This is a genomic window from Bacillus cereus group sp. BfR-BA-01492 (assembly GCF_022662815.1).
Classification (GTDB): Bacteria; Bacillota; Bacilli; order Bacillales; family Bacillaceae_G; genus Bacillus_A; species Bacillus_A cereus_BD.
In genome coordinates this window covers 1-50,761 of sequence record NZ_JAKUEH010000023.1, presented here as the reverse complement: position 1 = coordinate 50,761, position 50,761 = coordinate 1, and the positions used below count along the sequence as shown (strand labels likewise).

The following is a 50,761-nucleotide window of genomic DNA, read 5'->3' as shown; positions in this document are numbered from 1 at the left end:
TTCGAAGTTTTTACTAGAAGTAGAGACATATGTGTGTGATGGGATAACTGTTGTATTTGGTTTAGAAGATGTTGGTGGTTATGGAAGAGCATTAGCGAAATATTTAGTAGACCATGAACGAGTTGTGAAAGAAGTAAATCCAGCTTTATCATTTTTAGAACGAAAAAGCCAAGTGATGATACAAAAAAATGATAGTTGAGATGCAGAATGTGTAGCACGCATATTGGTAAACAAATTTAATCAATTGCCAGATGTAAAGCCAAACGATTTATTTTGGTCGATACAACAACTAGTATCAAGAAGGAATGCATTAGTAAAAGCACAAAGTGCGTTAAAGAATCAACTACATATTCAATTAAACCATCATTATCCAAGCTATAAAAAGTTTTTCTCAGAGTTAGATGGGAAAACAGCATTAGCGTTTTGGCAGCAATATCCGTCACCCTCTTGTTTAGAGGGGGCGAATATAAAGCAATTAACAGCTTTTTTATTAGATGTTAGCAACAATACATGTTCAGTAAAGAAAGCAAGCGACATATTAAAACTTGTAAAAGAAGATGGACATACAATGAAGGAATATCAAGAAACACGAAACTTTTTAGTAAGAAGTATTGTACGGGAGATTGAGTTTAAAAAGACAGAAATGAAATACATCGAGAGAGAATTAAAACAGCTAGTAAAACTACTAGATTATCAATTAGAAACGATGCCGGGAATAGAACTTGTGACGGCATCAGCATTAATTGCAGAAATTGGAGATGTAAGAAGATTTTTAAATGCGAACAAATTAGCAAGATTTGCGGGGATTGCGCCTGTTTACTTTGGTTCTGGTGGGAAAGGTAAGACACATAAAAGCAAACAAGGAAACAGGGCGCTACACGCTTTATTTTATAATTTAGCAGTACAGCAAGTGCAAGTAGCAAAAGGCAGTAAGATGCCAAGAAATCCAGTGTTTCATGCGTACTATCAAAAGAAGCTTAAAGAAGGAAAAACAAAAGGACAAGCATTGGTATGTATTATGAGAAGGCTTGTAAACATTGTATATGGCATGATGAAATATAAAACGGCATATGAATTGCCGATAGTAGAAGAAAAAGAAGTAGTTTAATAAGGTTTACATGGTTTGCTTTTTTATTGTGAGGGTTTAAGATTACAACATAGGGTACGGGTAATTCCAGTAAGATAGTCAATGAGGCTAATTTAAATAATATAGATGAATTTATAAATGGGACTAAGAAATTTGATGATGTTATTAATGATTATGTAAAGTTGTACAGTGAAAAAATTATATCAAATAAAACGTGGTCATGGAATAAGTCACTTCACGGTGGAGCTAATTTAACGGCTCGTCAAAAAAGAATGATTAAGGAAAAAGCAGTTGCAGATGGTTTGGTTCCTGATGTGAAGGTTATTAAAGCTGATGGAATGAGATACGGATTTGCCGATTTTAAGAGTGCTGGGCTTGTTGTAGAGACAAAGCAACTTCCAGAAAGGCTATGGTTAATGTCAGACGAAGAGCAATTTAAATGGCTCGATAATGCAATAGGTGGACGACCGGAAGGTATGACATGGCATCATACTGAAGTACCGGGTAAAATGGAGTTGGTTCCTTTTGGAATACACAATATTACGATTCACAATGGTGGAAGGTCGGCCGGAATGTGGGCCGATGCTCCTAGATAGTAAACTAAAGAAAGAGGTAAAAACATGAAAATAAAACAGGATACTATTGTAAAACCATTACCTTCAGAAGAGTTAATAAAAAAACATGAAAATTTTTGGAGATTAAAACTACCAGGTTCATTTTTAGATTTTATTAAAGTGTATAATGGTGCAGAAGTTGAAGAAGCTACATTTGTATGTGATAATCGTAGTTATGCGATAGAAAGGTTTTTATGTATGCTGGATGACATTGAAAATAACCCTAAAGGGATCTATGATATTGATGTTGTATTTTCACAGATAGAGGAAAGATTAACTGATAATGAAGATTTATTAGGTGCAGAGGTATTACCAATAGCTAGTATATTTGCAGGGGATTTTGTATGCTTGGATTTTAGAGAAAATAAAGAGAATCCATCGGTGTGTGTATGGTCTCATGAAGAGTCAGGAGAGTTTGAACCAGTGTTTTATAAAATAGTAGATAACTTTACTGAGTTTTTAGAGGTACTACAATAAAACTTGGTACAATGACTTTGTAAGTAATATAACAAGACTTAATATTTGGTATTAAAGTTAAAGACATATAAGAAAAAGAATGAATAAGCTGTTAAAAAGTAAGTACTCCATGATGGTTGTACCATCATGGAGTACTGTGTGCAATGATAGAATAGAAAATAAAGTACGAGCTTAGGCGAGATGACATTTTAATGGGTGATGAATATAAACACATGGAATGTATATTAAACTAACGAACTCGTACAAACTCGTAAGTTTTAATATAGTATTTGTCATGATGTACAAAAGGTGTCATACTGTTACTACAAAACTTACAAATTTACTGCTACTTAAAAACATATGAACTTAAAGCACTTGATTGTCTCCGAAAGGCAACGAGTGCTTTTTATGTTTTAGGATCAAAACATAAAAAAGTATGATTATTTTCAAAGTGCACGAAACGAGTTTTCATCCAAATATATAATCATTCTAAGATAGAAAAAATTTCATACTCGACCGTATGTATTTCTCTACTATCCAAAAAACAAGCAGGAAACAATATACAGTTTAGATATGGAAGATATGGAAGGGATTGACGAAGACGAGACTGATCGTCAATGAAATGGTGTCGGATACATCGGTCGTTATGAAGGATAGCTAGGATAAGCTATTTATAAATGGAAGAAGAGCGTTTTGCTTGTCTTTCTTCCTAAAAGAAAAGACACCCGCAGGTGCCTTTTCTTTTAGTAGAATGATCGCTTATTTTTTAGCTTCAAAAAAATAAACAAAAGGTTTTTCTTTATTTTTTTCTTTCACTATAACAGCTTCATCTTGTTGTTCGGATTTTATTGTAACTTGAATTTTAGCATCTTTAGGTAACTTTTCTAACATACTTTCAGAGACGACTTGTGTATAAGCGAGTAATTCTGATTTACCATTAAATTTGATTACAGTATCTAAAGTGAGTGTATCTAATTTCTCATTATTATAAGTTACAACAGCTTTAACAGGATAATAATCTTTTTTATAGAATTCACTTATGGCATCGTTAAATTCATCTAATTTTTTCTTATCGGTATCATGTGCTTTTTGAAACTCATCAGAAGGATAAATAAACTTTTGTTCGTGCATACTAGTCCATTGTGATATATTTTTTTCATTTTGTTGTACGGTTGTACTAGAAATAAACACACCTGGTTTTATAGATGTGATTGGTTCTTGTTTGAATACAGCAAATGTGATAGGAACATTTTTGAAATTTTTATTGCTATGAATAAGCTGTAAAACATGATTTGACATTTCGGTTGCTTTTGTCATAGCCTCTTCATTTGAATGATCAGCAGTCATAGCTAAACCTATTATGATGCCTGCTAAACTTAATTCTCCTGCATCTTTTCTTGTAAAATAATCATGCTCTATAATGTTAGATACGTATGGAACTTCTTGCTTTTTAAGTAATTCATGTATCTTTTTTTGAGAAATAAATTCCCCTCTTTGTAGATAATGCGTTTCTCTATCGAATTGTTTCGATGCAATATGAAATAAGCCTTCTTCAAAGGCAGTTACATCTAATTTGGAATTCGTAGCTTGATTGATTTCTCCGCCTAAAATCTGTTCATTCAAAGGAATGACAGTTTTGAAGTAATTGTCAGAAACATTATACTTTGGAATGATCTTTTTTTCTTGGTGCTTTTCAGTTACTACCTCTTCTTTTTTTGTACTTATACTACAACCGCCTATTGATAAGCTCAAAGAGACTAATAGTATTGGTAAAAATTTTTTCTGCATATTTTATAACCACCTTCAAAATGTAACGCTTTCTATATTATAAACTAAAATCTTAATGAAAGGATTAGAAAAAACAAATATTATTTCGTAAAGCTGATGCGAATATTTGGGCTTGTGAAAGTTGTATGAATGAAGTAGTAAGAATCATGTCACCATTTTAAAATGACATAGAGAAGGGAGGGGATACACGAAGTATATAAAAGCATCGTAACAAAATCGTTAGAGTTAAATGTATAGCAACTTGGAATGACGAAAACGATCTGCATAAGTAAGGAGAAAGAAAAAACCCTGTAAAGGGAACAGGGTTTTTACAAAGATTTTTCAGTTAAGGGAACATATGACCTTGCAACGATACTATATCATGTGTCAGTATTATAGACTTGTAGATGTTTTGACAATTTTGAGAACAAAAAGAATCGTTGCGGGGTTTATTTGTTTTTATAGTTCTAGAAAGTTGGAATTAAGACCAAATCCAGCGGTCACTCTGTACATTTGATGTTTTCGTTTCAGTTATTTTTTCCATATTTACTTCGTCCGTTTCAAACTGATCACTTCTGAACCATTGCATGATGTTTTTTACTTTTACTGTATCGCCAATGTTAAATTTATTATTCGATGTTAAGGCAACATGTACTGTCAGAGGGTTTCCTTCCTTATTTGGGTATGTAACTACTACAAAATCTTGTGATTCATTTGTATCATAAGGGAGGTTATATTGTTTTGTAATTGTACCAATTACATATGTTGGTGTGCCTTGTTGATTGTAATGAATTCCCGGCGTGAATGAATCATCTTCGTTCACTTTTTCTACTACATTTGCTCTCATATATGTAGCCATATTTCTCCATAGTGTACCAGTTGCTTTTACTGTATCACCTACTTTAAATGTATGAGTCGGGTTGTCCAGTATAATTTGCATCATATGGTCCATATGGTCATTATATTCTTTAGATTGAATATAAATTGCACCATCTACCACTTCGACAATACGCCCTTGAATTGTATCTAATTCAACAGAAGCTGCACTAGCTTTTGGAATTTCTAAACTTGATACATTTACACCTGCAAGTGTTGTAAGTCCTAACGCACTAGCTAAAATCACTTTTTTAATATTCATTTTATAACCTCTCTATTCGTGTTGTATTTGAAGGTTGTTATGTATTTTCATCAACCTGTAATCATTATAGTTACAACTAAGAAAAATATCAACTATATTTTTCATGTATTTTTACATATCACTAAATTCTAAAATTGAAATAAACTGTTGCAAAAGAGAGGATGCAGTTCCTTTTCATGATTCATTGTACTTTGTTTAAATTTGAAAGATGTAAAGAGGACTATTTTTTAGGATAACAGCGTGTCTATAAGGTCTTTTTAGTACGATTTTGAGTAAATATCCTATATGTTTTTACTCAAAATAATTTTAATAAAAAATAAGCAAGTTTTGTAATTTGTTACATATATTTTAGTGAAAGGCCTTTCACCATTTTATCACCTAGGGGGCAATCATAATGAAATTTTTGTCTTACCTTACAGCGGTTTTGGTGATTTTAGGCGGTTTGAATTGGTTAGGTGTGGCATTGGATTATAATGTAATTGAGAATTGGTTTGGGTCTATGCCAGCCCTTGTTGATACGATTTATTGGTTATTTGGTCTTTCCGCTCTTTATCAAATTTATGATCGGTTCTTTACGAATAGTTAGCAATTTTTATATAACTAGAGTGTTAGGTAGAAGGAATGGCCTAACACTCTTTTTTGTATGTTTATGAAATCGTCCGCATCTGCAAACGATTCCAATGCGTCTTAAGTTGTAATGAAGCGAAATGAATTGACTGAATATTCTATATAGGTTATAATTCAGGAAATTTTAATAATATAGAATGTAAGAAAGTAGGAGGTCATCTAGGTGATGAAGCGGGGGTATAATTTTTCAGCAGGGCCATCAGTGCTCCCTTTGCCAGTGTTAGAAAAAGTGCAAGCGGAGCTTTTAAATTATAATGGGACAGGTATGTCTATAATGGAAATAAGTCACCGATCTTCATATTTTCAAGAGATTCTCGAAGAAACAAGTAGTCTGCTTCGAGAATTAATGCATATTCCAGATTCATATGATGTTTTATTTTTACAAGGGGGAGCATCTTTGCAATTTTCAATGGTTCCACTGAATGTAATGAATGAACATAAAAAAGCCGGATATGTACTAACAGGAACATGGGCTAAAAAAGCATTGCAAGAGGCGAAAAAAGTCGGAGAAGCTGTTGTTGTCGCTTCTTCTGAGGAAGATAAATTTACGACAATTCCTTATATCAGTGCTGCCATGATTCCTTCAAACTTAGACTACATACATATTACAACGAATAATACAATCGAAGGAACAAAGTATGTAGAAATACCACAAGTTGCAACCATTCCGCTTGTTGCTGATATGTCTTCTAATATTTTATCGGAAGAATATGATGTGAATCAGTTCGGGGTAATTTACGCAGGAGCGCAAAAAAATCTAGGCCCTGCCGGATTAACAATTGCAATTGTGAAAAAGGAGCTAGTGGGGAAAGCAAAGGCTTCTTGTCCAGTTATGTTAAACTACGAAACTTATAGTAAAAATAATTCTTTATATAATACACCTCCGTCTTTTAGTATTTATGTGACAAAGCTCGTATTAGAATGGTTAAAAGAACAGGGCGGGGTATCGGCAATGGAACAACAAAATAGAAAGAAAGCAGCACTTCTGTATCAATTTTTGGATGAATCACAATTATTTACTTCACCAGTTGATCCAAAATATCGTTCCCTTATGAATATTCCTTTTACAACACCATCGAAAAAATTGAATGAACAATTTTTACAAAAAGCAAAAGAAATGGGACTTGTAACATTAAAGGGGCATCGTTCTGTCGGCGGTATGCGAGCAAGTATTTACAATGCAATGCCGATGGAAGGAGTGCAAAAATTAGTAGCGTATATGAAGGCTTTTGAGTTAGAGAATAGATAGGGGGATGGGGATATGTTTCATATTCAAACATTGAATCAAATTGCTGAAAAAGGTTTACAAGTTTTTGAAGCAGAACGATATAACATCGGACAAAGAATAGAGGACCCTGATGGAATTTTACTTCGCAGTAATTCTTTACATCAAGAAGAGTTTTCAAAGAACTTAAAGGCAATTGCAAGAGCGGGAGCGGGTGTAAATAATATTCCTATAGATCGATGCACAGAAAAAGGTATCGTTGTATTTAATACACCAGGTGCAAATGCGAATGCAGTGAAAGAATTGATACTGGCAAGTTTCATTCTGTCTTCTCGAAATATTATAAATGGAGTTAGCTGGACAAAGGGGTTAGAGGGAAAAGAGATTCCTCAGCTTGTTGAAGCAGGAAAAAAACAGTTTGTTGGATCGGAAATCGCCGGAAAACGATTAGGAGTTATTGGTCTTGGGGCAATCGGTGCACTTGTTGCGAATGATGCGCTATCTTTAGGAATGGATGTTGTTGGATATGATCCTTATATTTCAGTGGAAACGGCATGGCGTTTATCTACACATGTGCAAAGAGCGTTTAGCTTAGATGAAATTTTTACAACGTGTGATTATATTACATTACATATTCCTCTTACAGAGCAAACGCGAGGAATCATTGGAGAGCATGCGGTTCGTATGATGAAAAAAGGTGTGCGTTTATTCAATTTTTCAAGAGGAGAGCTTGTTGAGGAGATGGCCTTAGAAAAGGCTTTAGAAGAAGGAACGATCAATCATTATATGACAGACTTTCCAAATGAGAATGTCATAAAGATGAAAAATGTAGTCGCAACACCACACCTTGGCGCTTCAACATATGAATCAGAAGAAAATTGCGCGGTTATGGCTGCGCGCCAATTACGAGATTATTTGGAAACAGGAAATATCCGAAATTCGGTTAACTATCCGAATGTAGAACTTCCGTATGTTGGTAAAAAACGGATTACGATTATGCATCAAAATGTCCCGAACATGGTTGGACAAATTACGGGTTGCTTAGCGAAGCATCATATTAACATTGCGGATATGATTAACCGCAGTAAAAACTCTTGGGCATATACAATGATTGATATTGATAATGGAATGGATGATAGAATGAAGGAACATATTGTTGAGAATATAAGAGAAATTACAGGTATTGTAGCCGTTCGAATGATTGTATAAAGGGGAGAGGAAAATGGCGACAATTCGACCATTTCGGGCTATTCGTCCGGTGCAAAATAAGGCAGCGCAAGTTGCAACTTTACCATACGATGTATTAAATAGTGCAGAAGCAAGAGAAGTGGTAAAGGGAAATCCATATTCGTTTTTACATATTGATAAGGCAGAGATTGACTTATCAATATCGATTTCCCCATACGATGACAGCGTATATGAAAAGGCAAATGAAAATTTACAGCGCTTAATCAGAGAAGAGATACTGACGCAAGATGAAGAGCCGTGCTTTTATATTTATCAGTTGACGATGCAAGGAAGAAGACAATCTGGACTTGTCGTTTGTACATCCATTGATGAGTATATGGATAATACAATAAAAAAACATGAACGAACTCGTCATGATAAAGAACAAGATCGCATTCGTCATGTAGATGCATGTAATGCAAATACGGGACCGATTTTTTTAACATATCGTGCAAAGGAATCGGTCACAACATTACTGGTAAATTGGCAAGAAAATCACATACCAATGTACCAATTTACTGCAGATGATGGGGTCGAGCATGTAGTATGGAAAATCGCAGAAGTCGATGTTATTGCTGCGTTGATACAATCTTTTGAAGAAATTCCTGCTTTATATATTGCGGATGGGCATCACCGCTCGGCATCCGCTGTTCAAGTAGGACTCATGCGTAGAGAGGAACATCCCAATTATACAGGAGATGAAGAATTTAATTTCTTTTTATCAGTTTTATTCCCTCATGATGAATTATCAATCTGGGATTATAACCGCGTTGTAAAAGATTTAAATGGCTTAACCGAAGAGCAATTTTTACAACAAATTTCCCAATCTTTTCATGTGGAAATAGCACATACATCGCCACTGAAACCAAATAAGCGACATACATTTGGCATGTATATGAATCGAGTATGGTATGAGTTAACTGCGAAAGAAGAAATAGTTGCCGCTCAAGATGTTGTGAAACGTCTTGATGTCGCGATTTTACAGGATTATGTATTAAGTAAAGTATTGCAAATTCATGATCCGCGCACAGATGCACGCATTGACTTTGTTGGTGGTATTCGTGGACTAAAAGAACTCGAGCATCTTGTAGATAGTGGCCCGTATCAAGTTGCCTTTTCATTATATCCAACATCAATGGAAGAGTTATTAGCAATCGCAGATGCAGGAGAAGTAATGCCACCAAAATCAACATGGTTTGAACCGAAACTTCGCAGTGGGATTTTTATACATTCATTAGAATAGAGTAGAGAAGACGCGCTCATCATATGGAACTGTACTCTGAATTATAGTTTTTTCATGTCTATGATTCGAGGTACGGTTTCATTTTGTTAAGAGGTATCTTCGCTGCTCTATTTTTATTGCGGTTATTTCTATTTGTGTTGAAAGGCGGCTAATTATACTACTGTTAAATTTCTATTCATACCATTTCATTTAAAGGGGATTATTTCTTGAAAATTAAAAGTCTTTTAATAATATATTTAAAGCTTTTGATTTGATCCGTTCGTACTCCATGGCTCCAGCTAGTTCTTCAGCAAGTAATGGTGTTTTTCGAACGTATTTTTCACGAATCACATCATATAATTCATATGGAAATAGCATATCTATAAACATGATTCTTTTTTGCTCGGCTGTTAACGGAGAGACAGATTCATATGCGTTAATCATAATATTAAATTGGTCTTCGTTCCAAACACCAGTTGTATCTAATAATGGAATAATCATTTTCCGCAAATCGCGAATCGGAAGATCATAAGAAACTGTATCTAAATCGATTACCCAAATTTGATTGTTCGGGTCTAGTAAAGAGTTTCCAGTTCCGTAATCTTGATGACATAAGTTTGGGGCTGATTGTAATTGTTCGGTCCATTGTCCATATTCAGATTCTAATAACCGTTGATACGTATGTTTCGCTTCTGTAATAAAAGGAGTAATTTCTGCCAAGTACAATTGTGAAAAAGGGTCATCAATTAATGTTGCAGATAGATTTTTCCAAATTTCCATCTGTTGAAATCTCTTAATATAATGATTTGGCCAACGTCCTAGTTTTGTAAAGATAGGTACCCCTGGTGGTGGTTTGTAGCCGATAGATGCTAAATGAAAATCTGCTAATCCCTTCATAATCATTTCAAGGTCTTCTTTCATTGTCAATTCAAATGGTCTTCCTTCAATCCAATCGTAAACAACAAATAGAAATGGACCGTGTTTTGTATAAAGCTGATTCTTTTTACTTGGAATTATACTTGGAACATGCATGCCCTTTTTGGCAAGGTAATCTTGAGCATGAATCGAAAATAAAGCTTTTTTTTCAGGGCGGTGAATTCTTTTTAAGCAAAATGCTCCATTTGAAGTATGAATTTTCCATACTAGTGCAAGTTGTCCGCCTTGTATTAACTCAATTGTAGTTGGATCAATATCCCAATGTTTAATCATAGTTTCAGCTAATGCTACTAACTTTTGTTCTTCCTCAGGTGATAATGTATACCCTTCTTCCTGATTGTAATTCTCCAAATATATCACCATCCTTTTTATACTCTCTTACTAATTTATGGTGCATGACCACTTTTGTGCTAGCCGTTTGCCTTTAAGTAGAAAAAAGTAATGCTTTTCCTAATTTTAGTTATAAAAATCGAAATTTATCTAAATAATTCACATTCGTAAGGCGAAGTTCGTAACATATATTGAAGGGGATTGGATTTTTATAAAAAAGGAGGGGTTTGGATGAAAATTGCGATAATATCTACTGAAAAGTTACCGGTGCCAGCTGTACGAGGTGGAGCCATTCAAATTTATATAGATTCTGTCGCAAGCATTATTGCCTCAAAGGGGAAAAATATAACAGTTATTTCAATAGCAGATCCAGATTTGCAAACTGAGGAAACAAAGCAAAATGTACGATATATACGTTTCCTAGAAAATGAATACCTTCCGAATATAATTGAGCATTTGAAAAAAGAAAAATATGATGTGATTCACCTGTGTAATCGTCCTAGTTGGGTTTCATTATTATATGGAGTGACACCACAGACAAAGTTTATATTAAGTGTGCACAATGAAATGTTTGCGCATGAAAAAATAAGTGATAAAGAAGGAGAAGTATGCATTTCAACTGTTTCAAAGATTGTTACAGTCAGCGATTATATAGGAGAAACGATTATTTCTCGCTTTCCAACAGCAAAATCTAAGACGCAAACAGTATATTCAGGTGTAGATGTGAATCAATATGATCCATCCTGGACAATGAATGGAAAAGAACTTAAACATTATGTACAAAAAGAGTTACAGTTGCAAAATAAAAAAATTGTTCTGTTTGTTGGACGTTTGAGTAAAGTGAAAGGTCCTCATATTTTGTTGCAAGCTCTTCCGAAAATCATTGAGCAGTATCCAGAGATTGTAATGGTTTTTATCGGTTCAAAATGGTTTGGAGATAACAATGTAAATAATTACGTGAAGCATTTATATACATTAGGAGCGATGTTTAAAAAAAATGTAGTATTTATTAAATTTGTAAAGCCAAAAGATATTCCAACTCTCTATGCTATGTCGGATATTTTTGTATGTTCTTCCCAGTGGCAAGAGCCACTTGCTAGAGTACATTATGAGGCAATGGCTGCTGGTTTACCAATTATCACAAGTAATAGAGGTGGAAACCCTGAAGTAATTGAAGAGGGAAAGAATGGCTATATTGTTGATGATTTTGAGAATCCTGATGCGTATGCAGAAAAAATTATTCATCTATTGAGTAATGAAAACAAAAGAGAATATATGGGGAAATATGGACGTTTAAAAGTTGAAAAAGAATTTAGTTGGAATCGAGTTGCTATGAATTTATTAGAAGTCTATGAGGGAGTTTTATAGTTTTTAAGAGGAGATGAAGAATGTTGGAAGAAACAGCTGCATTAGAGCGAGAGCATTTAAGTAAGGTACTAGGTTTTTATCCATTTGAAATTAATAATATTACCCTACAATCAAGTAGAAGTGGGAGAACAATTTGGGAAGTAGAGACAGAGGAAGGGGTGAAAATATTAAAACAAGCACAGATGAAACCCGAACGGATGTTATTTATTGCTGGAGCACATTTACACCTTCTTCAAAATGGACTACCGATTACGAAAATTCATAAAACAAAAAGGGGCGGATTTTGTATTGGATCCGGGGAGTATGCGTATGTATTATATGATAAATATCAAGGGAAAGAAGTTATTTACTATAATAAAGAGCAATTAGAGAAGGTGCTTATATACGCTGGGAAATTCCATAAAGCATCGGAAGGGTATATTCCACAAATGGAAAGTAAAACACGGAGTCGGTTAGGAAAATGGCATAAATTATATAGATGGAAATTACAAGAGCTAGAAGGTAACAAAAGAATTGCACAATCTTTTCCTAATGATATGTTTTCAACTATGTTTTTAGAGTACGTTGATAAAATGTTAGCACGTGGTAAACGAGCTTTACAAGAAATAGATGAGCCATTTTATAGTCAATGGACAAAAGAAATCATTACAACTAAGGGTTTTTGCCAACAAGATTTCACTTTAGCGAGATTCACAGAAATAGATGATGCGATTTTTATGAAAGAATTACATTCTATTACACATGATTTACCAGTGAGAGATCTACGAATTATTTTAAATAAAGTAATGAAAAAAATGGCAACTTGGGATATAGATTTAGCGATTCATATGCTGAGTGCATATGATTCAGAAAATAGTTTATCAGAAAAGCAATTTCGTATATTATGGACTGATTTATCTTTTCCTCATTTATTTTGTTCGATTGCACATAAATATTATTTAAAACAAAAACGCTCTTGGTCTGATGAAAAATATATTTGGGCGTTACAAAATATTATTGCGCTTGAAGACTCGAAGGAGGAATTTCTACAACAGTTTTCTGATATTTATCATGAAATCAAGAGTAGAAATGGAGGAAAAATAAAATGAAGCCAAAGCAGGAAGAAATAGTAATACCTATTTTAAATTTAGATAAGTTTGCTTTTTCTCCACCAGGACCAATGGGTTGGGCGCTTTCAGAGTATGAAAAGGCGTTAGAGGAACAAGATAATATTGTATTAGATGAAGCATCTGTAATAGAAAATATAATGTCTATAAAAGAGATAGAGTTAGTAGAATTTCCAACAGTTGGCTTGTTAGATTTAGAAGAACAGAATATGAAAACAACTCAAATTACTAGTGAAGTAATTGAAGAAATAAATAATCCGAAATCTTCCTCAATAACTGAGGAAATCGTTAATACAATAAACGAAGAAGATATTCAAAATACTATAAAGCTAGAAGAAAAACAAAATTCTGTGGTAACTGAATTAAAAAAGCAAAAAGAAGAAATTGAAATTATTGTACCAAAGCAACCATTAAATGGTCCGTGGATAGCGAAGATAGTAAAAAATAAATCAGAAAAAGAATAGTAAAAAGTCCGCATATAAATCAATCTTTTTATGTATTTTTAACATATTATATATAAATCTATAAAAAGGAGTAAATGAAATGGAAGATGTAAAAAAAGCAAAAATAAAAATAGATTTTGAGAATGAATTTACTGTTAATTCAGAAGAAGAGATACAGAACGTATTAAAAACTTTAGCTGAAGTAATTCAATCTGGAGCACATAATGGTATAGAAGTTGAAATTGAATATATCGATGGAACAGAAGTAAGTTTTACTGAAGAAGACGAAGAAGACGAAGAAGACGAAGAAGACGAAGAAGACGAAGAAGATGATGCTTAAAATAAATCCCCCTTCTCAAAGGGGGATTTATTTTATACTACGATGTGAAAGGAAAATGATATTTTAGATAATTTGAATTTTAAAAGAGTATTTGAATTTAGTGGTAGATAAATTAATAGAAGTTGCTGCTTGTTTATATACTTGTTCTAGTCTTTGAGCTGTATGCATAAATGTGAATTTTTTTTCAACAACGCATCGGCCATTTTTAGCAATCCAGTTCGCGAATTCTTGTTGAGATAATAGAGCATGAGTAAGCCTAGTAAATTCTGCTGGATTATTATACTGTTGTACTAATAATCCATTATATTCATCTGTTATAACTTCTGCATTTCCGCCACGATTTGTTGTAATGATGGGAATGCCAGCTGCCATCGCCTCGTAATGAACACGTGCTAACGGTTCATTCCATTGTGAACTACAAATAAATATATCTCCCATTAAAAAAATGTTATGAATTTGATCTGCAGGAATAAATTTGGTGAAAATCACATGTTCTTTAATGGGGTAGGCAAGTTTGTATAAATCTCTAATATATTTATTCACACCATTATCACTAAACCATTTTCCACCCACAATGACTAGAACAGCGTCCTGATGTGCTTGAATAATCTCCTTCATAGCTTGAATGAGAATATGGGGACCCTTATTTTTTGTTAACCTCCCTACAAATAAGATGACTTTCTTATTTTGTATAGCATATTTTTCACGAAATTTATTTCTAATTTCTTGTCCAGTTGGTGTCCAGATAGAAGGGGAATGTATTAAATCTACTCCTGAGTAGACAATTGAAATTTTTTCTTCGGCTTGAGGGAATCTTTTGATTACTGTTTGTTTAATATATTTACTAACAGTTACAATAGCAGTGACCATTTCGATAATAAGATTTCCTTCAGAGAGTGTTATCTTGTGTTCTGCAAACATATCGTTATGGAGTCCAAGTACAAATCGACTATCGGGAGAAGCTTGTTTATATAGTGGGATATTTTTAGGGCGATTAAATACATGTATAATATCAAAATTTTTAGTCGGGAGTATTTTTATAATTTGTTGTTCATATTCCTCTTGAGGAAATCGGATGTAATGGATATTCCCCTTTGTTTCTTGTTTTGGAAGAATCGAATCTGAAATAGAGAAGATAGTAAGTTCATGATCTTGACTAATATAAGGGGAAACACCATCAATCATCATTTGAATAGCACCGCCCTTTACGGCCGGAGACGGTAATTTTTCTGTACATATATATGCGATTTTCATAAACGAGCCTCCTTAATATAATTGTTTCATATACTCATATTCTGCTTTTAATCCATGAAATAATGAAACCGATGGGGAATATTGTAGTAATGATTGTGCTTTAGAAATGTCTGCCCATGTTTGTTTCGGCTCGCCGGGTACGACTTTTGAAAAATTCATTGTTGCACGTTGACCTATAATTTTTTCTAACATAGAAACAATATCTAAAATCGAAGCTTGCTCTTTTCCACCAATATTTATTACTTCACCAATTATATTTTTTCTTGTTTTTAAAGTAGCTACTGTACCTTTTATACAATCATCGATATAAGTGAAATCGCGTGTTTGTGTTCCATCGCCAAATATAGTAAGAGGTTTATTTTCTATTAGTTGCTTTATAAGTCTATGAAACGCCATATCTGTACGTTGTCTCGGACCGTATACTGTGAAGTATCGTAAAATAATAGTTGGTATATTGAAATTTATATGATAAATACGACACAAGTGTTCACCGCTTAATTTGGTTACACCATATGGAGAAAGTGGGATTGGTAATAAATCTTCAGAAACTGCACCAGATTTTTCACCATAAACAGAAGATGTTGATATATAAATGAATTTATCTAAATCTTTGTTTTTACATGCTTCAAGTAAATGTTGCGTAGCTATTATATTATTCGTAACGTAGGGATGGAAATCTTTCCCCCAACTTGTTCTGACCCCAGGAATAGCAGCTAAATGATAGACGACACTTACGTCTTGTAAAATTTCGGATAAATCTGCATTTAAAATATTTTCTTGTATAAATTCAAAACGTGAATTTGTTATGAGAGAACGGATATTACTTATCTTTAATTGAATCGGAGTAGGGCCAATAAAATGATCTATTCCAATTACGGAATAGGATTTGTTTTTTAGTAATTCTTCACATAAATGAGAACCAATGAAACCAGCTGCCCCAGTAACAAGTATTTTCATGAGCGACCAACTCCTACATAGCGTAATCTGGATTTCTCTATTTCCTCTTTAGTAAGACAGTTTCGTCCATCAACAATTAGGTCTCCTCTCATCGCTTGTTTCACTTGTTTCCAGTTCAGCAATTTAAATTCGTCCCATTCCGTGGCAATAACAATACAATCAGAGTTCATAATAGAGGGCTCTAGTCGCTCATGTTGGGTAACGTACTTATTTAAATGGTTAGGAAGAACAGCTTTTGGATCATAAGTGTGAAGATCGTAGCCAAGAGGGATTAATTTTTCGAGAAGTGTTATGGCAAGTGAACTGCGAATATCATCAGTGTGTGGTTTAAAGGAAATTCCTAAAATAGTTATTTTTTTTGCAGGTTGTTCTATACAGTTTTTTATTTTTTCAATATAGAGATCTACTTGTGTAGAATTAATAGATTGGACTGCTTGTAAAATAGGAACAGTGACTTGTCTATCAGTTGCTGTATAGATAAGTGATTGTAAATCTTTTGGAAAGCATGACCCACCATACCCTAGTCCAGCTTGCAGAAAATGAGGATTAATTCGAAAATCATAGCCAATTCCTTTCGCTACTTCAACAACATCAATGTGGTATACGTCACAAATTCGAGCAATCTCATTTATAAAAGATATTTTTGTCGCTAAAAAGGCATTTGCTGTATATTTAATCATCTCTGCTTCATTTAAACCAGTCCAGAGGAATGGAGCATGAATATTTTTATATATATTTTTGATGATCTCAAAAGATTTTTTATCATTTTTTTGAACCCCTATAATTGTTCTATCTGGAAAGAACATATCATGTACAGCAGATCCTTCACGAAGGAACTCAGGATTAGAAACAACATTAAAAAGGGATGGTGAAACGCCTTTTTTAATGAGTGTTTCATATAAATATTGATTTGTGCCTGGTGGAACTGTACTTTTCGTAATAATTGTTTTATATGATGTTATAGCTGGAACTAACGAATCAATAACAGAGTAGAAATAAGTTAAATCTGTTTTACCGTTTGATGTTGAAGGGGTTCCTACGGTGATGATAATAACTGATGAGAGTTGAATAGCTTGATTAATTTCATGACAGTATTTTAAACGGTTACGATTTTTGTGAATAAGTTCTTTTAAACCTGGCTCGTAAATGGGACATTCTCCTTTTTGAAGAGAATGAATTTTATTTTTATCCTTATCTACACAAATAACATGGTGTCCTAAATCAGCTAATACCGCTGCTGATGTTAGCCCCACATAACCAGATCCTATAATGCATATATTCATATGATGTCCACCCTTCTAAAATGAGTACCAGTTAGTACATTATATTGATGGAGAAGTATAATTGGTGACATATAAGAAGGCCCTATTTGTACAAGTGAAAAAAGTAAGGGGGTAAAAGCCTTTTTAAATTTTGTGATGCGCAGGTAAGAGGAATACTGAATATAATATGATAAATATGCAGAAGGAGAGAGGATAGTGATTAAAAAAGCAATCATTCCAGCTGCAGGTTATGGTACAAGAAGTCTTCCAATTACCAAAGTAGTCCCGAAAGAAATGTTTCCAATAGGGAATAAACCTGCAATTCATTATATTGTAGAAGAGGCTGTAAAATCGGGGATTGAGCAAATATTAATTGTGGTTTCAAAAAGAAAAAATTTAATAGTTGATTACTTTGATCATTCATTAGAGTTAGAAGCTTTCTTAGAAAGAGAACAAAAATCTTATTTATTAAAGAATTTTGTGATTCCTGATATTCAAATACTATATACAAGACAGCCGTATGCGAGAGGTCTTGGTGAAGCGATAAAACTAGGTGAAGCATTCATTGGTAATGAACCTTTTGCTGTACTTTTGCCAGATGATATTATAATTTCGGATAAAGGTACCGCTTTGAATCAATTAATTAAGATATACGAAGAGATAAAAAGTAGTGTAATCGGTATTCACACAGTACCAAATGAATTTTTAGATAAATATGGGGTCGTGAAAGGCGATATGATAAAAGAGGGTTATATTGACGTTACAAATATTGTTGAAAAACCAAAAATAAATCCCCCATCTAATATGGCGGTTATTGGAAGATATGTTTTTACACCTGATATTTTTTCTTTGTTACAAAATGTGCAGCCTGGCGCCGGAGGTGAGTATCAACTAACCGATGCAATTCATTCTTTAATTGCCATCAAAAAAGTATATGGGAAAATTATCGATGGGAAGCGATTTGATATTGGACAAGAAAACGATTATGTTCATCTTCTTAATTATATACATGGACAAAATAAAGCAAACACGAATTAAGAAACATTTATTCCTTTCATAATTTATAATGAAAAGGTTTACGAAATTCGATTTGTCCTTTTTATTTTTTCTGTAATGTATTTAGATTAAATATAGCAAAAGTACTCTATATTGATTGGAAAGAGGTTGATAGATTTATTTTTATACCAATAATCCAAAGAATGGGTGAATAAATCACAGGTCATTTTGAACAAACTTGTATGTAGGGTAAAGCAGTAGCAGGACTAATCGACTTCATTCGAAAAGGGAAGTTTAAAAAAGAAGACAACATTTTATTCGTACATTCAGGTGGCTCACCAGCTTTGTATGCGAATACTTCTCTTTTTGCATAAGTATATAAAAAGGAGGCATGGAAATTTCTATGCTTCCTTTTTTATGTACATGATTTTAAATGTTTTCAGATGTAATGATAAGATTAAGTAAAATGAAAAAAAGGGTAGTATACGATAATAATAGTGAAACCGAAACGTTACTAAAACTTGATTTTTTGGTTTCTTTTAATTACTATCGCTCCGTCTCAAAAAATTCAATCCATTCTCCATCAGGACCAGCGAAGAATAGGTAACGTGTTCCGTCTGGTAATGTTTCAATTTCTTCTCCTAATAAAAAAGTTACTTGTAAATGTTTTAACCTTTGAATTTCGTCTTCTAAGGAATCTACTTTAAAGCAAATGTGATGTACTTTTCCTTCTGTTGGAAGAGAAGCGTTATATCCTTCAATAAGTTCTAGTATTGTTTCTTTTGATTCTTCTGCACCTAAAAAAGCAAGTTTTAAATTGGGATCGGGATGTCCCATACGTTTCAACAGTTGTAATCCAACGACTTCTTTGTAAAAGGAGATCGAAGTTTCTAAGTTTGCAACCATAAGACCTACGTGTTCAATTCTTCTTACTGGCATATGGAATCCTTCTTTCTGAAAATTTTATATGTATCATAATATGGAATATTAAGAAAATAAGTAAGATATAAATCTTACAAATGTTAGTGCGATATATGATATAGTGAGAAAGTATGTTTGGAGAGAAGGAAGGAGACGATTTTATGAATACAACTTCGCAAACTCCTTCATTAACGGAAACGATGAAAGAGTGGCATCAAGCGTTAGCTTATGAAATTAAACATTGGAAAACGATAGGTGGAAGTAAAATTTCTATCATAAATGGTCGTTTTTTATATACAGATTATGAAAATACAGTTTACGTATTTCAGCTTATTTCAGAGGTAAGCTTACCTGAAGGTTCACCTATTCGAATTGAGTTCGATGGTGAGGAAGCGACAGGGGAAGTATTATCAGTACATGGATTAGAAATAGAATTGAAATTAAATGATTATATTCAAGGTGAAATTAGAGAAGCTGTTTTATACAGTGAACCGTGGCAACTGTTAGAACAACTTCAGGAGCGATTAAAAGAAGCGAGAAAAGAAAAGCAGAAGCGTCAACGTATAAGACGTTTATTAGATGGAACGAGCACGCCAAAGCATATTGAAAAAATGAAAAATCCGAAAAATGAATTAGCGTATCGAGCGTTTTACAATGCGACAACATACGTTTGGGGACCACCTGGAACAGGAAAGTCGTATAATTTATCACGGATCATTTCTGCTCATTATCAAAAAGGAAAATCGGTTCTTGTATTAGCTCATAGTAATGCGGCAGTGGACGTGTTAATGAGTGAAGTTACGAAGCAAATTGAGAAGAAAAATAAATGGACGCCAGGAGAAATTGTTCGTTACGGTTTTAGCCAACATGAACATATACGTAATCACGAGACATTACTTGCTTCAAGACTTGTGGAAACGACAAATGGTTCATGGGGGGAAGAAAGACTTTATTTAGAAGAGATGCGCCAAGATTTGCGCGAAAAAATACTATCTTATAAAGCGACTGCTTCTGATAAGAAACGCATGCAAGAAATTGAAAGTGATCTTCGAAAACAGAGAGCGAAAATGAAAGAAGTAGAAAGAGAGTGTATTGAAAATGCACAAGTAATTGGTGCAACATTATCAAAATGCGCAATTGATGCGCTGATTTATGAACGTACATTTGATTTAGTTATAGTAGATGAAGTCAGTATGGCGTATGTTCCGCAAATTGCTTTAGCAGCTTCACTTGGAAAACGAATTGTCATCTGTGGAGATTTCTTGCAGTTGCCACCAATCGCAATGGCGAACCATGAGCTTGTTCGAAAGTGGCTTTGTGAAGATATATTTTATCATGTAGGAATTGTAGAATCTGTTAATCAATCTGAAGCGCATCCGAATGTATATATGTTGCAGGAACAAAGACGGATGCATGCGGATATCGCGAAATTTACAAATTCATTTATATATAAAAATAGAGTCTATGATCATCCGTCCGTTTCAAAGCGTCAAGAACTAGCAAAATTACAACCGTTCGCAAACGAGGCAACTGTTTTATTTGATACAAGCTTAATGGGGGCTTATTCTTTAAAAGATGCTGCTTCCGGATCGCGTTTTAATATGCTGTCTGGCTTAGTGGCGATGCAAATGATTTTAATCGGAGTATTAGATGGTGTTCAATCCATTGGTGTTGTGACGCCGTACCGAGCGCAATCTCGCTTTTTATCAACATGTATAAGAGAGATGTTGCAAAAAACGAAATATCGGAATGTACCAGTTTTAGCAGCAACGGTTCATAAATTTCAAGGTTCTGAAAGGGATATGATAATATTTGATACGGTTGATAGTTACCCGCAAGAGCGCCCTGGTGTGCTATTTTTTGATCATAAAAATCATCGCCTTGTGAATGTGGCCGTAACAAGGGCGAGAGGGAAGTTCATTCAGCTGTCAGATTGTCAATATATGCGTAAAAATCTTTCAAGAAAACAAGCATTATCACAGTTAACCGCTCATATAGAGCGCCACGGAAATGTGTATGATCGCACAACATCACGTCAAGTATGGGAGCGGAAAATTACGAAACGCTTACGTTGGTTTATGGAAATGAATCTAGAGGAACCGAAAGGGTTACTAAAAGATATTTTGGTGGCCAAACGAAAAATTGTTCTATCGTTGCCAAGTACAAGGAAAATCGATAAGAGAGTATGGCAAGCGTTAATGCGTACGAATGCACAAGTAATAATTTATAGTGATGGTCCTATTCCGCTAAAAAACGTAAGAGTACAAAGACAAAATAAATCATTCCCGTTTTTGGTCATTGATGATGAAATCTTTTGGGCAGGAGCTCCGTTAACATCGCAAATGATGTTTGAAGGGAGTCCGGAATTTCCGTATATATGTGCAAGACTGCAAGCACCTGAAACAATTGCTGTATTAACAGGATTTTTAGATATTCGGTAAAATCAGATAGGAATTCCTTGACATTTACTCGGAATAACAATAGAATAAAAATAATTTAATATAATTTTATGAAAATTCTTATCATGAGAGGTGGAGGGACTGGCCCTATGAAGCCTCGGCAGCGGATTCTTTATGAATACTGTGCCAATTCCAGCAAGTAATAGACTTGAAAGATAAGAAAGAAGCGTAGTCTGAATGTATATGCGAAAGCCTCTTTCTATCTTTTAGGAAAGAGGCTTTTTTACGTGTAAATAAAAGGAGGAGTAAAGGGAATGGGAACAACACAAGTAACGTCACATCGTAATATCATTCAAGAGAGTATTGAAAAAAATAAAGGAAAGTATATTCAAACAAGCCATGCTATTCATGCGAATCCTGAAATCGGTAATCAAGAATTCTTCGCATCTCGAACGTTAAGTTTACTACTCGGCAGCGCGGGATTTCAATTGCAACACAATATCGCTGGACATGAAACAGGATTTATTGCAAGAAAAAGTTCAGGAAAAGCAGGGCCTACCATCGCCTTTTTAGCAGAGTATGATGTATTGCCTGGACTAGGTCATGCTTGTGGTCATAATTTAATTGGAACAATTAGCGTGGCGGCGGCGATTGCTTTATCAGAAACGCTTGAAGAGATTGGCGGTGAGATTGTTGTGTTTGGCACGCCAGCGGAAGAAGGGGGACCAAATGGAAGTGCAAAAGCTAGCTATGTGAAAGCGGGATTATTTCATCATGTTGATGCGGCACTTATGATTCATCCTAGTGGGAAAACAGCAACAACAAGTCCGTCTCTTGCGGTAGAGCCACTTGATTTTCACTTTTACGGAAAATCAGCGCATGCAGCAGCTTCACCGGAGGAAGGGATTAATGCATTAGACGCCATCATTCAATTGTACAATGGCATTAATGCACTTCGCCAGCAGCTACCTACGGATGTGAAAATTCACGGTGTGATTACAGAAGGAGGAAAGGCTCCAAATATTATTCCAGATTATGCAGTGGCTCGTTTCTTTATTCGTGCAGCAACGCGGAAAAGATGTTCAGAAGTGACGGGAAAGGTGGAAAATATTGCACAAGGAGCGGCATTAGCTACCGGGACAACAGTAAAAATAGATCCATTTCAAAATGAAATTGATGAGTTGCTTATAACAAAAACATTGGATGAAGTAGTTGCTGAAGAATTAGAATTGCTTGGAGAAAACGTGCATCAAAAAGAAAGATTTGGTATTGGCTCAACAGATGCAGGAAACGTCAGTCAAGTTGTTCCAACCATCCATCCATATATTAAAATTGGCCCAGACGATTTAATCGCTCATACGAATGAGTTTAGAGAAGCCGCTCGTTCTGAACTGGGAGATAAGGCGCTCATTACAGCTGCGAAAGCGCTTGCTTACACAGCATATCGTTTAATGACAGAAGAAGGAACGCTTGAGCAGGTGAAAGAAGAATTTAAAGAAGTGAAGAGAAATCAATAAAAGAACGGGGAAGAAAGAAGTTTGAAGGCATCTTTAAACTTCTTTCTTTTTTGTAAAATATAAAATCAGCACAAAAGGAATCGAGTAGATTCATGAGAAAATGAGAAAGAGTACGTATAGCTGGATTGTGTTGCTTATAATCCGAAGTTAAATGTTTTTTACTAAAAGCACGGATATAAATATCGAAAAAGATTGAATAAATAACTTTTCATTCAAGATTATTTCTTACAATTCTCTTATATCCTTTCAGTTGTTATTCAAAATATTACAGTAAAAAAGGAATGTAAAGTGTTTATGCGGAATATTTAGAAAACTAGGGGGTAAGAGAAATGGAGCAAATGAAATTAGAAAACAAAGTCTTAAAAGCGGGTGTAGGGAAAGGAATGATTGTTCGTTTTATTTTCGCTAGTTTTGTGGGAGTATTTATGTTTTTTGTGCCTGTAACAATGAATGGTACTTCATCTATTATGATTGACCATATTGTATCATGGATTCGATCAGCCGCTTCATTAGCTGTACCGTACTATGCTTTCGGTGTGATGGTAATTGGTGCGATTTATCCTTTTTACACAAAGAAATGGAAGGCATCATTTGTGGATATTTGTTTTTCTTTTTTGAAGGTGATTGGAGTTATATTTGGGGCATTATATTGTTTGAAAGTCGGACCAACTTGGTTTTTTGCGCCGGATGTAGGCCCATTTTTGTATGAGAAGTTAGTTATATCAGTAAGTTTACTTGTTCCAATCGGTTCGGCATTTTTAGCGCTATTAGTAGGATATGGCTTACTTGAATTCATCGGTACGTTTTGCCGACCCATTATGAGACCATTATGGAAGACACCAGGGCGCTCTGCGATTGATGCGGTTGCCTCTTTTGTCGGAAGTTATTCGCTCGCTCTTCTCATTACGAATCGTGTTTTTAAAGAAGGAAAGTATACGATAAAGGAAGCGGCGATTATCGCAACTGGTTTTTCAACTGTATCTGCCACATTTATGATCATCATTGCAAAAACATTAAATATTATGCACATATGGAATTTATATTTTTGGACCACGCTTATCGTAACATTTATTGTAACCGCTATCACAGTCAGAATCCCACCGCTTCGAACAAAACCAGATACATATATTACAAAAGAAGGGTTTCCAGAGCCAGTCTATAAAGAAAGAATGTTTGCACGTGCTTGGGAAGATGCTCTGGAAGTTTCGAAATCAGCACCGAGTCTACTGAAAAATATTGCAATCAATTTAAAAGATGGGTTCATTATGACAATGGGAATTTTACCATCTATTATGTCTGTTGGATTAATCGGAATCTTATTGGCAAAATATACACCGGTATTTGATTGGATTAGCTATATGTTTTATCCATTTACGTTATTGATGCAAGTTCCAGAAGCGGATTTGGCGGCGAAGGCAGCTTCAGTTGGAATCGCTGAAATGTTTTTACCATCTTTGCTCGTTGTGAGTACACCGCTCGTTACGAAATTTATTATTGCAGTTGTCTCGGTATCTTCTATTCTCTTTTTCTCAGCTTCGATTCCTTGTATTTTATCTACAGATATTCCGTTAAAAGTTTCTGAACTTATCATTTTATACGTAGAAAGAACAATTTTAACTTTACTCATTATTACGCCAATTGCCTATATATTGTTGTAACGAAAGGCTCACCAAAAGTGGGCCTTTTGAAAGTGTTTGAAGGGAGTTTTACATATTTTTGCTACTTTAGGATAGTCCAACTGGTAAGAGTTAACCATTAGTGGGGATGAAGGAAAGCTTCATGGATTAAAGTTTCTCTTTATGGCAATGATGTTTCAGATTTGTTATAAGGGACAAGTGGATTTTTCAAAGAATAAAATGAAATGTAAAAATTTTGACAGCATATTTGTTTTTGATTACCATTTAGCTAGACATAGAGAAAGGGAGAAGAACTTATGGAACTCATCAAGGACAGAGTAAAGTTACGACTTATAGATAGAAATGATGTTGAAACATTATTTGCCATCGTGAAAGAAAATAAAGAAATATGGACGTATTTAATCGCTAAGATGGAAAATCATGAAGATATGGAAAGGTATGTAGAAAAAGCAATAGAAGGCTACAAAAAAGGGACAGAGCTACCGTTTGTTGTGATTGATCAGGAGAAGAATAAAGTTGTTGGAAGTACACGTTTATACAATATAGAAAAGGAAAATAAAACAGTTGAACTTGGTAAAACATGGTACCATCCAAGTGTTCAAAGAACAAGTGTGAATACAGAGTGTAAGTTTCTCTTATTACAATACGCCTTTGAAGAACTGAAAATGCTACGTGTACAGATTAAGACAGATTCACGAAATACAAAAGCACAGCGTGCTATTGAAAGACTTGGCGCTGTTAAAGAGGGAATATTACGAAATGAAAGACAGCTGCCGAATGGCTATGTAAGAGATGCGGTTGTATATAGTATTATTGCAAGGGAATGGCCGCTTATAAAAGAACAGCTTCATCAAAAATTACATGCATATCAATAATGATACAAAGGTATATACTCCATAAAAGCGGAATGTATACCTTTTTTCTTACAAAATAGTAACTTCTTTTAGATACTTTTGTTTCATCATTCCCTTCTATAGAAAAATTCGTTACAATGGAGTAGTATGAAATGCAATTTGTAAGTGTTTGATATGCAAAATGCTCCATAAATAAGAATGAATAAACAATCCTCTATTTGAATGAAAACCCTTTACTGCACATAGGATAAAAAGTGCCTTCTTTCAAATAAATTCAAATGAAATGATTTACATATATTTTTAGAAGTATGGATGATGCGCGGAGGCTAGTACAAATGGAACAAAAGAAGAAAAGTAAAAAAAGAAGAGTGCTACAAGTATTCTTGCTTATGATTAGCTCTATGATTCTCTTTGTAAGTTATGCAGCTTACGATATTTGGAGCTATCGATTTAAAACAGATAAGGTGGATACAGATGCTGCTGTTGTACTTGGAGCAGCTTCTTGGAACGGAAAGCCATCTCCTGTATTTCGTGAACGAATTAACCATGCGATCTCTTTGTATCAGAACGGTAATATTAAAAAAATTATTTTTACAGGTGGAACAAAATTTGAAGCGGAACTGGAGGAAGCTCGTACTGCGAAAGCGTACGCATTGAAACGTAATGTAAAAGACGAAGATATTTTAATTGAAACAAAGTCGCGTTTTACAGAAGATAATTTAAAAAATGCAAAACAGGTTGGTATGGAGCATGGATTGCAAACATATACGATTGTAAGTGATCCTCTTCATATGAAGCGAGCGATGCGAATTGCCAAGCATATAGGGATGGATGCATACGCATCCCCGACACCTACGTCAGCATATAAGTCGCTAGATACAGAGATTCCTTTCTTTTTTAAAGAATTATGTTCCTATATTGGTTACATGACTTCTTTACCGATACGTGCATTAAAAGGAGAGTAGTGTGAGAGAATTTCCTATCTTTTGATGGGAAGTTTTCTTATTGTTTTAAAACATTGTATTTTTATCGGAATAATGTAACAATAAGTTTGGGATTTCATATAGTAATTGAGAGAATGACAGTATGGAACTTTTATGAATAGTATACGGTAGAAAGAGAAACGATTTTTTTGTTATTTACATATAAGAAAAAGAAGAAAGAGTATCCTTTCGCCAACGAATAGAAATTTTAGTTTCAATAACTCGAAATAAAGGGGAGAGTAAGATGACAATTTCATTTGTAGAAACAGAAGAACAATCTTTATGGATTGAAAAGATACAGGAGCTTCTTCCAAAGTTTCAGGAAAGGGAGTGTGAGCTTAGTGAATTGGGCTCTTTTCCGTTTGAGAATATAAACGAGTTAAAAGATATTGGTTATACAACTTTAACGCTTTCGAAAGAATGCGGGGGACAAGAGATTTCACTCTATGATTTTGTTTTATATCAAGAGAAAATTGCAGAAGGAGATGGAGCGACTGCTTTATCAATTGGATGGCATCTTGGTATCGTGAAAGAACTTACGGAAAATCAATCTTGGAAACCGGATATGTTCGCATGGTTTTGTGAGGAAGTGAAGAAAGGGGCTCTTTTTAATCGAGCTGCGACAGAACGAAAGACAGGAAGTCCGACACGTGGCGGGCGACCAGAAACGTTAGCGGTGAAAAAGGGTGAAAAGTGGATTATAAACGGAAGAAAGACATTTACAACGATGGCGCCAATGCTTGATTATTTCATTATTTCTGCAAGTATTGAAGGACGGGAGGAGATTGGAGAGTTTGTCGTTCCAAGAGCGCAAAAAGGTGTTTCCATTGAAGAAACATGGGATAGTGTTGCGATGCGGGGAACAGCGAGTCATGATCTCGTATTACGAAATGTAGAAATTCATGATAAATATTTTACGGATATAAAAGGATCACAATCAAAACAAAAAGGAGTGGGTTGGTTACTTCATATACCGGCATGTTATTTAGGAATTGCACAAGCTGCTCGGAACTATGCGCTTCAGTTTGCTGCATCATATCAACCGAATAGTTTAAATCATCCAATCAGCTCACTGCCGAATATTAGAAGATTAGTAGGAGAATTAGAACTTGAATTGATGCAAGCTCGTATGTTTCTATATCAAATAGCAAAAAAGTATGATGAAGTCGATGATAAGCAGTCATTACAAGCAGAACTAGCAGCTGCGAAATATATTGCAACGAATGCAGCAATTTCCGTTGTTGATAAAGCGATGCGCATTGTTGGTGCGAAAAGTTTATCAGAAAAAAATCCATTATATCGTTATTATTTAAATGTGAGGGCAGGATTACACAATCCGCCAATGGATGATGTTACAATCTCATTGATGGCTCATTCTGCTTTTCACTCAATAGGATAAGAGAAAAAATAGGCATCTAAAAAGGGTGAATATATTTGCCCTTTTTAGATGCTATATTTTATTGAGAGTGAACTTTTACATGAGGGATGGCTTTATCATAAAGAGAGTGAGAAGAAGCTAGTTTAATATTTTCCGATTATTCATTCTTTTTTTGTTATAAGGATTTAAAAATCTTTCTTTTGCAATATCATTTTGATGTTTTATTAGAGAAAGCTATGTTTCTGCATAGTGCTCCTGTATAATAGGAGTAAAAAAGTACGAAACGAGGTATGTTCATGCTGGAAGTCATTGCAACTTGTCTAGAAGATGTGAAACGAATTGAAAAAGCTGGCGGAAATCGAATGGAACTTATTGCAGCATATACGGAAGGTGGGTTAACGCCTAGTTATGCATTGATAAAAGCGGCGGTGGAGGCAGTGAATATACCTATTCACGTTATGATTCGCCCTCATGCGAAATCATTTATATATACACAAGAAGAAATTGAATTAATGAAAGAAGATATTCAAATTGCACAAAGTCTTGGGGCAGCAGGGGTTGTACTCGGTGTACTAACGGAAGAAAACAAGATTGACGAAGCGAAACTAGCAGACTTATTGTCTGTGGTGGATGGAGTAAATGTAACGTTTCATCGTGCTATCGATGAGGTAGAGGATTTAGTAGGAGCGGTGAAAATATTGCGAAAGTTTAATAAAGTTACGCACATTTTAACTTCTGGTGGTACGGGACATATTGTAGAAAATATTCCTGTTCTTGCTGAAATGAAAAAAGTAAGTGAAGGAGAGATCGAGCTAATTATTGGTAGTGGTGTGACACAAGAAAATATAAAGAAATTGCTACATGATACAGGAATTAGGCAAGTGCACGTAGGTACTGCTGCTCGCGAAGGAGAGCCTTGTTTTGGTGAAATTGATCAAAATGCAATTCGAAGTCTATTAAATGTAATCGTATAATGATAGGAGAGTAGCGAGAAAATGGAAAAAGATAAGAAGAAAGATACAAAAAAAGAATTGATTTCATGGATTAAAACAATAGCAATTACATTAGGACTTGTTTTTATTATTCGAGAAGTTTTATTTATTCCTTCGCTTGTACAAGGTGAATCGATGATGCCAACTTTAGAAAATAATGAACGTGTTCTAGTGAATAAAATTGGATACAATATAAAAGGATTAGAGCGTTTTGATATTGTTATTTTCCATGGAAAAGAAGGCTATGATTTAGTGAAACGAGTAATTGGCTTACCCGGTGATACAATTGAATATAAAAATGATGTTTTATATGTAAATGGAAAAGCAGTTGATGAACCATATTTAGCAAAGTATAAAAAGAAAGCAAATGGAGTATTAACACCTGACTTTACATTAGAACAAATTACAGGAAAAACAAAAGTGCCAAAAGGACAAGTTTTTGTATTAGGGGATAACCGTAAAGTTTCAAAAGATGGCCGTATGTTTGGATTTATTTCGGAGGATGAAATTATCGGAAAAGGTGAAGCGGTCTTTTGGCCGGTGCCACATATAAGAGCATTATAAAAAAGCAGGAGTCTTTGACTTCTGCTTTTTGTTTGCTTTACTGAAACAGATTTAGAGAGTACTCTTTATCAAATCTCAAGAAATATTGTATAAATCGAAAGAATATTTTATAATTTTTAATTGTATGTTTATTTCAAAAAATGGAATTATAGTTCCATTTTTCGGAACTTAGGGGAGTTAAAATGAGTATAAACAAAACAGCAGTAAAAACAATGGATATTTTAGCATTATTTTATGAACAGGAAGAGTTAACATTAACGGAGATGGTTCAGCTTACAGGAATGCCGAAGACAACGGTGCATCGTTTAATTGGATCGCTTGAAGAAATAGGATTTTTACAGAAAACAGTAGGAGGAAGCTATCGACTCGGTTTTTTATTTTTACGTTTTGGACAACTTGTATCAAAGCGATTATCTGTACGAAATATTGCCAAACCACATATGAAACGGCTAAGGAATCGTCTTGGACAAGCTGTTAATTTAATTATTCAAGATGGTAATGAAGCGATTTATATTGAAAAGATAGATGGTGATAAGCCTGTTCGAGTCTATACAGAAATCGGGAAACGAGCACCTTTATATGCTGGAGCATGTCCGCGCGTTTTATTGTCTTATTTTTCAGAAGAAGAGCAAAAGAAATATATGGAGGAAACGAACTTAGAACGATTTGCAGATGGAACAATTGTTCATAAAGAGCGATTATTAGAAATGCTACGTACTGCAAAAAATGAAGGATATACAATGAGTCATTCTGAACTGGAAAATCATACTGCAGCTATTGCAGCACCAATATTTTCAAGTGATGGGGAAGTAGTAGCAGGAATTAGTATCTCAGGATTAGCGATCGAGTACAACGAAACAACGATTCCAAAGTTTATTACGGAAATACAAGAAACCGCACAAAATATTTCAAAAGAACTTGGCTGGAGGGAAGAGAAAGAAGGGGAATGATGAAATTTTCAGCATTGGGAGATCAAGCAGTAGTTGTGACATTTGGAGAAAGAATTCATATGGAAGTATATGAGGAAGTGCAAAAGTTATTTCAATTATTAAACAAAAATCCATTTATAGGAATGATTGAGTGTGTACCATCTTTTACATCTTTAGCGGTTTATTATGATTTGTATACAGTTTGGAAACATAATAAAAGCAATGCAATGCCATATGATTACATATGTAATTATATCCGCGATTTGTTCTTAAGTTGTGAGAAGATAATAAGAAAAGTAGAGGATTCTATTTTCATACCTGTTTGTTACGGTGGACAATATGGTCCGGATTTAGAAGATGTTGCCGCATATCACAATTTGCAGGTAGAGGATGTAATCCGCATCCATAGCGAGGCAACGTATTTTGTTTATATGCTAGGTTTTACACCAGGGTTCCCATATTTGGGTGGGTTACCGAGCGAGCTAGAAACACCAAGAAAAGAAACACCATGTTTACAAATTGCACCAGGTTCGGTCGGAATCGGCGGAAATCAAACAGGAATCTATCCATTAGAAACACCAGGAGGTTGGCATATTATTGGCTGCACGCCTATTTCTTTATTTCAGCCACATGAAAATCTGCCTACATATGTACAAAGTGGAATGTATTTACGATTTATCCCAATAACTGAAGAAGAATATATAGCTTTAGAGGGGGGATAAGACATGAATGTAGAGGTTTTACATGCTGGGATGTTGACAACGATTCAAGATGTAGGGAGATATTATTATCAACAATATGGCGTTCCTGTTGGCGGGGCCATGGATCGGACAGCATTACGAATTGTAAATATGCTAGTAGGTAATAAAGAAAACGAAGCAGGATTAGAAATTACAATGATAGGTCCAAAACTTCTTATTAAAAAGACGACTTTACTTGCAATTGGGGGAGCAGATGTAGGAGCTGTATTAAATGGAGAGCCTATTCCATTATGGCGACCAATTGTAGCAAAAGAAGGAAGCATGCTTTGCTTTGGGAAGGAAGAGTTTGGGTGTAGAGCGTATGTTGCATTTGCAGGTGGAATCGATGTAGCGTGCAGTATGGGGAGTAAAAGTACATATGTGCGTGCTTCTATAGGGGGAATCGAAGGAAGAGCACTAAAGAAAGGGGATCAGTTACAAATTGGAATACCTTCCTCTGTTGCAACTTGCATGATAAAGAAATTGTTAGATGAAAAAAGAATATATACGCAGTGGGGAGCATGTAGACATGTACTACCAAAATATAGTCGTTACCCAGTAGTTCGCATTATAACTGATTTTGAATGGGATGAATTTAGTAAAGAAAGCCAAGTAGCCTTTTTTACAAAGGAATATAAGGTATCTCATTATGCTGATCGCATGGGATATCGTTTGAAAGGTGAGCATTTAAAGAGAATAGAAGATTATGAGGTTTTATCGAGCGCTGTAACATTTGGGACGATTCAAGTGCCACCAGGCGGGCAGCCTATTATTTTAATGGCTGATAGACAAACAACGGGTGGGTACCCGCGAATCGGAAATGTTATTTCCGTTGACTTGCCTATTTTAGCACAATTAAAGCCAAATGATTATGTTACATTTGTCCAAATTTCCATGGAAGAAGCAGTAGCGCTTTACATAGAGCAAGAAAGAAATTTAAGTCTATTACAAAAGTTTATCAATTTACAAGAATAGGAGAGGAAGAGAAGGATGACTTCCATTGATTTAAATTGTGATTTAGGAGAAGGGTTTGGGGCGTATCAAATCGGAAATGATGATGCCATTCTTCCGTTTGTTTCATCTGTAAATATCGCATGTGGTTTTCATGCAGGTGATCCATCTGTTATGCGACAAACAGTTGAAAAAGCATTGCAACATGATGTGGAGATAGGTGCTCACCCTGGTTTGCCGGATTTAATTGGGTTCGGTAGAAGGATAATAGGAGTATCACCAAATGAAGTATATGACTATGTTGTATACCAAATTGGAGCGTTAGATGGATTTGTAAGAGCGGCGGGGGGAAGAATGCATCATGTAAAACCGCATGGCGCACTCTATAATATGGCTGCTACTAATCTAGAAATTGCAGAGGCAATCGCAAAAGCCATTCGTGATATTAATCCAGAGCTATATTTGTATGGATTAGCCAATAGTGCATTTATACAAGCTGCAAAAAAGTATGAATTACGCCTTGTACAAGAAGCATTTGCTGATCGTACCTATCAACCCGATGGAACATTAACGAGCCGCACCGAGAAATATGCGCTGATTAAAAATGAAGAGACGGCGATCCATCAAGTATTACAGATGGTACAAGAAGGTAAAGTAAAGGCTGCGGATGGAACTGTTATTACAATGCATGCACAAACGATTTGTTTACATGGTGATGGTGAGAAAGCTGTCCAATTTGCAAAAGAAATACACAGAACATTTCGATTAAAAGATATTTTTGTCTGTGCACCTAAATAATATAAGGGGATGATAGAGATGGTGAAGTTAATAGGGATATTGCTTGTTGCTGTAGGATTTTTATTTCGCTTAAATACACTGCTAGTTGTTATGGTAGCAGGAGTCGTAACGGGTATGGTATCGGGGATGAGCTTTTATAAGGTCATAAGTATGTTTGGAACATTTTTTATAGAAAACAGATATATGTCTATGCCTATTTTGTTGACTCTTCCAGTAATTGGTATATTAGAGCGATATGGATTAAAAGAAAGAGCAGAGGCATTAATTACGAAATCGACAGGAGCTACAACTGGGAGAGTACTTATGTCCTATTTTACCATTCGGGAAGCTTCAGCAGCAGTAGGGCTGAATATTGGGGGACATGCACAAACAGTAAGACCTTTAGTTGCACCGATGGCAGAAGGTGCTGCACAAGGACGATATGGAAAGCTTCCTGAAACATTGAAAGAGAAAATTAAAGCGAATGCCGCCGCAGCTGAAAATACAGCATGGTTTTTTGGCGAAGATATTTTCATCGCAACAGGTGCTATTTTATTAATGAAAGGTTTTTTTGACTCTGTAGGAATGCATGTAGGTGTTTGGGATATGGCACTATGGGGAATTCCAACAGCGCTTTCAGCCTTTTTTGTCAGTTGGGTTCGATTTAGACAGTTTGATAAACAAATTGCAGTTGTTATGAAAAAAGAAAAACAACTAGACAAGGAGGTAATGTAGAGTGAGCCTTATTACGCTCGATACAATTTACTATTTGTTAGGAGTTATTGTAGCTTTTATAGCTATTCGCGTGGCGTTTGATAAACAGCATCCAAATCGAATTGGCTCTAGTTTATTTTGGGCATTATTTTCTATTACATTTTTATTTGGAAAAATAATCCCTCCTTTTTACATTGGTTGTATGGTGTTAGTAATGGTTATTTTAGCATCTGTCAATAAAGTAACGAAATCAAATGAGAAAGAAGCTCCTACGGAAGAACGTGTAAAACAGGCGAAAAAACTTAAAAATAAAATCTTTCTACCAGCAATTTCAATCCCGATATTTACAATTATTGGAACATTGACATTGGGTAAAATGAAATTTGGAAATGTGTCTTTAGTAGACCCTGAAAAAGTAACATTAATTGCGTTAGCATTAGGAGCATTGCTTGCTTTCACTATGGCGATGGGAATTACAAAGGCGAAAATGACAGCGCCTGTACAAGAAGGGAGTAGATTATTACAAGCTGTCGGCTGGGCTGTGATTTTGCCACAAATGTTAGCGGCGCTTGGTGGGATTTTTTCAAAGTCAGGTGTTGGACAAGTTGTTTCTGATTTAGTTGGTCAAGTATTGCCGACAGAATATCCATTTATTGCTGTGATGGCGTATTGTTTAGGGATGATGTTATTTACAGTTGTAATGGGAAATGCCTTTGCTGCTTTTGCTGTGATTACAGGCGGAATAGGACTACCTTTAATCGTTCAAATGCATGGTGGTAATCCGGCTATTATGGCAGCACTTGGTATGTTTGCAGGATATTGCGGAACATTGTTAACGCCAATGGCAGCCAATTTTAATATTGTCCCAGCAATGTTGTTAGAGTTAAAAGATAAAAATGCAGTCATTAAGGCGCAGGCGCCGATTGCTATTACTATTTTTGTAATTAATATGTTCATTATGTACGGACTTGTATATCGCTTTTAATAGGGAGTGTTGTAGATGAAAACAGTATTGTTAACAGGGTTTGACCCTTTTGGAGGAGAGAAAATGAATCCTGCTTGGGAAGTAGTCAAAGCATTACATGAAAAAGAAGGAAATGGGTATAAGGTGATTAGTAAACAGATTCCAACAGTATTTCATAAGTCAATCGAACAGCTAGAGTCATATATAGATGAGTTTAATCCAGAACTAATCATTTGCATTGGACAAGCTGGAGGAAGGGCTGATATTACAGTAGAGCGTGTTGCAATTAATGTCGATGATGCAAGAATTCCAGATAATGAGGATTATCAACCAATCGATGTTCCAATTATAGAAGGTGGACCTGTTGCATATTGGTCGACACTTCCTATAAAGGCGATTGTAAAGAAACTTCGTGAGGAGGGAATACCAGCTTCTGTATCACAAACTGCTGGTACTTTTGTTTGTAATCACCTTTTCTATGGACTGATGCATCAATTAGCGACAAAGAATAAAAATACGCGCGGTGGTTTTGTACATATTCCATTTCTCCCTGAGCAAGCTAGTCTTCATGTTAATCAGCCAAGCATGTCGATTTCGACGATTATAGCGGGTATCCAATTATTAATCGAAGTTGCGTTACAAGTGGAAAAAGATATTGTAGAATGCGGGGGAACTACACATTAAGTAAATGACAACTGGTATAATGTAGAAAGAAATCTACATAGAGGTGAGAGTTATGCAGCAATACAAAGAAGTTCGCTCCATTCTAGAAAATGCAAAGAAAATAACGGTATTAACTGGCGCAGGTGCAAGTACAGAAAGTGGAATACCTGATTTTCGCTCAGCAAATGGATTATATGCGGATGCAAAAGTAGAAATGTATTTATCGAGAGGATATTATAATCGCAATCCAAAAGAATTTTGGAAACATTATAAAGAGATTTTTCAAATTCGTACATTTCATCAATATAAGCCGAATCGCGGACATACATTTTTAGCAAAGTTAGAAGAAGAAGGAAAAGATGTGACAGTATTAACGCAAAATATTGATGGTTTACACCAATTAGGCGGTAGTAAACATGTCATTGATTTACATGGAACATTGCAAACGGCGCACTGTCCGAAATGTAAAACGAAATACGATTTACAATATATGATTCATCATGAAGTACCGCGCTGTGAAACGTGTCAGTTTATTTTAAATCCCGATGTTGTTTTATATGGTGATACACTACCACAATATCAAAATGCGATTCAACGTTTATATGAAACGGATGTATTATTAGTTATGGGAACGTCCTTAAAAGTACAACCAGTCGCATCATTTCCGCAAATTGCAAAGAGAGAAGTAGGAGCAACAACTATTTTAGTAAACGAAGAATTAACGGGGCAAGAACATCATTTCGATTATGTATTTCAACTTAAGATCGGTGACTTTGTAAAGAGAATATAAAAATTTACGAAATCCTTTTTCAAAAGAAAAATTAATAAATAAAGTGAAAACAGCCGTGTTTCAATATGAAGCACGGCTACTTTTTATAAGTATTTGCTTCTATCAAGAAGCGGTGCTGGTTTACTTCGTGTAAGAAAGAATCTGTTTATTTTTTGATGGCTAATCCATACACAAGTGTTTCACTAGGAGTCGTAATACTAAAACCAGTCGTTTTATAATCGAGCTTGAATGTATCGCCTACATATTCTTCTGTAAATGAATCCATTTGAATAACGAGATGTTCATCTTCATATACGGCTTCATCTGCACAATAGGAATCCATAATGAAATCAATATCGACAAAAATACTGCAAGAGTTTGTCATTGTTCCTCGAATTCGGATGATTTTTTTAGTATCGGAACTGAATCTTTGGATTGCTACTTTTGCTTCGTTAGTTATACGAATGTTCATGAAATCCCAACCTTTATATATATTCTTATATGTATTATGACAAAAACATACGAAATGAGAAAGGGGGATAGATGTATAACGAATGATTGATTCAAAAGTAGAGATGGTACTGTAAAGGAGCTGTTCCATAAGTCAAATTTTCGACTATGTGACACTCCCTTTTGTTTTAGAAACGTTGATATATCAATGTTTTTGTTTTTACATTTTGAAGGAATTTACCCTTTTGGGACAGCCCTTCTCCATAAATGTAAATGATTAAAAGAAAGGAAGAGAGAAGAGATAAAAAAATACCAGCAAACATAAGTATGCTTGCTGGTATGCATTCATTATAATTCACATTTATCAAGTGGAACGATTTTAGTTTTCTTTACAAATTTATAACCAAGCCAAATGATAAGGAAGAGTGGAAGTCCAATATAGGAAACGAGTACGCCGTTCCAATCGATAGATTCCCCCATAAATGCGCCATAGTTTTGTCCTAAAATAACGATTAGGCAAAGTGTAAAGGCGAAGATTGGACCAAATGGGAACCATTTTGCTTTATACGGTAAATCATTTAAGTCTTTTCCTTGGGCAACATATGCTTTACGGAAGCGGTAGTGACTAATAGCGATTCCGACCCAAGCGATAAAGCCGGACATTCCAGATGCGTTTAATAACCAAACGTATACAACACCATCTCCGAATAAGGAAGCTAAGAACGCTGCGCTACCAACTAATGAGGTAGCGATTAAAGCATTTACTGGTACACCACGTTTATTTAGTTTTCCTAAACACTTCGGTGCTTTTCCTTGACGGGCTAAATCCCAAAGCATACGAGTAGAAGCATACATTCCAGAGTTTCCGGCAGATAGAACAGCAGTTAAAATAACAGCGTTCATAACAGAAGCAGCGAAAGCGACACCAGCTTTTTCAAATACAAGTGTAAATGGACTTACAGTAACATCGCTTGCAGCAAGGCTATCTGTTGTATAAGGAATCAATAATCCGATAACAAGAATAGCGAAAATATAAAATAGTAAAATGCGCCAAAAGATAGAACGAATTGCTTTTGGAATGCTGCGCTCTGGATCAGAAGTTTCACCTGCGGCTACACCTAATAATTCAGTTCCTTGGAATGAGAATCCGGCTGCCATAAAGACACCGATAATAGCCATAATGCCGCCGTTAAATGGTGCATCTGCAACTGTGAAATTTTTAAAACCGACTGGTTCTCCGCCCATAATGCCGAAAATCATCATAAATCCAACGACTAAAAAGAGAATAACAGTTGCTACTTTAATGAGTGCAAACCAATATTCCGCTTCGCCAAATCCTCTGACGGATAAATAGTTTAAAAGAAACATAATAGCTAAACAAATGGCACTCCAAATAAGAGAAGGAGTATCGGGAAACCAAAATTTCATAATTAATGTTACAGCAGCAAGCTCTGCTGCAATTGTGATTGCCCAGTTATACCAATAATTCCAGCCAAGTGCAAATCCAAGTGATGGATCAACGAATTTTGTTGCGTACGTGCTAAAAGACCCAGCGACAGGCATATATGCTGCTAATTCAGCTAAGCTTGTCATTAAAAAATAAACCATAATTCCAATTGCGGCATATGCGACAAGTGCGCCGCCAGGACCAGCTGAGTGAATAACACCGCCGCTGGCAAGAAATAAACCAGTACCAATTGTACCACCGAGAGAGATCATTGTAAGGTGACGCGATTTCAGTCCTCGTCGCAGTTCACCTTGATTTTTTGTGGATTGTTGCGTTTTAGAGGTAGCTTGATCTGCTATATTATGCATGTGTAACACTCCTTTTTTTTAAGATAGGAAGGAGCGGGGGAATATAAAAAACCGCCAAAGGACTTTGGCGGAACGTTTCAAAATAACCACCCCATCATACCCTTCCGTTAAGATAGCACCCCACGTTTACACGGTATTTTGTATACGTGACAGTTCTGTTCCTATTCGGAGACAGCCCCAACTTATATTCCCAGAGAAGAAATATAAACTTCGGCAACTTTTCCTTTCAAGCGGGGTCATAGACATTCTCTGTGCCTCATCCGCCTTACTCTTAAAAGTCGCAACCTCTACCTCATCGGATTGATGAGGATTTGTTTATTGCTATGATTTTTAATATATGGCAATTGTAATGACTTTCTGAAAATATTGCAAGGGATTTTTGTAGGAAAGAATCAAAAAAAGTTGGTTATTGTATCGGAAACGTTTTCAAAACTCCACCCGAACCTATTTTGTATGTAAATAGAATGATAAAAAAGTTATTATACAAATGTTTCGCAAAAAAGAAGAGAAAATCCTTTAAAAATTAAAAGAAAATTCAGAAAAGATAAAAATCGACAAAATATTTAATTTTAAAAGAAAATTCGTTATTTTTTTGATATCCTTTTTAGGAAGCGTATTGATGAAAGGGGAAAGAGAATGAGTTTAGAAACAAAAAGATTAAAGATTATACCATGTACAGAAGAAACGCTTTATATGACGGCTGAACAAGGATACGATAACGGACCACATATTGAAAATTATGTTCGGAAATTAAAAGAAGATGCTTCCTTGCTGTATTGGGGAAGTTGGCTTGTTGTTCGAAAAAGCGATGGTAGGATGATTGGTGACATTGGATTTAAAGGTGCACCAAATAGACAGAAAGAAGTGGAAATTGGATATGGGTTTCTTGAGGAATATTGGAACAAGGGATATGCAACGGAAGCAGTAGGAGCGCTGGTTCGCTGGGCATTTCAGACTTTAAAAGTTGAAACAATACGAGCTGAAACACTTCATAATAATATCGGGTCCATTCGTGTGCTGGAAAAATTAAATATGAAACAAATAGGCAAAACGGAAAAGATGATAAAGTGGCAATTAAGATAGCGTAGAATAAATAAAAAAGCATGATCCTTTAAGCGGTATCATGCTTTTTGTATTAAGGTAATATTTGTTTTTGGTCAGTTGGATAGTTAACGCTTTGTTTTGTTAACTGGGAGTGATTGCGAATAGATAAAAATAGAGCGATGATAACGATAAGTCCTACAGCAATATAAGAAAGTGTAATAATCGTTGGATCTACTTGGAATGCTGTAAGAAGTGTTCGAATGTTTGTGAAGATAATAAGACCACCAACAAGTACGCCAAGTAAATGAGACGGTACAATTCGAACTAACCATGCTGCAATCGGAGCGGCAATAATCCCACCTAACATTAAAGCAAATACCCAAAACCAGCTTACTTGTTCCCATCCTAAAGAAATGAAAAACCCAATTGTTGCGGCTAATGCGACAGGAAATTCACTCGTATCTACAGAACCAATCACTTTTCTTGCTTCATTCCCACGCGCGAGAAGTACTGGTGTAGTGATAGGGCCCCAGCCTCCGCCGCCAGTTGAGTCAACGAATCCCGCGAATAAACCGAGAGGAATCAGTTGTTTGCTAGACATACGCTTGTTAGATGAAACGATTTGTTTTTGAATAATAAATCGTAATAAAATGTAGACACCTAAAGTGAATAAAAATAAAGAAATGTACGGTTTAATTACATCACCAGGTAAATTGCTTAAAAAACAAGCGCCGACAAAAGCGCCGATTGCTCCTGGTAATGTAAGCTTTGAAACAGTATATTTATCGACATTTCCAAAGCGTAAATGGGAAAGGCCAGATGCGGCTGTTGTGACTACTTCAGCTAAATGAACGGAAGCAGAAGCAACGGCTGGTGCGATTCCAAACATTAATAATAAAGAGGTAGATGTGACCCCATACGCCATTCCAAGTGCTCCGTCAATGAGTTGAGCAAAAAAACCAATAATAGCAAAGACAATTAATTTCTGCATATATAATCCCCCTAATAATAAATGAAAAAGGCGCTTTTCTCGTGTGAGAAAAGCGCCTTTGGTTTTTCCAATCAGCATAATATAAATTTTTTATTATTATAATGCATATTAAACTCATAAATCAACTAGGTTTTGAAAAGTTTTTTGAATTGATTGAAATAACAGAATGGTTATATAATAAAAAGATGTAGATTAGAGGAGGGAAAAGCATGTTAGCATTTGATCATCTCGTTCATGCTGTTCGATGTACACCAAAAGAAGCGGAAAAACAAATGAAGGAACTCGGATTCCATACGATGCAAGGCGGAGAACATACAGATTGGGGAACGTGGAATAGTTTATGTTATTTCGATTTATCTTATATTGAGTTTTTAGCAATGCAAGATGAAGAGAAAGCGAAAGTAGCAAATAATCCACTTGTTCAGGAAACGGTTGCGAAATTACAAGAGGCGGAAGGGCTGCTGCAAATTGCGATTCGGACAGATTGTATGGAAGAACTTGCGAATCGTTTGGAGAAAAAAGGGATAAACGTAATGGGGCCAATGGAAGGAAAAAGAATGAGAAACGATGGCCGTCTATTAGAATGGAAAATGTTATTTGTGGAACAAGAAAAAAATGGTCCAAAACTCCCTTTCTTTATACAGTGGGGAGATCATGATGAAAGTAGAAGAGCTGACTTACAGAAGGCGGGAATCATCGCTCCCCATCATAATGAAGTAAAAGAAATGAAAACCATTTTTTACGCAGTGAAAAATGCTCGTGAAACAGTGAAACGATGGAAAGAGCTCCTGGAAGTGCAAGCAAGCTCTTCGGATATTCATCAAGAATGGAATGCGATTTGCCAAAGTGTATCATTTGGAAATGTCAGAATTCAATTTTGTGAGCCTATTGGTGAAGGATTCGTTCAAAAGCAGTTAGAAAAAAATGGGGAATATCCTTTTGCAGTGGAATTACAAGGAACGCATCATCATAAGAGTAAAAAACAAGTGTTAGGTAGTGTATACATCTATTAATCGGGGGAGTCGATGTGCAAGAAGTTTTAACGGAATTAGAAAAACGATTAAATTGGCCTCATATTGTAAAGTGTACCGTTATTTCAAAAGGATTTTCGCTAGATCAAAAGTATAAAATTGAACTAGAAAACCGTGAGCGTTATTTTATAAAAGTATGTGATCGTGTAGCTCGTAAACGTAAACAGGAAGAATACGGATATATGAGTCGTTTGGAATTATTAGAGGTACCAATGCCAAAACTACTTCATTTTGTAAATCTTGATTCATGCAATCAATGTGTACAAGTATTTGAATGGATGGAAGGAGAAGATGGAAAAGATATACTTGCCAAATTGACTGAGAAAGAGCAATACATAGCTGGAAAAAGGGCGGGAGAAGTATTAAAGGCAATTCATACTGTGAAGGAAAAGAATGTAGAAGAATCTTGGGAAACGTTACGATGGAATAAATATAAGAAATACGTGCAAGCGTTGGAAGAATATGAGACTGATTTTATTGATATAAAACGAGTGTTAACTTTTGTAGAAACTCATAAACATCTATTACAAGACCGTCCGGTTGTATTTTTACATGACGATTTTCACCCAGCGAATCTTATGTTTTATCATAATGAGTTTCGTGCTGTGATTGACTTTGCAAGATTTGATTTTGGAGATCCAATTCATGATTTTTATAAATTATCTTTGTTTACAGTCGATACGAGTGTACCATTTGCAGTTGGACAAATTCACGGATATTGCGAGGATGAACCACCGCTTCATTTTTGGAAGTTATATGCCTTGTACGCAGCAATGATTTTCCCCGCAGATATTGTGTGGACACATCGAATCACACCTAACTTAGTAGAGAAAATGAAAATAAGGTTAAGAAGAATTGTAGAAGAACATAATGGTTTTACATCGTATATTCCAAATTGGTATAAACCTTTAATAAAGCTATAATAAATATAGAATAATGGGAGGTGTACGTATGGATAAAATAGCAGTTATATCAGATATTCACGGTAATATTCCTGCGTTAGAGACAGTTCTTGAAGATATAAAATTAAGAGGGATAGAGCGAATTTTTTGTTTAGGTGACTTAGTAGGGAAAGGGCCGCAGTCTAGCGATGTCATCGATATTGTTTGTAAAGAATGCGAGCAAGTTGTAATGGGGAACTGGGATGATTTCATCACAAAGCCGACTGAATTTGAAACGTTAAAGTGGCATCAAAATCAGCTTTCAGAAGAACAGATGGATTATTTAAGAGGACTGCCGTTTTCAATTGAATTTATAATGAGTGGAAAATTGATTCGGATGTTTCATGCTTCGCCTAGAAGTGTATATGAAAGAATTCAGCCGCATGCTTCAAGAGAAGAGCGGATGAGCATGTTTGAAAATAGTAATGTTACAAAAAACATCGAAGGTGACAGAAAGCCAGATGTTGTTTGCTATGGAGATGTCCACCAAGCGTTTGTTCAAAACTTTAAAGGAAAAACATTATGTAATGCTGGGAGTGTAGGAAATCCTCTTGAGATTACACAAGCTTCTTATTTAATCTTTGAAGGTATATATGATCAAAAAGAGCCAGCGAGTTTTTCGATTCAACTTGTCCGCGCCCCATATAACATTGAACTTGCGATACAGATAGCAAAAGAATTTGATATGCCAGAAATTGATGCTTATATACAAGAATTGACGACAGCTCAGTATCGCGGATTAAAAAAATAGATTCATATATGTAAAAGAGAGGTATATTCTGAAATAATAATATACAATTTTAAATATGTGAATTATAATGAATACATATTTTTAAAAACTCCTAGGATAAAGAGGAGGAGGTAGTATGAATAAAAAGTTTAGAATATTGATGAAAATTACACCGCCCTTTAGTATCGTTTTCCTGTTCATCGGTTTAACAATCGGGATATTGGGCGTATTCGATCAGAATGTAAAAACGATAACCGCATCATTATTTATTATGATTCAATCTGTGCTTGCTCTCCTATATGTGAAATCTTTTAAACAAATATGGGGGAACAAGCTATAAATAGAAAAAGCGCAAGGAATTTCCTTACGCTTTTTCTATTTTAGACAAGTTTTCATTGCACGATGTAAACGAGAGATTCCCTCATCTATTTGATTGATGTTTACTTTTCCATACGATAATCGAATATAGCCATCCTTTGCACCGAAAATACTACCGGGCATAAAGGCAATACCTTGTTTTAAACTCTGCATAATAAGTTGTTTTTCATTAATCGGTTTCTTTACTTTTCCCCATATGTAAATTCCACCATTTGGATTGGAAAAAGAAATGTAGTCTTGAAGATAACAGTTTAAAGAATGAACAAGAAGATCTCTTTTTTGCGCTAGTTGTCTTCGCAGTTGTTCCATATGCATATGAAACGGAACGGTTTCAAAAAACTGTTGCATGAGCCACTGCGGGAGCACGCTCATTCCTAACTCCATTTGGTGGCGTGCGTCTGACAATCTTTCCACTACAGACTGCGGAGCAACGAGCCAGCCAATTCGAAGGCCTGGTGCAATCATTTTAGATAAGGAATGAACATAAATAACTGTGCCATTTTCATCAATGGATTTTAAAGTTGGACACGGCTTTTTCTTTTCCAGTGTTAGCAAACTGGATGGATCATCTTCTACAATTGGAATACGTAAATCTGCGCATAGTGATAACAGTTTTTTTCTCCGGTTTGGGTGCAGCATCGTACCTGTTGGATTTTGAAAATTCGGGTTTAAAAAAATCATTTTAATGCGGTGCTTACGATATAACTCTTGCACATCTTCTGGATGAATTCCATGCTCATCAACCGGTAATGGGAAAATTCGAATACCAGCAGACTGGAAGAGCGGTAATGAATAACAATGCGATGGGCTTTCAAATGCAACTGCATCGCCCGGGTTTAATAAACATTGTACAATTAGGTGAAGTGCTTGCTGCGCACCAGATGTAATCATAATGGATTGTTCTGTCGCATCAATGTGTAGATACTCTCTCATATATTTTACTGTTGCCTGTCTTAACGGAAGATAGCCTTGTGGATGATCATAGCTAAGCGACTGAGTGAAAGGTTGCGTTTGTAAAATCATTTGCAGTTGTTCATGAGGAAATAGATCACAACCAAGTTCCCCGTTGGCAAAATCAATGATATTTTCATTTTGTTGTACTTGCTCCCGAATATGGCGAAGGAGTGGTAAATTTGGTAAGAACGTACCGCCTTCTACGAATCCTCTCCAGTTCGGTGTTAATGTAGGGGAAACGCCCCACATATGCGTACTCACACGTGTGCCTCTCCCTGCCTTACTCTCTACAATTCCCATCGTCCGAAGTTCATTATAAGCAGTTGTAACAGTACTGCGGTTAATATTGAGATGCATGGCAAGCTTTCGTTCTGAAGGTAGAAAACTACCAGGAGGAAGTTCTCCGTACATAATACGTCTTTCAATGAAATCAACAACTTGTTGATAAATTGGAACTTTGCTATTCGTATCTAATTTCCACTCCATTTATATCGTCCCCTTAGTTCTCATTATCGTCATTATAACAAATTGGTTGGGTAAAAAAACAGCCAATTGGATGGTGTAGTGTCCAGCCAATTTTACTATGCTAATAGTGGAAGGGGAGAGTAAGATGAAGCGATGGCAAATGGAATGGCTCCTCGTATCAGTTGCTTTAGTATGGGGAGCGAACTATACAATTGGAAAATATGGAGTGGCGTATATGTCATCCATTCAATTTAATAGTTTACGTTTTTTAGTAGCATCTCCGGTATTATTAGTGATTACATTTATGTTGGAGCGCTCGTTACGTATTGAAAGAAAAGATTGGTTTAGATTGGTAGTAGTTGGAATTGTTGGAACAACGTTATATCAAACGTTATTTATGTTATCTGTCAAATATACTTCAGCTACAAATGCGTCGTTATTAATCGCGATGTCACCAATTTTTACAGGGATTTTAGCAGTGCTACACAAACAAGAACGCTTTTCAATGAAAATTCAAATTGGTTCGGTACTATCGTTTAGTGGGGCAGCGCTCGTATTATTAACTGGACATACGAGTCAATCTACATATGAGTATGCTTGGCTCGGCAATGGAATCGGACTAGTCGCTGCCATTGCATGGGGATGGTACCCAATCCTTGCGCAACCACTTATTACAAAGTATTCAGCGATGCGAGTAACTTCTTGGTCTACATTAATTGGAATTGTACCGCTCGTTATATATTGTTTATTCCACGCAAGTACATTAACATGGCCGGCGGATACATTAAGCTGGGGATCATTAATATATTCAATTGTATTTGCGACCATTTTCGGTCTTGCGATGTGGTACGTTGGCATTAGTAAAATTGGTTCTACAAAAGTAATGGTTTATATGTATCTTGTTCCATTATTTGCAGTTATTTTTGCAGCGATGACCATCGGAGAGAGAATAACGATAATGCAGGTAATAGGCGGCCTTATTATATTTCTCGGTTTATATGTTGTGAAAAAAGGAACAATTAAAAAGCCTTCTTTCCATTTGAACAAGGTGAGTGAATGATGAAAACGTTCACTTCATAAGAAAAAGAGTCCATCCTCTATGTATATAGAGGATGGACTCTTTTTCTTAACATTTCGATAAAATGTGTGTTGTTTTTCAAAGGAATCACTTTTTCAGTGCCTCCTGCGTAGAAGGAGGCCGTTTTTTATCTATTTAGGCGAGAAGACACCCACCTCAAGGAATGTGGAGGGTGTAACCCAATGAGTAGGTGGGTGATGAATCGCCTTCGAACAAGAGATGGTTCACTTGTTCGAAGGCGATTGTTCGACTGTTCGAGTGCGATTTGTAGTAAATGAAAAATAGCTTGTGTACGAGTGCCAAATCCCTTTTGCTCTTTGTATGCATCCACTCTATTCAAGAGGGTTTTTGGGAATCTTAGCATAACTGATTGTTTTTCCATATTTCCGCCTTCAAAATAGCATACAAAGTATACCTAATTTGATATACTATATATATCATAACACATAAGGAGGTGAAAGTCATGCTAGTCAATAAAGCGTATAAGTTTCGCATCTATCCAAATAAAGAACAAGAGATACTGATTGCTAAAACAATTGGATGTTCTCGTTTTGTATTCAACCACTTTTTAGCGAAGTGGAATGATACATACAAAGAGACAGGCAGAGGATTAACTTATAACACTTGTTCTTCTCAATTAACACAACTAAAGAAAGAATTAAATTGTTTAAAAGAAGTGGACAGTATTTCGCTTCAATCCTCATTAAAAAACCTCGCTGATTCATATTCACGATTCTTTAAAAAGCAGAACAAAGCCCCACGTTTCAAATCGAAAAAGGATAAAATTCAATCTTATACAACAAAACATACGAATGGAAATATTGCCATTGCAGGAAACAGAATCAAGTTACCTAAACTTGGATTCGTGAAGTTTACAAAAAGTCGTGAAGTAGAAGGGCGTATTCTTAATGCTACAATTAGACGAAATCCAAGTGGCAAGTATTTTGTTTCGATTCTTGTTGAAACAGAAGTACAAGAACTTCCTAAAACTAATTCATCTGTTGGTATAGATGTTGGTCTTAAAGATTTTGCGATTCTTTCAACGGGTGAAGTTTTTAGTAATCCTAAATGGTTTCGTAAACTGGAAGAAAAATTAGCGAAGGCGCAACGTGTTCTTTCTAGGCGACAGGAATTAGCGTTAAAACGAAAATGCAAATTAGATGAAGCAAAAAACTATCAAAAACAAAAACGTAAAGTAGCTCGTATTCATGAGAAAATCGCAAATGCAAGAACTGACTATTTGCAAAAAATCTCTACTTATATTGTCAAAAACCACGACATCATTGGTATGGAAGATTTGCAAGTGTCAAATATGTTGAAAAATCATAAACTAGCAAAAGCAATTAACGAAGTGAGCTGGTCACGATTTCGTACCATGTTAGAATACAAAGCGAAATGGTATGGCAAACAAGTAGTTGTTGTGTCAAAAACATTTGCTTCTAGTCAGTTATGTTCTTGTTGTGGTTACCAAAACAAAGACGTTAAGAATCTCAATCTTCGTGGATGGGATTGTCCTTCTTGTGGTACACATCACGATAGAGATATTAACGCAAGTATCAATCTGAAAAATGAAGCTATAAGACTTCTAACCGTAGGAACTACGGGGTTAGCCTAATCAAAACTTTCGATTACGAAAGTGTTCTTAGGAATCTCCCACTTCAAGTAAGTTCGCAAGAACTACTAAGTGGCGAGTAGTTCAATATGTTGTTCTATAATCCTTATTTTTAAGTTTCTTTCTAACATCCATAAAGGCAAGAATCATTATTATTGTGCAAATTAATTTTAACCAACGAACTTCTCGATGAAATAATAGTCCAGATATAACATCGTAAGCATATAAAAAAACAATGATTGGAAAGAGCCATCGCATAAAGTTCAAATCTTTTAAACGGTACTTATATTTGCTAATCTTTTTCCACATAAATGGGCTTCACTCCTGATTCATTGAAGTTTTGTAATTTTTCTTAATAATATCTTTCGCATTGTTAATAAGGAACGCAAGGAAAAGAACAGCTAGAATACCACTAATCCATGCATATTTGCTGCCAGTTGTATACTTATTATAGAAGGTTAAGGTATTCCATATAAAAAGAATGATTGAACAGATGGTAGCGGTAACGATTGAACCAAAACTTCTCATGATTGACACCTCACTTTTAAAGTTTATTATATAATTATACATTAAAATAAATAGATTTAAAATAAATAGATTTAAAATAAATAGATTTAAAATAAATAGATTTAAAATAAAATGTAAAGGAATTATTCTAGCAGGTGAATACAGTTAGAAAAAATGTTGAGATTCATCTTCAATTGATTAAAAGTCTTACTCCCACCTCATTTTTTGGCTTTCGCTGGATTTTGAGGTGGGAGTCTTACTGCTTGTTAAAGAATATAATAGGGGTATTTGTGACGGTTCTGTTCGTACAGGGAAAGTAAAAAATATAATTTAGATATTCACAATTTCTCTATACTTTTCATAAATTGAAGCCGCCACTACTGTATCTAAAAAGGCAACCCCAACTGATTTGAATAAAGTAATCTCATTCGGATTTGAACGTCCTTGTTTCTTTCCTATAATAATATCTCCAAGTTCACTATATATGTTTGAAAAATCCCATTCATTTTGTTTGCTTGCAATCAAGAAATCTCCAGCTTCATGTTGTACACCTTCTATTGTATCTACAATAATTTTATTGCTGCGCTGTAATGTAGTGACATCAAGTTCTTGCATATGAGGCTGATAAGTTGAGACGTATTGATATTAATGGGATTAAAAGACGTTCACTTTAAACGGTCACTTTTAGCGTCACTAGCCTACGATGACTTTAGCGATTTCCTCAGCTACAGACTTTTGCATGTCAGGTATAACGTGACTATACGTATTAAGTGTCGTCTGTATATCCGTATGTCCTAATCTATCTGCAATCAATTTTACATTCACATTCTGTTGTATCAGAATTGTCGCATGAGTATGTCGTAAATCATGGAATCGGATTGAAGGAAGACCAAGCTTATCTGATAAATGGTGGAATGTAATACGTAAATTACGTGGAAGGACCGGTTTACCTTCTTGTGTACATACCACTAAATCGAAATCTTGGTATTTATCTCCTGCAAGCAATCGCTCAAGATCAATTCTTTGCTTACGCTCCTTCAACTCATCAATCAGACCAGGCGGAATATGGATAGACCGTATACTAGATGCGTTTTTAGCACCTATTTTAATTTTAGCGGTTCGAGTTACGGTTTGGCGTACGTAAATAATGCCGTTTTCGAAATCGATATCTTGCCAACGTAATCCTAATATTTCGCCTTGGCGCATGCCTGTTTGGAGTGCGATTGAAAAAGCGATAAAATGGCGTGTTAGAGAGTTGAGTTTTTTAGCTTCTTTTAAAAAGAAGTTTACTTCCTCTATTGTCCATACTTTAATTTCTTTTTTCGACAACTTTGGAAGTGTGATACCGATAGTAGGATTTTCTTTAATTAATTTGAACGTTTTAGCTTTTTTTAGTGAAGCACTTACAATACGAAAGACTAAATGAATAGTGTAATTTGAATAGCGTTTTTCCACTACTAGAGTATTTACGAAATTTTGCAATAGCATAGGCGTCATTTGCTGTAAATCTAAGTGGCCTAACCGAGGATGAATTATATTTTTATAATAACCGATGTTCATTTCATAAGTAGACTCTTGTATACTGAACTTTCTTTCTTCGAACCATTGGCTCATATAGGTCTCATAAGTCATCTTTGTTGTGCTAATAAATTCTTTATTTAAAATTTCTGCTTTTAGTTTTGTCATCTCTTCTTCCGCTTCACGTTTTGAAGAAAAACCTCTACGTCGAATTTGTCTACGTTTTCCTGTCATAGGGTCCTTCGCAATATTAAATACGTAATCCCATTTACCTGTCTGTTTATTTTGTTTAATACTACCGTTCATAATCTTATGACCTCCATTTATAAGTCACAAGACACGACGATCAACGTTTATTACATTTATTTTAACGCTGTGGTCACGCTTTGTATAGGGATATACAAAACATGATTATTGATTCTACTATTTTACTAGCTTTTTGTGTCGAATTATTATTTGTATAAAAGGTGAATTTTGGAAAAGTATAAGGTTATAGAAATAAGGAGGATGAGGACGAATATGATTCAGGATATATGTTCAAAATATTTATCACTATTATCTAATCTAAATCAGTTTTCGGAGGCTGATGTTAAAGAGAAAGTTGTTGTTCCAATATTAACAGAGTATCTTGGGTATAAAGAAGAATGGATTGAACGTGAAAAAAGTTAAATAACACTCGAAAAGCTGTAGACTTATTGATAGAGGATAAGAAGAAAAATGTTGTAGCAGTTGAAGTCAAAAAACGAGCTAAGTTAAATGATCAAGATATTTTACAACTTGCTGGATATCTTAATATTGAAAGTATTCGGTGGGGGATTCTAACAAACGGTGTCGAATGGATACTTTTAAATCATGATATAAAAGGTGAATTTAAAGATAAAATAGTTTTTCGTATTAATTTGTTTAGTAATAAAATAGGTGACTATAATAGTGAATATTTATTTTTTTTCAATTATAATAATTTGTTTGAAACAGCAAAAACAAATTATTATCGAGATATACAACAATTCAAGAAATATGTTTATAAAGGTGGATTTGAGTCAATATTTTGGACACAAAAAAGTTAAATCTAAGCTACCTTTTTAGCTAGATCTTCTATTGCTTGAGGAGTTTTATAACCAATGCTACTATGAATTCGTT

48 protein-coding genes, 7 pseudogenes and 2 riboswitches are annotated in these 50,761 nt (G+C 35.2%); of the genes and pseudogenes, 40 read left to right on the top strand and 15 right to left on the bottom strand.

The features are described from left to right. The 5 genes and pseudogenes from MR063_RS19695 to MR063_RS22245 form a co-directional block, all read left to right on the top strand. A pseudogene (locus MR063_RS19695) lies at positions 1-1,108 on the top strand (IS110 family RNA-guided transposase); the annotation flags it as partial. A gap of 161 nt (positions 1,109-1,269) precedes the next feature. Beyond that, positions 1,270-1,683, top strand: coding sequence for an HNH endonuclease signature motif containing protein (locus MR063_RS19690; protein WP_179204846.1), 414 nt, complete (start codon positions 1,270-1,272; stop codon positions 1,681-1,683). 24 nt (positions 1,684-1,707) lie between these two features. After that, entirely contained in the window at positions 1,708-2,178 is a 471-nt protein-coding gene (locus MR063_RS19685; RefSeq protein WP_086385171.1) for an SMI1/KNR4 family protein, read from the top strand. A gap of 223 nt (positions 2,179-2,401) precedes the next feature. Beyond that, positions 2,402-2,597, top strand: a pseudogene (locus tag MR063_RS22010) (hypothetical protein). Positions 2,598-2,679: 82 nt separating this feature from the next. After that, positions 2,680-2,775: pseudogene (locus tag MR063_RS22245) on the top strand (immunity protein YezG family protein); the annotation flags it as partial. 141 nt (positions 2,776-2,916) lie between these two features. On the opposite strand, the gene MR063_RS19680 reads toward MR063_RS22245, so the two are convergent. Both MR063_RS19680 and MR063_RS19675 read right to left on the bottom strand, forming a co-directional pair. Next, positions 2,917-3,945: a CamS family sex pheromone protein gene (locus MR063_RS19680; RefSeq protein ID WP_242200919.1), complete on the bottom strand. Its 1,029-nt coding sequence runs from the start codon at positions 3,943-3,945 to the stop codon at positions 2,917-2,919. A gap of 460 nt (positions 3,946-4,405) precedes the next feature. After that, a complete protein-coding gene (locus tag MR063_RS19675) occupies positions 4,406-5,062 on the bottom strand; it encodes an ATP synthase F0F1 subunit alpha (RefSeq protein WP_242200918.1) in 657 nt (218 codons plus the stop codon). A gap of 394 nt (positions 5,063-5,456) precedes the next feature. On the opposite strand from MR063_RS19675, the gene MR063_RS19670 reads away from it, so the two are divergent. From MR063_RS19670 to MR063_RS19655, 4 genes are all read left to right on the top strand, one after another. Next, positions 5,457-5,648, top strand: coding sequence for a DUF378 domain-containing protein (locus tag MR063_RS19670; protein WP_012094544.1), 192 nt, complete (start codon positions 5,457-5,459; stop codon positions 5,646-5,648). A 207-nt stretch (positions 5,649-5,855) separates the two neighbouring features. Beyond that, positions 5,856-6,938 carry a 3-phosphoserine/phosphohydroxythreonine transaminase gene (gene serC, locus MR063_RS19665; protein WP_242200922.1) on the top strand — a complete coding sequence of 361 codons (1,083 nt, stop codon included), beginning with the start codon at positions 5,856-5,858 and terminating at the stop codon, positions 6,936-6,938. 12 nt (positions 6,939-6,950) lie between these two features. Beyond that, entirely contained in the window at positions 6,951-8,123 is a 1,173-nt protein-coding gene (locus MR063_RS19660) for a phosphoglycerate dehydrogenase (RefSeq protein ID WP_242200916.1), read from the top strand. Between the two features lie 13 nt (positions 8,124-8,136). Continuing rightward, positions 8,137-9,384, top strand: coding sequence for a DUF1015 domain-containing protein (locus tag MR063_RS19655; protein WP_242200914.1), 1,248 nt, complete (start codon positions 8,137-8,139; stop codon positions 9,382-9,384). A 213-nt stretch (positions 9,385-9,597) separates the two neighbouring features. Here the strand turns inward: MR063_RS19655 and MR063_RS19650 are convergent, their stop codons facing one another. Next, the gene (locus MR063_RS19650) at positions 9,598-10,662 is read right to left on the bottom strand and encodes a CotS family spore coat protein (RefSeq protein WP_242200912.1); all 1,065 of its coding nucleotides are present in this window, start codon (positions 10,660-10,662) and stop codon (positions 9,598-9,600) included. A 198-nt stretch (positions 10,663-10,860) separates the two neighbouring features. On the opposite strand from MR063_RS19650, the gene MR063_RS19645 reads away from it, so the two are divergent. The 4 genes from MR063_RS19645 to MR063_RS19630 all read left to right on the top strand — a co-directional run bounded on the left by MR063_RS19645 (position 10,861) and on the right by MR063_RS19630 (position 13,886). Beyond that, on the top strand, positions 10,861-11,997 hold the full coding sequence (locus tag MR063_RS19645) for a glycosyltransferase family 4 protein (RefSeq protein WP_242200910.1): 1,137 nt from the start codon (positions 10,861-10,863) through the stop codon (positions 11,995-11,997). 23 nt (positions 11,998-12,020) lie between these two features. Continuing rightward, positions 12,021-13,085, top strand: a complete 1,065-nt coding sequence (gene cotS, locus MR063_RS19640; RefSeq protein ID WP_277927953.1) for a spore coat putative kinase CotS — start codon at positions 12,021-12,023, stop codon at positions 13,083-13,085. Continuing rightward, a complete protein-coding gene (locus tag MR063_RS19635) occupies positions 13,082-13,567 on the top strand; it encodes a hypothetical protein (RefSeq protein WP_242200907.1) in 486 nt (161 codons plus the stop codon). The genes cotS and MR063_RS19635 overlap by 4 nt, the downstream gene beginning before the upstream one ends. 79 nt (positions 13,568-13,646) lie before the next feature. Beyond that, the gene (locus MR063_RS19630; RefSeq protein ID WP_242200906.1) at positions 13,647-13,886 is read left to right on the top strand and encodes a hypothetical protein; all 240 of its coding nucleotides are present in this window, start codon (positions 13,647-13,649) and stop codon (positions 13,884-13,886) included. Between the two features lie 63 nt (positions 13,887-13,949). On the opposite strand, the gene MR063_RS19625 is transcribed toward MR063_RS19630, so the two are convergent. From MR063_RS19625 to MR063_RS19615, 3 genes are read right to left on the bottom strand one after another with little or no spacing between them, the layout of a single operon-like run. After that, complete coding sequence (locus MR063_RS19625; RefSeq protein WP_242200905.1) at positions 13,950-15,140, bottom strand: glycosyltransferase family 4 protein; 1,191 nt, start codon at positions 15,138-15,140, stop codon at positions 13,950-13,952. 12 nt (positions 15,141-15,152) lie between these two features. Beyond that, on the bottom strand, positions 15,153-16,097 hold the full coding sequence (locus MR063_RS19620) for an NAD-dependent epimerase/dehydratase family protein (protein ID WP_242200904.1): 945 nt from the start codon (positions 16,095-16,097) through the stop codon (positions 15,153-15,155). Continuing rightward, positions 16,094-17,380: a UDP-glucose dehydrogenase family protein gene (locus tag MR063_RS19615; RefSeq protein ID WP_242200903.1), complete on the bottom strand. Its 1,287-nt coding sequence runs from the start codon at positions 17,378-17,380 to the stop codon at positions 16,094-16,096. Before MR063_RS19615 ends, MR063_RS19620 begins: the two co-directional genes overlap by 4 nt. Before the next feature lie 195 nt (positions 17,381-17,575). Here MR063_RS19615 and MR063_RS19610 point away from each other — a divergent pair, with 195 nt between their 5' ends. After that, positions 17,576-18,397 (top strand): UTP--glucose-1-phosphate uridylyltransferase, encoded by an 822-nt coding sequence (locus MR063_RS19610; RefSeq protein WP_242200902.1) that lies wholly within the window; start codon positions 17,576-17,578, stop codon positions 18,395-18,397. 206 nt (positions 18,398-18,603) lie between these two features. After that, a pseudogene (locus MR063_RS19605) lies at positions 18,604-18,729 on the top strand (D-cysteine desulfhydrase); the annotation flags it as partial. 172 nt (positions 18,730-18,901) lie between these two features. On the opposite strand, the gene MR063_RS19600 reads toward MR063_RS19605, so the two are convergent. Next, positions 18,902-19,294: a VOC family protein gene (locus MR063_RS19600; RefSeq protein WP_242200901.1), complete on the bottom strand. Its 393-nt coding sequence runs from the start codon at positions 19,292-19,294 to the stop codon at positions 18,902-18,904. 113 nt (positions 19,295-19,407) lie between these two features. Between MR063_RS19600 and MR063_RS19595 the strand changes: the two genes are divergently transcribed. From MR063_RS19595 to MR063_RS19520, 16 genes are all read left to right on the top strand, one after another. Further along, a complete protein-coding gene (locus MR063_RS19595) occupies positions 19,408-21,717 on the top strand; it encodes an AAA domain-containing protein (RefSeq protein WP_242200900.1) in 2,310 nt (769 codons plus the stop codon). Positions 21,718-21,792: 75 nt separating this feature from the next. Further along, positions 21,793-21,897: riboswitch (SAM riboswitch) on the top strand. 92 nt (positions 21,898-21,989) lie between these two features. After that, the gene (locus MR063_RS19590; RefSeq protein WP_242200899.1) at positions 21,990-23,192 is read left to right on the top strand and encodes a M20 family metallopeptidase; all 1,203 of its coding nucleotides are present in this window, start codon (positions 21,990-21,992) and stop codon (positions 23,190-23,192) included. Between the two features lie 329 nt (positions 23,193-23,521). Beyond that, a complete protein-coding gene (locus MR063_RS19585) occupies positions 23,522-24,850 on the top strand; it encodes a YjiH family protein (protein WP_242200898.1) in 1,329 nt (442 codons plus the stop codon). Between the two features lie 275 nt (positions 24,851-25,125). Continuing rightward, the gene (locus MR063_RS19580) at positions 25,126-25,704 is read left to right on the top strand and encodes a GNAT family N-acetyltransferase (protein ID WP_242200897.1); all 579 of its coding nucleotides are present in this window, start codon (positions 25,126-25,128) and stop codon (positions 25,702-25,704) included. 314 nt (positions 25,705-26,018) lie between these two features. Continuing rightward, complete coding sequence (locus tag MR063_RS19575; RefSeq protein ID WP_242200896.1) at positions 26,019-26,648, top strand: YdcF family protein; 630 nt, start codon at positions 26,019-26,021, stop codon at positions 26,646-26,648. A gap of 262 nt (positions 26,649-26,910) precedes the next feature. Beyond that, positions 26,911-28,065, top strand: coding sequence for an acyl-CoA dehydrogenase family protein (locus tag MR063_RS19570; protein WP_242200895.1), 1,155 nt, complete (start codon positions 26,911-26,913; stop codon positions 28,063-28,065). A 275-nt stretch (positions 28,066-28,340) separates the two neighbouring features. Next, positions 28,341-29,018 carry a copper homeostasis protein CutC gene (locus MR063_RS19565; RefSeq protein WP_242200894.1) on the top strand — a complete coding sequence of 226 codons (678 nt, stop codon included), beginning with the start codon at positions 28,341-28,343 and terminating at the stop codon, positions 29,016-29,018. A 21-nt stretch (positions 29,019-29,039) separates the two neighbouring features. Next, entirely contained in the window at positions 29,040-29,600 is a 561-nt protein-coding gene (gene lepB, locus MR063_RS19560) for a signal peptidase I (protein ID WP_242200893.1), read from the top strand. A 182-nt stretch (positions 29,601-29,782) separates the two neighbouring features. Further along, positions 29,783-30,550 carry an IclR family transcriptional regulator gene (locus tag MR063_RS19555; RefSeq protein ID WP_242200892.1) on the top strand — a complete coding sequence of 256 codons (768 nt, stop codon included), beginning with the start codon at positions 29,783-29,785 and terminating at the stop codon, positions 30,548-30,550. Then, positions 30,550-31,251 carry a 5-oxoprolinase subunit PxpB gene (gene pxpB, locus MR063_RS19550; protein ID WP_242200891.1) on the top strand — a complete coding sequence of 234 codons (702 nt, stop codon included), beginning with the start codon at positions 30,550-30,552 and terminating at the stop codon, positions 31,249-31,251. Before MR063_RS19555 ends, pxpB begins: the two co-directional genes overlap by 1 nt. Before the next feature lie 3 nt (positions 31,252-31,254). Then, on the top strand, positions 31,255-32,244 hold the full coding sequence (locus MR063_RS19545) for a 5-oxoprolinase subunit C family protein (protein WP_242200890.1): 990 nt from the start codon (positions 31,255-31,257) through the stop codon (positions 32,242-32,244). A gap of 15 nt (positions 32,245-32,259) precedes the next feature. Next, positions 32,260-33,018, top strand: a complete 759-nt coding sequence (pxpA, locus tag MR063_RS19540) for a 5-oxoprolinase subunit PxpA (protein ID WP_242200889.1) — start codon at positions 32,260-32,262, stop codon at positions 33,016-33,018. Between the two features lie 18 nt (positions 33,019-33,036). Beyond that, complete coding sequence (locus MR063_RS19535; protein ID WP_242200888.1) at positions 33,037-33,732, top strand: DUF969 domain-containing protein; 696 nt, start codon at positions 33,037-33,039, stop codon at positions 33,730-33,732. Between the two features lies 1 nt (position 33,733). Next, positions 33,734-34,696 (top strand): DUF979 domain-containing protein, encoded by a 963-nt coding sequence (locus MR063_RS19530; RefSeq protein ID WP_242200887.1) that lies wholly within the window; start codon positions 33,734-33,736, stop codon positions 34,694-34,696. Positions 34,697-34,711: 15 nt separating this feature from the next. After that, complete coding sequence (gene pcp, locus MR063_RS19525) at positions 34,712-35,359, top strand: pyroglutamyl-peptidase I (protein ID WP_242200886.1); 648 nt, start codon at positions 34,712-34,714, stop codon at positions 35,357-35,359. Between the two features lie 52 nt (positions 35,360-35,411). Next, positions 35,412-36,128 (top strand): NAD-dependent protein deacylase, encoded by a 717-nt coding sequence (locus MR063_RS19520; protein WP_242200885.1) that lies wholly within the window; start codon positions 35,412-35,414, stop codon positions 36,126-36,128. Between the two features lie 145 nt (positions 36,129-36,273). Here the strand turns inward: MR063_RS19520 and MR063_RS19515 are convergent, their stop codons facing one another. Both MR063_RS19515 and MR063_RS19510 read right to left on the bottom strand, forming a co-directional pair. Beyond that, the gene (locus tag MR063_RS19515) at positions 36,274-36,579 is read right to left on the bottom strand and encodes an iron-sulfur cluster biosynthesis family protein (protein WP_242200884.1); all 306 of its coding nucleotides are present in this window, start codon (positions 36,577-36,579) and stop codon (positions 36,274-36,276) included. Between the two features lie 326 nt (positions 36,580-36,905). Continuing rightward, positions 36,906-38,372, bottom strand: coding sequence for an amino acid permease (locus MR063_RS19510; protein ID WP_242200883.1), 1,467 nt, complete (start codon positions 38,370-38,372; stop codon positions 36,906-36,908). Between the two features lie 105 nt (positions 38,373-38,477). Next, a riboswitch (Lysine riboswitch) is annotated at positions 38,478-38,670 on the bottom strand. Positions 38,671-39,008: 338 nt separating this feature from the next. Between MR063_RS19510 and MR063_RS19505 the strand changes: the two genes are divergently transcribed. Continuing rightward, the gene (locus MR063_RS19505) at positions 39,009-39,455 is read left to right on the top strand and encodes a GNAT family N-acetyltransferase (RefSeq protein ID WP_242200881.1); all 447 of its coding nucleotides are present in this window, start codon (positions 39,009-39,011) and stop codon (positions 39,453-39,455) included. A gap of 52 nt (positions 39,456-39,507) precedes the next feature. Here the strand turns inward: MR063_RS19505 and MR063_RS19500 are convergent. After that, a pseudogene (locus tag MR063_RS19500) lies at positions 39,508-40,514 on the bottom strand (sulfite exporter TauE/SafE family protein). A gap of 102 nt (positions 40,515-40,616) precedes the next feature. Here MR063_RS19500 and MR063_RS19495 point away from each other — a divergent pair. The 4 genes from MR063_RS19495 to MR063_RS19480 all read left to right on the top strand — a co-directional run bounded on the left by MR063_RS19495 (position 40,617) and on the right by MR063_RS19480 (position 43,449). Next, positions 40,617-41,420 (top strand): VOC family protein, encoded by an 804-nt coding sequence (locus MR063_RS19495; protein WP_242200879.1) that lies wholly within the window; start codon positions 40,617-40,619, stop codon positions 41,418-41,420. A 14-nt stretch (positions 41,421-41,434) separates the two neighbouring features. After that, positions 41,435-42,361, top strand: a complete 927-nt coding sequence (locus MR063_RS19490; protein ID WP_313929702.1) for an aminoglycoside phosphotransferase family protein — start codon at positions 41,435-41,437, stop codon at positions 42,359-42,361. A gap of 28 nt (positions 42,362-42,389) precedes the next feature. Then, positions 42,390-43,130, top strand: coding sequence for a metallophosphoesterase family protein (locus MR063_RS19485; protein WP_242200877.1), 741 nt, complete (start codon positions 42,390-42,392; stop codon positions 43,128-43,130). 115 nt (positions 43,131-43,245) lie between these two features. After that, positions 43,246-43,449 carry a hypothetical protein gene (locus MR063_RS19480; RefSeq protein ID WP_242143234.1) on the top strand — a complete coding sequence of 68 codons (204 nt, stop codon included), beginning with the start codon at positions 43,246-43,248 and terminating at the stop codon, positions 43,447-43,449. Positions 43,450-43,484: 35 nt separating this feature from the next. Here the strand turns inward: MR063_RS19480 and pdxR are convergent, their stop codons facing one another. Then, entirely contained in the window at positions 43,485-44,927 is a 1,443-nt protein-coding gene (gene pdxR / locus MR063_RS19475) for a MocR-like pyridoxine biosynthesis transcription factor PdxR (RefSeq protein WP_242200875.1), read from the bottom strand. A gap of 124 nt (positions 44,928-45,051) precedes the next feature. Here pdxR and MR063_RS19470 point away from each other — a divergent pair, with 124 nt between their 5' ends. After that, on the top strand, positions 45,052-45,966 hold the full coding sequence (locus MR063_RS19470; RefSeq protein ID WP_242200874.1) for a DMT family transporter: 915 nt from the start codon (positions 45,052-45,054) through the stop codon (positions 45,964-45,966). Between the two features lie 481 nt (positions 45,967-46,447). After that, positions 46,448-47,599 (top strand): IS200/IS605 family element RNA-guided endonuclease TnpB, encoded by a 1,152-nt coding sequence (gene tnpB, locus MR063_RS19465; RefSeq protein ID WP_242200873.1) that lies wholly within the window; start codon positions 46,448-46,450, stop codon positions 47,597-47,599. A gap of 81 nt (positions 47,600-47,680) precedes the next feature. Here the strand turns inward: tnpB and MR063_RS19460 are convergent, their stop codons facing one another. The 4 genes and pseudogenes from MR063_RS19460 to MR063_RS19445 all read right to left on the bottom strand — a co-directional run bounded on the left by MR063_RS19460 (position 47,681) and on the right by MR063_RS19445 (position 49,927). Continuing rightward, entirely contained in the window at positions 47,681-47,905 is a 225-nt protein-coding gene (locus MR063_RS19460; protein ID WP_242200872.1) for a hypothetical protein, read from the bottom strand. 9 nt (positions 47,906-47,914) lie between these two features. Further along, entirely contained in the window at positions 47,915-48,124 is a 210-nt protein-coding gene (locus MR063_RS19455; RefSeq protein WP_242200871.1) for a hypothetical protein, read from the bottom strand. Positions 48,125-48,433: 309 nt separating this feature from the next. Next, positions 48,434-48,739, bottom strand: a pseudogene (locus MR063_RS19450) (ornithine cyclodeaminase family protein); the annotation flags it as partial. Positions 48,740-48,796: 57 nt separating this feature from the next. After that, positions 48,797-49,927 carry a site-specific integrase gene (locus MR063_RS19445; protein WP_242200870.1) on the bottom strand — a complete coding sequence of 377 codons (1,131 nt, stop codon included), beginning with the start codon at positions 49,925-49,927 and terminating at the stop codon, positions 48,797-48,799. Positions 49,928-50,140: 213 nt separating this feature from the next. Between MR063_RS19445 and MR063_RS19440 the strand changes: the two genes are divergently transcribed. Both MR063_RS19440 and MR063_RS19435 read left to right on the top strand, forming a co-directional pair. Beyond that, complete coding sequence (locus MR063_RS19440; protein ID WP_242200869.1) at positions 50,141-50,290, top strand: hypothetical protein; 150 nt, start codon at positions 50,141-50,143, stop codon at positions 50,288-50,290. A 23-nt stretch (positions 50,291-50,313) separates the two neighbouring features. Further along, positions 50,314-50,688, top strand: a pseudogene (locus tag MR063_RS19435) (hypothetical protein); the annotation flags it as partial. Positions 50,689-50,761: the final 73 nt, after the last annotated feature.

Excerpts from the sequence above, each read along its gene's own strand:
- MR063_RS19620 (WP_242200904.1), bottom strand. The coding sequence starts at position 16,097 with ATGAAAATACTTGTTACTGGGGCAGCTGGTTTCATTGGTTCTCATTTA.
- MR063_RS19515 (WP_242200884.1), bottom strand. The coding sequence starts at position 36,579 with ATGAACATTCGTATAACTAACGAAGCAAAAGTAGCAATCCAAAGATTC.
- MR063_RS19510 (WP_242200883.1), bottom strand. The coding sequence starts at position 38,372 with ATGCATAATATAGCAGATCAAGCTACCTCTAAAACGCAACAATCCACA.
- MR063_RS19675 (WP_242200918.1), bottom strand. The coding sequence starts at position 5,062 with ATGAATATTAAAAAAGTGATTTTAGCTAGTGCGTTAGGACTTACAACA.
- MR063_RS19570 (WP_242200895.1), top strand. The coding sequence starts at position 26,911 with ATGACAATTTCATTTGTAGAAACAGAAGAACAATCTTTATGGATTGAA.
- pxpA (WP_242200889.1), top strand. The coding sequence starts at position 32,260 with ATGACTTCCATTGATTTAAATTGTGATTTAGGAGAAGGGTTTGGGGCG.
- MR063_RS19485 (WP_242200877.1), top strand. The coding sequence starts at position 42,390 with ATGGATAAAATAGCAGTTATATCAGATATTCACGGTAATATTCCTGCG.
- MR063_RS19470 (WP_242200874.1), top strand. The coding sequence starts at position 45,052 with ATGAAGCGATGGCAAATGGAATGGCTCCTCGTATCAGTTGCTTTAGTA.
- MR063_RS19615 (WP_242200903.1), bottom strand. The coding sequence starts at position 17,380 with ATGAATATATGCATTATAGGATCTGGTTATGTGGGGCTAACATCAGCA.
- lepB (WP_242200893.1), top strand. The coding sequence starts at position 29,040 with ATGGAAAAAGATAAGAAGAAAGATACAAAAAAAGAATTGATTTCATGG.
- pdxR (WP_242200875.1), bottom strand. The coding sequence starts at position 44,927 with ATGGAGTGGAAATTAGATACGAATAGCAAAGTTCCAATTTATCAACAA.
- tnpB (WP_242200873.1), top strand. The coding sequence starts at position 46,448 with ATGCTAGTCAATAAAGCGTATAAGTTTCGCATCTATCCAAATAAAGAA.
- MR063_RS19585 (WP_242200898.1), top strand. The coding sequence starts at position 23,522 with ATGGAGCAAATGAAATTAGAAAACAAAGTCTTAAAAGCGGGTGTAGGG.
- MR063_RS19460 (WP_242200872.1), bottom strand. The coding sequence starts at position 47,905 with ATGTGGAAAAAGATTAGCAAATATAAGTACCGTTTAAAAGATTTGAAC.
- MR063_RS19535 (WP_242200888.1), top strand. The coding sequence starts at position 33,037 with ATGGTGAAGTTAATAGGGATATTGCTTGTTGCTGTAGGATTTTTATTT.
- MR063_RS19520 (WP_242200885.1), top strand. The coding sequence starts at position 35,412 with ATGCAGCAATACAAAGAAGTTCGCTCCATTCTAGAAAATGCAAAGAAA.
- MR063_RS19590 (WP_242200899.1), top strand. The coding sequence starts at position 21,990 with ATGGGAACAACACAAGTAACGTCACATCGTAATATCATTCAAGAGAGT.
- MR063_RS19580 (WP_242200897.1), top strand. The coding sequence starts at position 25,126 with ATGGAACTCATCAAGGACAGAGTAAAGTTACGACTTATAGATAGAAAT.
- MR063_RS19505 (WP_242200881.1), top strand. The coding sequence starts at position 39,009 with ATGAGTTTAGAAACAAAAAGATTAAAGATTATACCATGTACAGAAGAA.
- MR063_RS19480 (WP_242143234.1), top strand. The coding sequence starts at position 43,246 with ATGAATAAAAAGTTTAGAATATTGATGAAAATTACACCGCCCTTTAGT.
- MR063_RS19545 (WP_242200890.1), top strand. The coding sequence starts at position 31,255 with ATGAATGTAGAGGTTTTACATGCTGGGATGTTGACAACGATTCAAGAT.
- MR063_RS19625 (WP_242200905.1), bottom strand. The coding sequence starts at position 15,140 with ATGAAAATCGCATATATATGTACAGAAAAATTACCGTCTCCGGCCGTA.
- serC (WP_242200922.1), top strand. The coding sequence starts at position 5,856 with ATGAAGCGGGGGTATAATTTTTCAGCAGGGCCATCAGTGCTCCCTTTG.
- MR063_RS19645 (WP_242200910.1), top strand. The coding sequence starts at position 10,861 with ATGAAAATTGCGATAATATCTACTGAAAAGTTACCGGTGCCAGCTGTA.
- MR063_RS19670 (WP_012094544.1), top strand. The coding sequence starts at position 5,457 with ATGAAATTTTTGTCTTACCTTACAGCGGTTTTGGTGATTTTAGGCGGT.
- MR063_RS19660 (WP_242200916.1), top strand. The coding sequence starts at position 6,951 with ATGTTTCATATTCAAACATTGAATCAAATTGCTGAAAAAGGTTTACAA.
- pxpB (WP_242200891.1), top strand. The coding sequence starts at position 30,550 with ATGAAATTTTCAGCATTGGGAGATCAAGCAGTAGTTGTGACATTTGGA.
- pcp (WP_242200886.1), top strand. The coding sequence starts at position 34,712 with ATGAAAACAGTATTGTTAACAGGGTTTGACCCTTTTGGAGGAGAGAAA.
- MR063_RS19445 (WP_242200870.1), bottom strand. The coding sequence starts at position 49,927 with ATGAACGGTAGTATTAAACAAAATAAACAGACAGGTAAATGGGATTAC.
- MR063_RS19455 (WP_242200871.1), bottom strand. The coding sequence starts at position 48,124 with ATGAGAAGTTTTGGTTCAATCGTTACCGCTACCATCTGTTCAATCATT.
- MR063_RS19655 (WP_242200914.1), top strand. The coding sequence starts at position 8,137 with ATGGCGACAATTCGACCATTTCGGGCTATTCGTCCGGTGCAAAATAAG.
- MR063_RS19650 (WP_242200912.1), bottom strand. The coding sequence starts at position 10,662 with ATGGTGATATATTTGGAGAATTACAATCAGGAAGAAGGGTATACATTA.
- MR063_RS19495 (WP_242200879.1), top strand. The coding sequence starts at position 40,617 with ATGTTAGCATTTGATCATCTCGTTCATGCTGTTCGATGTACACCAAAA.
- MR063_RS19555 (WP_242200892.1), top strand. The coding sequence starts at position 29,783 with ATGAGTATAAACAAAACAGCAGTAAAAACAATGGATATTTTAGCATTA.
- MR063_RS19595 (WP_242200900.1), top strand. The coding sequence starts at position 19,408 with ATGTTTGGAGAGAAGGAAGGAGACGATTTTATGAATACAACTTCGCAA.
- MR063_RS19630 (WP_242200906.1), top strand. The coding sequence starts at position 13,647 with ATGGAAGATGTAAAAAAAGCAAAAATAAAAATAGATTTTGAGAATGAA.
- MR063_RS19565 (WP_242200894.1), top strand. The coding sequence starts at position 28,341 with ATGCTGGAAGTCATTGCAACTTGTCTAGAAGATGTGAAACGAATTGAA.
- MR063_RS19635 (WP_242200907.1), top strand. The coding sequence starts at position 13,082 with ATGAAGCCAAAGCAGGAAGAAATAGTAATACCTATTTTAAATTTAGAT.
- MR063_RS19440 (WP_242200869.1), top strand. The coding sequence starts at position 50,141 with ATGATTCAGGATATATGTTCAAAATATTTATCACTATTATCTAATCTA.
- MR063_RS19680 (WP_242200919.1), bottom strand. The coding sequence starts at position 3,945 with ATGCAGAAAAAATTTTTACCAATACTATTAGTCTCTTTGAGCTTATCA.
- MR063_RS19600 (WP_242200901.1), bottom strand. The coding sequence starts at position 19,294 with ATGCCAGTAAGAAGAATTGAACACGTAGGTCTTATGGTTGCAAACTTA.
- MR063_RS19575 (WP_242200896.1), top strand. The coding sequence starts at position 26,019 with ATGGAACAAAAGAAGAAAAGTAAAAAAAGAAGAGTGCTACAAGTATTC.
- MR063_RS19685 (WP_086385171.1), top strand. The coding sequence starts at position 1,708 with ATGAAAATAAAACAGGATACTATTGTAAAACCATTACCTTCAGAAGAG.